50 protein-coding genes are annotated in these 57,671 nt (G+C 58.7%); 29 read left to right on the top strand and 21 right to left on the bottom strand.

Annotated elements, in window-relative coordinates; translation table 11 throughout:
• Nucleotides 1–226: 226 nt before the first annotated feature.
• The 9 genes from BM152_RS14020 (at nucleotide 227) to BM152_RS13980 (ending at nucleotide 10,293) form a co-directional block, all read left to right on the top strand.
• A complete protein-coding gene (locus BM152_RS14020) occupies nucleotides 227–1,240 on the top strand; it encodes a TRAP transporter substrate-binding protein (RefSeq protein ID WP_066598731.1) in 1,014 nt (337 codons plus the stop codon).
• Nucleotides 1,237–1,860: a TRAP transporter small permease gene (locus BM152_RS14015; protein ID WP_231730453.1), complete on the top strand. Its 624-nt coding sequence runs from the start codon at nucleotides 1,237–1,239 to the stop codon at nucleotides 1,858–1,860. Before BM152_RS14020 ends, BM152_RS14015 begins: the two co-directional genes overlap by 4 nt.
• A 3-nt stretch (nucleotides 1,861–1,863) precedes the next feature.
• Nucleotides 1,864–3,144 (top strand): TRAP transporter large permease, encoded by a 1,281-nt coding sequence (locus BM152_RS14010; RefSeq protein ID WP_066598729.1) that lies wholly within the window; start codon nucleotides 1,864–1,866, stop codon nucleotides 3,142–3,144.
• Between the two features lie 417 nt (nucleotides 3,145–3,561).
• A complete protein-coding gene (locus BM152_RS14005; RefSeq protein WP_066598728.1) occupies nucleotides 3,562–4,287 on the top strand; it encodes a ribonuclease activity regulator RraA in 726 nt (241 codons plus the stop codon).
• A gap of 3 nt (nucleotides 4,288–4,290) precedes the next feature.
• Nucleotides 4,291–5,811, top strand: a complete 1,521-nt coding sequence (locus tag BM152_RS14000; protein ID WP_066598726.1) for an aldehyde dehydrogenase (NADP(+)) — start codon at nucleotides 4,291–4,293, stop codon at nucleotides 5,809–5,811.
• 632 nt (nucleotides 5,812–6,443) lie between these two features.
• Nucleotides 6,444–7,409, top strand: a complete 966-nt coding sequence (locus tag BM152_RS13995; RefSeq protein ID WP_066598725.1) for a Bug family tripartite tricarboxylate transporter substrate binding protein — start codon at nucleotides 6,444–6,446, stop codon at nucleotides 7,407–7,409.
• A 139-nt stretch (nucleotides 7,410–7,548) separates the two neighbouring features.
• Nucleotides 7,549–7,998 (top strand): tripartite tricarboxylate transporter TctB family protein, encoded by a 450-nt coding sequence (locus tag BM152_RS13990; RefSeq protein ID WP_066598723.1) that lies wholly within the window; start codon nucleotides 7,549–7,551, stop codon nucleotides 7,996–7,998.
• Nucleotides 7,999–8,001: 3 nt separating this feature from the next.
• Nucleotides 8,002–9,522 carry a tripartite tricarboxylate transporter permease gene (locus BM152_RS13985; RefSeq protein WP_066598721.1) on the top strand — a complete coding sequence of 507 codons (1,521 nt, stop codon included), beginning with the start codon at nucleotides 8,002–8,004 and terminating at the stop codon, nucleotides 9,520–9,522.
• Nucleotides 9,523–9,591: 69 nt separating this feature from the next.
• Nucleotides 9,592–10,293 carry a FadR/GntR family transcriptional regulator gene (locus BM152_RS13980; RefSeq protein ID WP_066598719.1) on the top strand — a complete coding sequence of 234 codons (702 nt, stop codon included), beginning with the start codon at nucleotides 9,592–9,594 and terminating at the stop codon, nucleotides 10,291–10,293.
• Between the two features lie 36 nt (nucleotides 10,294–10,329).
• On the opposite strand, the gene BM152_RS13975 is transcribed toward BM152_RS13980, so the two are convergent.
• On the bottom strand, nucleotides 10,330–11,016 hold the full coding sequence (locus BM152_RS13975) for a fumarylacetoacetate hydrolase family protein (RefSeq protein WP_066598716.1): 687 nt from the start codon (nucleotides 11,014–11,016) through the stop codon (nucleotides 10,330–10,332).
• A 347-nt stretch (nucleotides 11,017–11,363) separates the two neighbouring features.
• Here BM152_RS13975 and BM152_RS13970 point away from each other — a divergent pair, with 347 nt between their 5' ends.
• The 5 genes from BM152_RS13970 (at nucleotide 11,364) to BM152_RS13950 (ending at nucleotide 18,804) form a co-directional block, all read left to right on the top strand.
• Nucleotides 11,364–13,154, top strand: coding sequence for a sensor histidine kinase (locus BM152_RS13970; RefSeq protein WP_066598711.1), 1,791 nt, complete (start codon nucleotides 11,364–11,366; stop codon nucleotides 13,152–13,154).
• The gene (locus BM152_RS13965) at nucleotides 13,144–13,761 is read left to right on the top strand and encodes a response regulator transcription factor (RefSeq protein WP_066598710.1); all 618 of its coding nucleotides are present in this window, start codon (nucleotides 13,144–13,146) and stop codon (nucleotides 13,759–13,761) included. The genes BM152_RS13970 and BM152_RS13965 overlap by 11 nt, the downstream gene beginning before the upstream one ends.
• Before the next feature lie 93 nt (nucleotides 13,762–13,854).
• Nucleotides 13,855–14,598, top strand: coding sequence for a sulfate reduction electron transfer complex DsrMKJOP subunit DsrO (dsrO, locus tag BM152_RS13960; RefSeq protein WP_066598708.1), 744 nt, complete (start codon nucleotides 13,855–13,857; stop codon nucleotides 14,596–14,598).
• Entirely contained in the window at nucleotides 14,598–15,731 is a 1,134-nt protein-coding gene (gene nrfD / locus BM152_RS13955; RefSeq protein WP_066598706.1) for an NrfD/PsrC family molybdoenzyme membrane anchor subunit, read from the top strand. The genes dsrO and nrfD overlap by 1 nt, the downstream gene beginning before the upstream one ends.
• 1 nt (nucleotide 15,732) lies before the next feature.
• Nucleotides 15,733–18,804: a molybdopterin dinucleotide binding domain-containing protein gene (locus BM152_RS13950; RefSeq protein ID WP_066598704.1), complete on the top strand. Its 3,072-nt coding sequence runs from the start codon at nucleotides 15,733–15,735 to the stop codon at nucleotides 18,802–18,804.
• Between the two features lie 25 nt (nucleotides 18,805–18,829).
• Here BM152_RS13950 and BM152_RS13945 read toward each other — a convergent pair whose 3' ends face one another.
• The 9 genes from BM152_RS13945 to glpD all read right to left on the bottom strand — a co-directional run bounded on the left by BM152_RS13945 (nucleotide 18,830) and on the right by glpD (nucleotide 29,249).
• Complete coding sequence (locus tag BM152_RS13945; protein WP_066598702.1) at nucleotides 18,830–20,014, bottom strand: iron-containing alcohol dehydrogenase; 1,185 nt, start codon at nucleotides 20,012–20,014, stop codon at nucleotides 18,830–18,832.
• Nucleotides 20,015–20,026: 12 nt separating this feature from the next.
• Entirely contained in the window at nucleotides 20,027–21,511 is a 1,485-nt protein-coding gene (glpK, locus tag BM152_RS13940; RefSeq protein ID WP_066598780.1) for a glycerol kinase GlpK, read from the bottom strand.
• 117 nt (nucleotides 21,512–21,628) lie between these two features.
• Complete coding sequence (locus BM152_RS13935) at nucleotides 21,629–23,335, bottom strand: ABC transporter substrate-binding protein (RefSeq protein WP_170845878.1); 1,707 nt, start codon at nucleotides 23,333–23,335, stop codon at nucleotides 21,629–21,631.
• A 73-nt stretch (nucleotides 23,336–23,408) separates the two neighbouring features.
• Nucleotides 23,409–23,681, bottom strand: a complete 273-nt coding sequence (locus tag BM152_RS13930; protein ID WP_066598700.1) for a DUF2160 domain-containing protein — start codon at nucleotides 23,679–23,681, stop codon at nucleotides 23,409–23,411.
• An 18-nt stretch (nucleotides 23,682–23,699) separates the two neighbouring features.
• The gene (locus BM152_RS13925; RefSeq protein WP_066598698.1) at nucleotides 23,700–24,551 is read right to left on the bottom strand and encodes a carbohydrate ABC transporter permease; all 852 of its coding nucleotides are present in this window, start codon (nucleotides 24,549–24,551) and stop codon (nucleotides 23,700–23,702) included.
• A gap of 1 nt (nucleotide 24,552) precedes the next feature.
• Nucleotides 24,553–25,425 (bottom strand): carbohydrate ABC transporter permease, encoded by an 873-nt coding sequence (locus BM152_RS13920; RefSeq protein ID WP_066598697.1) that lies wholly within the window; start codon nucleotides 25,423–25,425, stop codon nucleotides 24,553–24,555.
• Nucleotides 25,425–26,510 carry an ABC transporter ATP-binding protein gene (locus BM152_RS13915; protein WP_066598695.1) on the bottom strand — a complete coding sequence of 362 codons (1,086 nt, stop codon included), beginning with the start codon at nucleotides 26,508–26,510 and terminating at the stop codon, nucleotides 25,425–25,427. Before BM152_RS13915 ends, BM152_RS13920 begins: the two co-directional genes overlap by 1 nt.
• Before the next feature lie 11 nt (nucleotides 26,511–26,521).
• Nucleotides 26,522–27,610: an ABC transporter ATP-binding protein gene (locus tag BM152_RS13910; protein WP_066598693.1), complete on the bottom strand. Its 1,089-nt coding sequence runs from the start codon at nucleotides 27,608–27,610 to the stop codon at nucleotides 26,522–26,524.
• A gap of 43 nt (nucleotides 27,611–27,653) precedes the next feature.
• Nucleotides 27,654–29,249, bottom strand: a complete 1,596-nt coding sequence (gene glpD / locus BM152_RS13905; RefSeq protein WP_066598691.1) for a glycerol-3-phosphate dehydrogenase — start codon at nucleotides 29,247–29,249, stop codon at nucleotides 27,654–27,656.
• A 256-nt stretch (nucleotides 29,250–29,505) separates the two neighbouring features.
• On the opposite strand from glpD, the gene BM152_RS13900 reads away from it, so the two are divergent.
• The 6 genes from BM152_RS13900 (at nucleotide 29,506) to BM152_RS13875 (ending at nucleotide 35,559) form a co-directional block, all read left to right on the top strand.
• Nucleotides 29,506–30,267 carry a DeoR/GlpR family DNA-binding transcription regulator gene (locus tag BM152_RS13900; RefSeq protein ID WP_066598687.1) on the top strand — a complete coding sequence of 254 codons (762 nt, stop codon included), beginning with the start codon at nucleotides 29,506–29,508 and terminating at the stop codon, nucleotides 30,265–30,267.
• An 83-nt stretch (nucleotides 30,268–30,350) separates the two neighbouring features.
• Nucleotides 30,351–30,707 carry a cupin domain-containing protein gene (locus BM152_RS13895; protein ID WP_066598686.1) on the top strand — a complete coding sequence of 119 codons (357 nt, stop codon included), beginning with the start codon at nucleotides 30,351–30,353 and terminating at the stop codon, nucleotides 30,705–30,707.
• A gap of 408 nt (nucleotides 30,708–31,115) precedes the next feature.
• On the top strand, nucleotides 31,116–32,354 hold the full coding sequence (locus BM152_RS13890) for a metal-dependent hydrolase family protein (protein WP_066598685.1): 1,239 nt from the start codon (nucleotides 31,116–31,118) through the stop codon (nucleotides 32,352–32,354).
• Nucleotides 32,355–32,492: 138 nt separating this feature from the next.
• A complete protein-coding gene (locus BM152_RS13885) occupies nucleotides 32,493–33,611 on the top strand; it encodes a C4-dicarboxylate TRAP transporter substrate-binding protein (RefSeq protein WP_066598682.1) in 1,119 nt (372 codons plus the stop codon).
• Nucleotides 33,612–33,674: 63 nt separating this feature from the next.
• Nucleotides 33,675–34,169: a TRAP transporter small permease subunit gene (locus BM152_RS13880; protein WP_066598680.1), complete on the top strand. Its 495-nt coding sequence runs from the start codon at nucleotides 33,675–33,677 to the stop codon at nucleotides 34,167–34,169.
• An 82-nt stretch (nucleotides 34,170–34,251) separates the two neighbouring features.
• Nucleotides 34,252–35,559 carry a TRAP transporter large permease gene (locus BM152_RS13875; protein WP_066598678.1) on the top strand — a complete coding sequence of 436 codons (1,308 nt, stop codon included), beginning with the start codon at nucleotides 34,252–34,254 and terminating at the stop codon, nucleotides 35,557–35,559.
• A 132-nt stretch (nucleotides 35,560–35,691) separates the two neighbouring features.
• Here the strand turns inward: BM152_RS13875 and BM152_RS13870 are convergent, their stop codons facing one another.
• The 4 genes from BM152_RS13870 to BM152_RS13855 all read right to left on the bottom strand — a co-directional run bounded on the left by BM152_RS13870 (nucleotide 35,692) and on the right by BM152_RS13855 (nucleotide 39,230).
• The gene (locus BM152_RS13870) at nucleotides 35,692–36,195 is read right to left on the bottom strand and encodes a hypothetical protein (protein WP_066598676.1); all 504 of its coding nucleotides are present in this window, start codon (nucleotides 36,193–36,195) and stop codon (nucleotides 35,692–35,694) included.
• Nucleotides 36,196–36,208: 13 nt separating this feature from the next.
• Nucleotides 36,209–37,525: a TRAP transporter large permease gene (locus BM152_RS13865; protein WP_066598674.1), complete on the bottom strand. Its 1,317-nt coding sequence runs from the start codon at nucleotides 37,523–37,525 to the stop codon at nucleotides 36,209–36,211.
• Between the two features lies 1 nt (nucleotide 37,526).
• The gene (locus BM152_RS13860) at nucleotides 37,527–38,057 is read right to left on the bottom strand and encodes a TRAP transporter small permease subunit (RefSeq protein WP_066598672.1); all 531 of its coding nucleotides are present in this window, start codon (nucleotides 38,055–38,057) and stop codon (nucleotides 37,527–37,529) included.
• Between the two features lie 177 nt (nucleotides 38,058–38,234).
• Nucleotides 38,235–39,230 carry a TRAP transporter substrate-binding protein gene (locus BM152_RS13855; RefSeq protein WP_066598670.1) on the bottom strand — a complete coding sequence of 332 codons (996 nt, stop codon included), beginning with the start codon at nucleotides 39,228–39,230 and terminating at the stop codon, nucleotides 38,235–38,237.
• 495 nt (nucleotides 39,231–39,725) lie between these two features.
• On the opposite strand from BM152_RS13855, the gene BM152_RS13850 reads away from it, so the two are divergent.
• The gene (locus BM152_RS13850; protein ID WP_066598669.1) at nucleotides 39,726–40,361 is read left to right on the top strand and encodes a TetR/AcrR family transcriptional regulator; all 636 of its coding nucleotides are present in this window, start codon (nucleotides 39,726–39,728) and stop codon (nucleotides 40,359–40,361) included.
• Nucleotides 40,362–40,364: 3 nt separating this feature from the next.
• Here the strand turns inward: BM152_RS13850 and BM152_RS13845 are convergent, their stop codons facing one another.
• Together BM152_RS13845 and BM152_RS13840 are read right to left on the bottom strand one after the other, a co-directional pair.
• On the bottom strand, nucleotides 40,365–41,057 hold the full coding sequence (locus tag BM152_RS13845; RefSeq protein ID WP_211314292.1) for a GntR family transcriptional regulator: 693 nt from the start codon (nucleotides 41,055–41,057) through the stop codon (nucleotides 40,365–40,367).
• A gap of 182 nt (nucleotides 41,058–41,239) precedes the next feature.
• Nucleotides 41,240–42,133: a dihydrodipicolinate synthase family protein gene (locus tag BM152_RS13840; protein ID WP_066598664.1), complete on the bottom strand. Its 894-nt coding sequence runs from the start codon at nucleotides 42,131–42,133 to the stop codon at nucleotides 41,240–41,242.
• Between the two features lie 221 nt (nucleotides 42,134–42,354).
• On the opposite strand from BM152_RS13840, the gene BM152_RS13835 reads away from it, so the two are divergent.
• The gene (locus tag BM152_RS13835; RefSeq protein ID WP_066598662.1) at nucleotides 42,355–43,608 is read left to right on the top strand and encodes an NAD(P)/FAD-dependent oxidoreductase; all 1,254 of its coding nucleotides are present in this window, start codon (nucleotides 42,355–42,357) and stop codon (nucleotides 43,606–43,608) included.
• A gap of 3 nt (nucleotides 43,609–43,611) precedes the next feature.
• Complete coding sequence (locus tag BM152_RS13830) at nucleotides 43,612–44,610, top strand: 4-hydroxyproline epimerase (protein WP_066598660.1); 999 nt, start codon at nucleotides 43,612–43,614, stop codon at nucleotides 44,608–44,610.
• 67 nt (nucleotides 44,611–44,677) lie between these two features.
• Here BM152_RS13830 and BM152_RS13825 read toward each other — a convergent pair whose 3' ends face one another.
• The 4 genes from BM152_RS13825 to BM152_RS13810 all read right to left on the bottom strand — a co-directional run bounded on the left by BM152_RS13825 (nucleotide 44,678) and on the right by BM152_RS13810 (nucleotide 49,675).
• The gene (locus BM152_RS13825) at nucleotides 44,678–45,109 is read right to left on the bottom strand and encodes a universal stress protein (protein ID WP_066598658.1); all 432 of its coding nucleotides are present in this window, start codon (nucleotides 45,107–45,109) and stop codon (nucleotides 44,678–44,680) included.
• Nucleotides 45,106–47,721: a TRAP transporter permease gene (locus BM152_RS13820; protein WP_066598655.1), complete on the bottom strand. Its 2,616-nt coding sequence runs from the start codon at nucleotides 47,719–47,721 to the stop codon at nucleotides 45,106–45,108. The genes BM152_RS13825 and BM152_RS13820 overlap by 4 nt, the downstream gene beginning before the upstream one ends.
• A 75-nt stretch (nucleotides 47,722–47,796) precedes the next feature.
• Nucleotides 47,797–48,762 (bottom strand): TAXI family TRAP transporter solute-binding subunit, encoded by a 966-nt coding sequence (locus BM152_RS13815; RefSeq protein WP_066598654.1) that lies wholly within the window; start codon nucleotides 48,760–48,762, stop codon nucleotides 47,797–47,799.
• A 49-nt stretch (nucleotides 48,763–48,811) separates the two neighbouring features.
• Entirely contained in the window at nucleotides 48,812–49,675 is an 864-nt protein-coding gene (locus BM152_RS13810) for a MurR/RpiR family transcriptional regulator (protein WP_231730452.1), read from the bottom strand.
• A gap of 134 nt (nucleotides 49,676–49,809) precedes the next feature.
• Between BM152_RS13810 and BM152_RS13805 the strand changes: the two genes are divergently transcribed.
• The 3 genes from BM152_RS13805 (at nucleotide 49,810) to BM152_RS19005 (ending at nucleotide 53,091) form a co-directional block, all read left to right on the top strand.
• A complete protein-coding gene (locus BM152_RS13805) occupies nucleotides 49,810–51,132 on the top strand; it encodes an aspartate aminotransferase family protein (protein WP_066598652.1) in 1,323 nt (440 codons plus the stop codon).
• Between the two features lie 282 nt (nucleotides 51,133–51,414).
• Nucleotides 51,415–52,929 (top strand): aldehyde dehydrogenase (NADP(+)), encoded by a 1,515-nt coding sequence (locus BM152_RS13800; protein WP_066598651.1) that lies wholly within the window; start codon nucleotides 51,415–51,417, stop codon nucleotides 52,927–52,929.
• Between the two features lie 12 nt (nucleotides 52,930–52,941).
• Nucleotides 52,942–53,091 carry a hypothetical protein gene (locus BM152_RS19005; protein WP_244524892.1) on the top strand — a complete coding sequence of 50 codons (150 nt, stop codon included), beginning with the start codon at nucleotides 52,942–52,944 and terminating at the stop codon, nucleotides 53,089–53,091.
• Between the two features lie 84 nt (nucleotides 53,092–53,175).
• On the opposite strand, the gene serC is transcribed toward BM152_RS19005, so the two are convergent.
• On the bottom strand, nucleotides 53,176–54,366 hold the full coding sequence (gene serC / locus BM152_RS13795) for a 3-phosphoserine/phosphohydroxythreonine transaminase (protein WP_082715246.1): 1,191 nt from the start codon (nucleotides 54,364–54,366) through the stop codon (nucleotides 53,176–53,178).
• Between the two features lie 499 nt (nucleotides 54,367–54,865).
• Here serC and BM152_RS13790 point away from each other — a divergent pair, with 499 nt between their 5' ends.
• The 3 genes from BM152_RS13790 to BM152_RS13780 all read left to right on the top strand — a co-directional run.
• Entirely contained in the window at nucleotides 54,866–56,095 is a 1,230-nt protein-coding gene (locus tag BM152_RS13790) for a tyrosine-type recombinase/integrase (protein ID WP_139222508.1), read from the top strand.
• Complete coding sequence (locus BM152_RS13785) at nucleotides 56,092–57,327, top strand: tyrosine-type recombinase/integrase (RefSeq protein ID WP_066598647.1); 1,236 nt, start codon at nucleotides 56,092–56,094, stop codon at nucleotides 57,325–57,327. Before BM152_RS13790 ends, BM152_RS13785 begins: the two co-directional genes overlap by 4 nt.
• Nucleotides 57,328–57,376: 49 nt before the next feature.
• On the top strand, nucleotides 57,377–57,671 hold a 295-nt coding region (locus BM152_RS13780), incomplete at its 3' end, for a transposase (RefSeq protein ID WP_139222507.1).

The raw sequence follows: 57,671 nt of genomic DNA, 5'->3' as shown, positions 1-57,671 counted from the left end.
TTATGCGCTGCTAAGAAGTCTCAAGAGGTCGTTTTCCCGTCACCCAAGGCGCGATTAACGAAACGGTCTCTTGAGACACCCATTGGCAGAATGCCTAAACTTTGCCCTTTGCGAGGCCGGTCATGCAAAAATGCTTTTGTCTTCCGTCGGAATGCTGGAATTCCACCGGCATTTCAGGGCAAGACCTCTGCACCCCCCTTGCGGCCACAACAGGAAAGCCAAGTCTATGAAATATTTCCTCCACAGCGCAGCTCTGACGCTCGCCCTCAGCACTTCTGCTCTGGCTGAAACGACTCTGACCGTGGCCAACTGGCTTCCGCCGTCACATCCGCTGGTCTCCGAGTTGATCGTGCCGATGACCGAACAGATCAAAGAAGCAACCGGTGGGGACGTGGTGGCCAACATCCTGCCCGCCCCCTTGGGACCGCCCGCGGCGCATTTCGATTTTGCCGTGAACGGTGTGGCCGACATCACCTTTGGCGTGCAGGGCTACAATCCGGGGCGGTTCAAGACCACCAGCCTCGTCGAATTGCCCTTCCTCTCCGACAGTGCCGAGGCGCTTTCTGTCGCCTACTGGCGCATCTTTGACGAGACCCTGCGCGAGGCGGGCGAATATGATGATGTGAAGGTTCTGGCGGTTTTCAGCCACGGGCCGGGCGAAGTCTTTTTCAAAGACGCCGACCCGACCTCGCCGGACCTGATGCAGGGCACCAAATTGCGCGTGGGCGGCGGGATCGTTCATGAGATCGTCTCCGCTTTAGGGGCCGTGCCAGTCGAAGGGCCATCGTCGAAATCCTACGAGCTTTTGAGCCAAGGCGTCGCGGACGGTATCCTTTTCCCCTATGAATCCGTGAGCTTTTTCAAACTCATCCCCGAACTGCCCATTGGCGTCTCTGTGCCGGGCGGGCTGTATAACACCTCTTTCTATATCGTCATGAACAAGGCGAAATGGGAAAGCCTGAGCCCCGAAAACCAAGCGGCGATTGACAGTGTGACCGGCGAAGCGCTTGCGCGGATGGCCGGTGAAATGTGGGACCGTGCCGATGCTGCGGGTCTTGCCGCGATGGAAGGTCAGACGACCATAACGCCTGCGACCGAGGAACAAATGGCCGCGTGGACCGAGGCGCTCCAGCCCGTGTTTGACGCGAAACTTGCCGAAGTCTCGGAAACCGGTCTCGACGGCCCCGCCATTTTCGAAGCTCTCAAGGCAGAAGCCGCGAAGGTGGACATCTCCAAATGAGCCACCCCGCAGACCTGCGGCCCGAGACCACACAGGAGGCGGCAGGCATGTCACCTCCTGTCACCTCTTCTGTCGAACCGGTGGCCTCTCTCAAGGCGCTCGGACGCGGTGGGATGGTGCTGGCCGCGCTCGGCGGGCTGCTTTTGACGGCGATGATGGGACTGACCGTCGCGGATGTGATCGGCCGCTACCTGTTCAACGCCCCGATCAAGGGGGCCGCCGAAATGACCGAAGTGCTGCTCTGCGCGACGATCTTTCTCGGACTGGGGGCTGTGTCCCTGTCCGACGATCATGTGGTCGTTGATCTCGTCACCGACAGACTGCCCGATGCGATCCAGCCCTATCGCAAATTCGCGATTGGTCTGTTCTCTGCCGTGGTGCTGTTCGTGGTGGCATGGCGGGTCTGGATCTATGCGGGCCAGATCGGCGGCTATGGCGGGACCACCACCAATCTGGGCATTCCGATTGCTCCGCTGGGTTATTTCTGCGCAATTTGTGCCTTTGCGGGCGGGATCATCACCGCGATTGTCTCCGGCATTATGCCTGTGCTTGCCCTGTTCGGACGGCGGCGCACAGATCGCGCGCAGAGCACACACGACAAAAGCACACCCGAAGGATAGACGATGGAAAACTGGCCGTTTGGCATGGCGGTGCTTGCCCTTATGTTGTTTCTCGGTGTGCCGATCTCCTTTGCCCTGACGGGTGTGGGGCTTGTCGGCGTCGCAGCAATTATCGGCTGGACGCCTGCGCTATCGCTTCTGGGGTCCGTGTTTTTTGACAACGGGCGCGATTATTCCCTCTCGGTTCTGCCACTGTTCCTTCTGATGGGGAATTTCGTTGTGCAATCGGGCATCGCCTCCGAACTATACACCTCCGCCTATGCGTGGTTGCGGCACCGCAAGGGAGGATTGGCCACGGCAACCGTGGTGGCCTGCGGCGCGTTTTCCTCGGTCTGCGGCTCGTCTATGGCCACGGCGGCAACAATGACGCGGATCGCTTTGCCCTCGATGCGCAAGTTCGGCTATCCGGACCAGCTTTCCACCGCTTCGATTGCAGCGGGCGGCACACTCGGCATTCTCATCCCGCCCTCGGTCATTCTCGTGTTTTACGGCATCATGGCGCAGCAGGACATCGGCAAACTCTTTCTGGCCGGTCTCATCCCCGGGCTGATCGGCATCATCGGCTATGCCATGGCCGTGCGTCTCTCGCTGCATTTGCGCAAGATCGACCTGCCGACAGAACCAAAACTGCCGCTGCTCGACCGCATCCGCGCACTCAAGGGCACAGCGGGGGCGATTGTCCTGTTCGCCTTTGTCATGGGCGGGATCTATTTCGGCGTCTTCACCCCGACCGAAAGCGCCGGCATGGGGGCAGGGGGCGCCTTCCTGCTTGTCGTCCTCTCCGGCAAGTTCACATGGGCCAGCTTTCTCAGCGTGCTCTATGACACGATGAAAACCACAGCGATGATGTTCTTCATCCTCTTTGGCGCACTGACCTTTTCCAATTACGTTAATATGTCGGGCATGACGGGGGATATTCAGAATTTCCTCTCCGTCTTCGGAGAAAGCCGGCTCACCTTCATCCTGATTATCCTGTGCATCTATCTGGTGCTAGGCTGCGTACTGGAGAGCCTGTCGATGATCATGCTGACCGTGCCGGTGTTTTTCCCGATTGCGGCGGCCCACGGGATTGATCTGATCTGGTTCGGCATCTTTGTCGTCATGGTGACGGAAATCTCTTACATCACACCGCCCATAGGGATGAACGCCTTCGTGCTGCGCTCTGTCGTTCCCGACGTGAAACTGGGCACGATCTTTAGCGGTCTCCTGCCTTTTGTTGTCATGGACATCCTGCGCATCGCGCTGGTGACAGCGATCCCCGGTCTGGTCTTGTTTCTAACCTGACCACCGCCCTGTCGTCAGAGCAAGACACAGCCATTCTCCCAGACTGATTCTGATGTGAAAAGCACGGCTTTCGAGCCTGTGCTTTGCACATGTTTTCACAACGAATTTTCACAACATATTTGTAATTTCTGTATCATAATAACGGGAAATTTCCCGAAAAATTGTAAATTATCGCGCCAATAAGTTAACAACTATGGACAAATATAACAAATCGGGCTACTCATAGCCTCAACACCAGCGATGGAGTTTGGGAGGAGCTGATGTGTTGAACCGTGCGACGGGCGTCCTGCGCCCTTCTGCGGATCATCAACGGACCCTCTGACATAGACCGGCATTGAATTGCTTTGATGCGAGTCCCCTGCGGGCTCGGAAAAGGACACATCCGGCCGAGCAGGGCCGCACCTGAGGGAAGAAATCATGAGTGATTACATTTTATCTGACGAGACGCGCGAGAAGCTGATGAAAGTCTCCACCGCCTCCGTCGCCACAGCGCTCTATAAACGCGGGCTGCGCAACCAGTTTGTGCAAGGCGTGGTGCCCATCGGGGACAAGCCGGTGACGATGGTCGGTCAGGCCTTCACCCTGCGCTACATTCCGGCACGCGAGGATCGCAACCCGATCACCGTCTTCCGCGAGCGCGACCACAAACAGCGCGTCGCTGTCGAAACCTGCCCTGAAGGTCATGTGCTGGTGATGGATGCGCGCAAGGATAGCCGCGCGGCCACCGCCGGTTCGATCCTTGTCACACGTCTGCAGATCCGCGGCGCGGCCGGTGTGGTCTCCGACGGTGGGGTGCGTGACGCCGCTGGCATCGCCGCACTCGACATGCCCGCCTATTTCGCCCGCCCCTCGGCGCCAACCAACCTGACGCTGCATGAGGCGATCGACATCAACGTGCCGATCTCCTGCGGTGACGCGGCTGTGTTTCCGGGAGATGTGATGCTCGGCGATGGTGACGGTGTGATGGTGATCCCCGCGTATCTGGCCGACGAGATCGCAGAAGAGTGTACCGGCATGGAGTCCTATGAGGATTTCGTTCTGGAACAAGTCAATCAAGGCGCCGGTATCATCGGGCTTTATCCGGGCACGGATGAAGAAAATCTCGAAAAATACAACGCATGGCGCGAACGTGAAGGACGCTGAACAATGAGCTATACACCGCATGGATGTCACCTGATCGCAGGTGAGAAAATCACAACCGACACACAGTTTTCCTCTGCTCCGGCCACAGGTCAGGCCTTTGAATTTTCGGCCGGAACGCCAGAACTTGTGGCACAAGCCTGTGTGGCAGCCCACAAGGCATTCGCTGGATTTGCCGCCACGACACGCGAAGCGCGCGCTGTGCTTCTGGAGACCATTGCCGACGAGATCGACGCGCGTGGTGACGCGATCACCGAAATCGGCAGCGCGGAAACCGGTCTGCCGGAAGGCCGCCTTGTCGGCGAGCGCGGTCGCACGACCGGCCAGTTGCGCCTTTTTGCAACGCATATCCGCAATGGTGACTATCTCGACCGTCGCCATGACGAAGCCCTGCCGGAGCGCCAGCCGCTCCCGCGTCCCGATCTGCGCATGATGCAGCGTCCTATCGGGCCTGTGGCTGTGTTTGGCGCGTCCAACTTCCCCTTGGCCTTCTCTGTGGCCGGTGGCGATACGGCGGCGGCTCTGGCTGCAGGTTGTCCGGTTGTGGTCAAAGGCCACGGCGCGCACCCCGGCACGGGCGAGATCGTGGCCGATGCCATCACCGCTGCGGTTAAAGCCTGCGGAATGGACGCCGGTATTTTCAGCCTTGTGCAGGGCGGAAGCCGTGCCGTGGGCGAAGCGCTTGTCACCGATCCACGGATCAAGGCTGTGGGCTTCACCGGCAGCCTCGGCGGCGGACGGGCGCTCTTCAACCTGTGCGCAGCGCGGCCCGAGCCGATCCCGTTCTTCGGCGAGCTTGGCAGCGTCAACCCGATGTTTGTCCTGCCGGAAGCGGCGGCCAACCGTGGTGAAAAACTCGGCGCGGACTGGGCCGGAAGCCTCACGATGGGCGTTGGTCAGTTCTGCACCAACCCCGGAATTGCGCTTGTGGTGGAAGGCTCCGACGCGGATCAGTTTGTGACCGCTGCGAAAGCAGGTCTCGAAGCTGTGAGCGCACAGACCATGCTAACTGATGGCATGGCGGAGGCTTATCGCAACGGCGCTCGCCGCGTGGCCGAAGGGGCAGGGGTCAAATCCCTGTTGACCACATCTTGCGAAGGCCGCGATGCTGCGCCCTATCTCTTTGAAGTCTCCGCCGCCGACTGGCTCGCGGACGAAGTTCTGGCCGAAGAGGTCTTCGGCCCGCTCGGTCTGGTGATCCGCGTGAAAGACGCCGCACAGATGCTGGAAATTGCCGAAAGCTTCAAAGGGCAGCTCACCGCGACGCTGCAAATGGATGACGGCGACATCGACCTCGCCCGTGACCTTTTGCCGATCCTTGAGCGCATGGCCGGACGGGTGCTGGCCAACGGCTTCCCGACAGGTGTCGAAGTCTGCGACACGATGGTTCACGGCGGCCCCTATCCGGCCAGCACGAATTTCGGCGCAACCTCGGTCGGCACATTGTCGATCCGCCGCTTCCTGCGCCCCGTGTGCTACCAGAACCTCCCCGAGGCGCTTCTCCCGAAGGATCTTCTGTCGGTCTAACCATCAGAGCATCCCGCCTCCGGTCCGCCGTTACACTCTATCGTGATGGCGGACCTCTTTATTGCGCCAAGGCTTCCTTACAGGCCGCTGACCGCGCATAAGAGGGCAACTCACGAGCGCATCAAGATCGCGAGAATCGCACCAAAGGCCATTTACATATTTTTGCAACTAAACCGCGAAGATCGCCTAATTCACCAAATTTAAGGGATTTTCGTAAATAAATACGCTTCGAATGTGGCAAATTCGTAAAAATAGGTAAACTTTTTCGTTGATTTGTAAAATCAGTCTTGTAGAGTAAATCAAGGTTCACAGGCACCTTCGGGCGCATGTGTTAAGAGGGAGAGCTTCGGCTCGAAAAGAGGGAGGATTTGAGTGCTCGCGCCTGCGCGGGCATGAGGTGCACCACGGTTGCATGCATCTGACAGGAGACCGGCGCAGTTCAACGCCATATCCCGTCCAATTTCTAAAGCTCATGTGAGGTCGAAACGGTTTCAGACTTTGCATCTGCGCAACATGACCACCCTGATCCCATATGCAAATGACTGGCGCGATACGCCACTCTGCCGCCGCCGGATCAGGTCACCCGCCAGACGCATCGCGTCGGCATCATCTGTGATAGGAGGAACAGATATATGTTTTCCAAAGGCCTGAAAAACACACTCAAGCTGGCGCTCGGCGCCTGTATTGTCGGAACATCCGTTGCTGCGGCCGATTTCCCGACCCGCGACATTCGCCTGATCGTGCCGTGGCCCGCTGGCGGCGGCGCTGATGCGATTTCGCGCAAGATCAGCAACATTGCCGAGCAGGACCTGCCCAAATCGATCTATGTCGAAAACATCGCAGGCGCGGTGACGGCAACAGGTCTGGTCCAGATGACAAGCGCGCGCCCCGATGGGCACACGCTCGGTGTTCTGACCTATGACAGTGTCATCACCTTGCCGCGCGGCCAAATGGTTCCGGGCTATGGTCTGGAAAACATGAAGCTGATCGCCCGCATAACCAGCGAAGCCGATGCCATTGTCGTCTCGAAACATTCCGGCATCAACACCTTTGAAGAGCTGGTCGAAAAGGCCAAAGCCAACCCCGGCAAAGTGCGCGTCGGCGTGGCTCCGAAGGGCTCCGGCCCCTATCTTTCGGCTTACCAGCTTGAAAGTCTGCTGGATGTCGACTTCAACGTGATCACCTATGCCGGTTCGTCCAGCGCCGAAGCCGAAGCGCTTCTCTCCGGTGAACTGGATGCGGCGATTTCCAGCCTCGGCGATTTCAGCGGCATCATCGAGTCCGGCGACGCCAAAGGCGTGATCGAACTGACTTCCGTGCAGAACATGACCTACACCGATGTGCCGACGATCAGCTCTAAGGGCTATGATCTGCAAACCGGCAGCTTCATCGTTCTGGCCGCACCTAAGGGCACGCCCGACGAGGCCGTTGAAGTGATCGAAAGCGCCTTCAAAACCGCCTATGACAGCGAAGAGTTCCAAAGCTGGCTCGCTCAGGTTGGCGTGACCCCCGATTGGCTCGGCTCTGACGAGGTGAACGGCTGGGTGGATGCGCTTCAGGAGAAAACCTTCTCCCTGATGGACGACCTGAACCTGTAATCTGTCAGGCTACACATGTCTCCGGCCGGTGTTCCATGCCGCGTCGGGGGCATGACCTCTCAAAGGCTCCGTAAAAGCCGCAGTTGACTCGCAGACGCCGTGCGTTTGCTCAAGCCCCACCCCACATCGGGAGAAAACGATGTTCTTAAACAGGCAAAACTCCTTTCTCTTTCTCATTCTTGCCGTGTCTGTCGGATATCTTGTCTCGGCCATGAGCCTCGGCGCACCCGTCGCAGAAAGCGGTTTGACCCCTTCGTTCTTTCCCATTCTCGTAGGGGCGGCGGCAATCCTTTTTTCCACCATTCTCATCGTGCAGAACCGACGGGAAACATCCGGAAAAACCGCATCCGACGCACCGCGAGTCTACACCCATCTCTGGGTGATTGCGGCCATATTCGTCTATATTATGGCCTTCCGGACGGTGGGGTATTTCATCTCTTCCGGCCTGTTCGTCTTTGCCTTGATCGTGATTTTCTCCTCTGTGGAGAAGCTCGTAGTGAAGGCAGTGATTTCGGCAGCGATTGTCGCAATCTGCTATGTCATGTTCCAGAAACTGTTCGGGGTCCGGCTCCCGACCCTGTGGGGGTGAACCATGGATTTTATTTTTCAAGTCTTCGGCAGCTTTTCTCTACTGCTTGATCCGTTCAACATGACCTATGTCGTGTTGGGCTTTGTGATCGGCACGATCTTTGCCGCCATTCCGGGCCTGACGGCGACGCTGGCGATGGCCCTGCTTTTGCCGCTGACCTATTCGCTCAATGTCGAAACCGCGCTGATGGCCTGTGCCAGTATCTATATGGCCGGTATGTGTGGCGGTAGCATCACGGCCACCACGATCAACATTCCCGGCGCGCCATCTTCGATGATGACCGCGCTGGACGGCTACCCGATGCAGCAACAAGGCAAAGGCGCGCTGGCGCTCGGCCATGCGGCTTTGGGTTCCATGTTCGGTGGTGCTGTGGGGGCTTTGCTCCTGATCGCGGTCGCACCCTTTGTTGCGGAACTGTCCCTACTGGTGAAAACTACGGGTAAGTTCTCCCTGCTGGCCTTTGCGCTTATCGTTGTAGTGATTGCACAGCGCGGACAGGTTGCGAAAGCCGGTCTGGCGGCCTGTATCGGGTTGATGCTGGCAACGGTCGGTCTGGATGCAATGGAGCCGATCACGCGCTTCACCTATGGCAACAGCAACCTCACCGCCGGTATCGCGCTGATGCCTGTCATCATCGGGACATTCGCCATTGCCGAAGTCCTGATGCAGGCCTTTGCCCCCGGAGACGAGCTGGCCACGAAAGCCGCCGCCGACAAGGTGAAAATCCGGCGTCGGGACTTTATCCCGCCGTGGTCGGACATTCGCAAAATCGGCTTTGTCTGCTACTTCAAATCCTGCCTGATCGGCTATTTCGTCGGCACATTGCCGGGGGCCGGTGGGTCGATGGGCTCTTTTCTGGCCTATACAGAAACCGTGCGCACCTCTGACGAACCGGAGACGTTCGGCAAAGGCAATCCGAAGGGCATTGTCGCCTCGGAAAGTGCCAACAATGCGGTCTGTGGCGGGGCGATGGTGCCGATGCTGACCTTCGGTATTCCGGGCGATCCGATCACCGCGATCATGCTAGGCGTGCTTGTCATCAACGGCATCCAGCCGGGTCCGCAGCTTATGGCAGATCAAGCCGGTCTGATTGCACCGATGCTGGCCGCGCTGCTGTTCAGTGCCGTCTTCCTCATCCCGCTGACGCTCTATCTGATCGGGCCGTATTTCATCAAGATCGTGTCCATCCGCAAAGATGTCCTCTACGCGGTGATCGCGCTTCTGGCGATTGTCGGCAGCTATGTGGCGACCTACTCGACCTTCCAGATGTTCATGGCTCTGGCGATGGGGGTGCTGGCCTTCTACCTGCGGCGCAACGGCTTCCCTGTCATCACCATGTTGCTGGGATATATCCTCGGGCCGAACCTCGAAGAATTCCTGCGGCGGTCGCTGGCGCTTTCCAATGGTGACCCGACGACTTTTGTGACAAATATGGACAGCCTGTTCTTTGTGCTGCTAACTCTTGTGTTCGTCTACTTTCTGGTCATTCGCAAACCGGCCCGAAATCCGGCCGTCGAAGCATAGAGGACCACTGACACGCCGGACCTGTGGTGCAAACGGGTCCGGCGACGATATTGAACGAAGGAGATTAAAGTGTCCGAGACACGGCGTCCCTCACTGGCCGATCAGGTCTATGACCAATTGTTGGTCAAAATTCTCGAAGAGGAATATCCGGTGCATAGCCGGCTTCCGGCAGAAGATGTGCTGGCCCAGAGTTTTGGCGTATCCCGCCCGATCGTGCGCGCGGCGCTGTCGCGGCTCCGTGATGACGGGATCGTTCAATCCCGTCGCGGCTCCGGCAGCTATGTCTTGCGGCGTCCGGATCGCCAGTTGATCAGCTTTGTGCCTCTGGAATCGATCTCCGATGTGCAGCGTTGTTACGAGTTCCGGATTGACGTGGAAGGGGCCGCCGCCGCATGGGCCGCCGAGCGCCGCGACGATGACGACCTCGCCGCGATGGAAGAGGCCTACCGCGTCATGGAACGCGCCTATCAGGAAAACGAACTGGCCGTGGATGCGGACCAGAGGCTCCACCTCGCAGTGGCGCGAGCCTCGAAAAACCCGTTCTTTTCCTCCGTACTGGAATCCCTTGGCGAACAGATCGCCTTTGGCGTCAAACTGTCACGCTCCCTGACGCTTCTGGACACGCCCACGCGGCAGGAACTTGTTCTGGCCGAGCACCGCGATGTGCTCGATGCCATCCGCAAGCGCCAGCCAGAGGTCGCTTCCGCCACCATGCGCTATCACATCACCGCCGCAAAAGACCGGATGTTCGTAGGGACGCAGGACAACTGAGCATTTTGAGACAGTTTTGATATTTAGATAAATGACTTAGGACACTGTGACCCGCAGCTCCCCGACGCCTTCGACTGCGGCCTCCATGACATCGCCGCGTTCGACCGGACCAACGCCTGACGGTGTGCCAGTCATAATAAGATCTCCAGCGGACAAGGTGAAATAGTCCGACAGGTAGGAGATCATTTCCGGCACTTTCCAGATCAGCTGGTCCAGATTCCCCTCCTGCCGCAACACCCCGTTTACCAAGAGCGACACGCGCCCTTTTGACGGGTGGCCGATTTCACTGGCCGGACAGATCGACCCCATAGGCGCAGAATGTTCGAATGCCTTGCCGATCTCCCAAGGACGCCCCATCTTCTTGGCCTGCCCCTGCAAATCGCGCCGCGTCATATCCAGCCCCACAGCATAGCCCCAGACATGATCCAGAGCCGCCTCCACAGGAATGTTCTTTCCGCCCCGACCGAGGGCGACGACCATTTCGATTTCGTGATGCACGTCGGAGGTCATGGGGGGGTAGGGGAACTCGCCGGAAAAGTCGAGATTGTCGGGGTTTTTCTGGAAAAAGAACGGCGGTTCGCGATCGGGGTCATGGCCCATTTCAATGGCATGGGCGGCGTAGTTCCGGCCGATGCAATAGACCCGCCGGACGGGGAAACGCGCCGTCGAACCCGTGATCGGGGCGAGAACGGGGGCGGGGGGCGTGATGACCAAGTCCGGCATGGATTTTCCTTTTTCTCTCATAGCTTACGCGCATGACCCCCTCGCAAATCTGCGAAGGCACGCGGTTTGACTCTGGCTTTAGACTTGTCGCAAGACGGGGGGAGAGGTCAACGGCTTTTGCTTTCACCGCACTGAAAGCCGCGAGAAATTCACGCCTCTCTCGACCTTCTCAATGGAAACGCATAGCTTGCGACAGAGACGCATGACGGGGGCCTGCCCGCGTGTCGGAGTTGTGTCGGATATCTGTCGGACCCCTGTCGGGCACATTCCCTGACAGATATAACCGGTCCGATAGGCCCGCCCTCTACGTCCGCAAACAAGAGAGAACCGTAAGGATCGCAAGAAAGATGAAAACCCGCCTGCTCAGGCTCCTCGGCCCTCTTGTCGCGCTTGGTCTTGCAACCACTGCCGCTCAGGCGCGCGACATCGTGCGGATCGGGGTTCTGGACTATTGGCATACAGAACATTCGCTCGACCAATGGCAACCGACCCAAGACGCCCTGAACCGCGCCTTGCCGGACTACGACTTCCGCATCGAAGGACTGGACCTCTACGCGCTCGACACGGGTTTGGCGGAGCACCGACTGGATTTCGTCATCACCAATCCGGGCAATTACGCCGTGCTCGAACACGACCACGGGATCAGCCGGATTGCCACTGCTCAAAGTGACCTGCCCGTAGCCTCAACAGTTATTGCCCGAAGCGGGATGGAGCGGCTGACGGAGCTTGCGGGCAAGCGCCTCGCCATAGTCGCGCCTGAGGCTTTCGGCGGGTTTCAGGTCATCTGGTCGGAGATGCAAAAGGTGGACACACGTCTGCCCGCGCAGGTCGAGCTTGTGACCACAGGCTATCCGATGCAACAGGTCGCGGAGGCCGTGCTAGCAGGCCGCGCGGATGCGGGCGTATTGCGCAGCTGTATGCTGGAGGACTTGCAGACAAGCGACCCCGACCGCTTCGGGGCCTTGACTGCTTTTGCCCTCAATCCGGAGGCTAGCGCGACCACGCAATGCGCCACCTCCAGCGCGATCTATCCCGGCTGGCCCTTCGCCAAAGCGCCACAGACCACACCGGAACTGGCCAAACAGGTCGCCGTCGCGCTGTTGCAGATGGAGACGGGCAACCTCTGGACCGTGCCTCTGGACTACCAGCCGGTGCATGAGCTGATGCGCGAGCTTCAGATCGGCCCCTATGCGCGCACCGGTCCGGTTTCAGTGCAGGAATTCATCGCCGATTACCGCGAATGGCTGATCGTGTTCGCCGCCGCCCTGATGTTCTGGGCGCTTTATTCGGTGCGGATCGAAACCTTGGTGCGCCGCCGCACGCGGGCGCTGGACGAGGCCAATGCCCATCTCAAGGACGAAATGATCGAACGCCAACGCGCAGAGGCCGCCGACCGCCAGCACCTGCGCGAGCTTGAACATGTGGCGCGGCTTTCCATTCTGGGCGAAATGGCCAGTTCTATTGCCCATGAACTCAACCAGCCGCTCAGCGCGATTTCCAATTATGCGCAGGGCTGTCTGTTGCGGATCAAGGCGGGGCGGTTCTCCGAAGAGGACATGAAACGCGCCTCCGAGGAAATGGCCGGACAGGCGGAGCGCGCTGCTCTGGTGGTCAAACGCATCCGCGCCTTCGTGCGCAAACGCGAGAGCCAGCGGGCACCTGTGGACATAGCGGCCCTGCTCGAAGACAGCGCCGCAATCTATGCCGCCTCCACCAACAGGGCGGGGGTGTCGGTCGATCTCGCGCTGGCTGACGACTTGCCGCCGGTCATGGCGGATCGGGTGCAGTTGCAGCAGGTCATTCTCAACCTCGTGCAAAATGCCATCGACGCAATGGGGGAGACCCCGCCGCAAGAGCGAGGCCTCATTATCCGTGCGGCCCGCCATGACGATCCTTCGCGCGGGGCGGGGCTGTGCCTCTCCGTGCGCGATCACGGGCATGGTATGACGCCGCAAGCGATGGAACATTTTGCCGAAGCCTTTTATACAACAAAGCCGGAGGGGGTCGGTCTTGGCCTTGCTCTGTCGCGTTCGATTGTCGAAGCCCACGAAGGCTGGATGCGTGCCGAACAGCCCGAAGACGGGCGGGGGCTTCGGGTCGTGATCTGGCTGCCCGCAGGAGATCAGGATGAGTTGTGAAGGCATCATTCATATTGTTGATGACGACCGCGCCGCGCGCGAGGGGCTGGGGTTTCTGCTCTCCTCGCTCGGGCTGGAGATCAGGGAACATGCCTCCGCTGCCGCGCTTCTGGGCATGATCGGAGATCAGGCCGAGGGCTGTATCCTCGCTGATGTGCGGATGCCGGAGATGACGGGGCTGGAGCTTCTCGACGAATTGAAACGGCGCAACTGTCCGCTGCCGGTCATCATGATCACGGGACATGGCGATGTGCCGATGGCGGTGCGGGCGATGCGGGCAGGGGCCATCGACTTTTTCGAAAAACCGGTGGACGGCATGGCCTTGGTGGACCGGATCAAGGATGCGCTCGCCGCCAGTCGGGAACGCGCCAGAGAGGCGCGCAAGACGGCCAGCCTGCGCGAGAAGACCAACAGTCTGACCGCGCGTGAGGCAGAGGTCGCCCGCGCCGTCGCCCGCGGCCTTCAGAACAAACAGATTGCCACCGAGTTGGGCATCAGCCCGAAAACCGTGGAAATCCACCGTCACAATGTGATGGAAAAGATGGGGGCCGGTTCCACCGCCGACCTTGTGCGGCAGCTTGTCGCGGCGGGATGGGCGGAGATTTAGGGGTTTTCCCCTAACACCTTCGGGTTTCCGCCAATACCGCGCCGGAGCGCGGGGGCATATCCTGTGGCTGATCAGAATGAAAGGATCAGCCAAATGGACACGACACGTCGCGGATTTCTCGGAGCGATCGGACAGGTGACCATCGGTGCCGCGGCTTCTGTCGCGGGCGCAAGCCAATCCGCCGAGGCTGCCGAAGAGAGCCACGTCCCGCATTGGGGTATGGTGGTGGACCTCAGAAAATGTATCGGCTGTCAGGCCTGCACCGTTGCCTGCATCATGGAAAACGCCGTGCCGGAAGACGCTTTCCGCACCCATGTTTCGGTTTATGAACTTGTGAAAGACGGGCAGGACCCCGCGATGGTCATGCTGCCGCGGCTTTGCAACCATTGTGACGATCCGCCCTGTCTGCCGGTCTGTCCGGTGGAGGCCACGTTTAAGGCCGAGAATGGCGAGGTTCTTGTGGATGCCTCGAAATGCGTCGGCTGTGCCTATTGTGTGCAGGCCTGCCCTTATGACGCGCGGTTCATCAACCACGAAACGCAGGTGGCGGACAAATGCACCTTCTGTTTCCACCGCACGCAGCACGGGCTGTTGCCCGCCTGTGTCGAGACCTGTGTCGGGGGTGCGCGGAACTTTGGTGATCTCAACGATCCCGACAGCGAAGTGTCGATCATGCTGCGCGAGAACGAAGTCTCGGTGCTGCGGCCCGAGATGCACACCAATCCCAACGTCTACTATATCGGCCTCGACGATGTGCTCGATGGTCGGGTGGCCGGTGACTCCGCCTATCATCCGGAGATGACCGGTCAAGCTCATGCGCACGGGGAGGGCCTGTGATGGAAACCCAAGTTCAAGAACTCGTCGGGGCGGTCCATGATGCGGCGTGGCAGCCGTGGGCGGTCCAGTATTTCTTTCTCATCGCGATTTCAGTGACCGCACTTCTGATGGCGCTGCCGGCCTTTGTGTTCGGGCGTCACACAGATCTGCGTGCGGCGCGGCTGGCGCTTATGGTCGCCGTGACCACGGGGATCACCGCCCCGATTGCGCTTCTGGCGGATTTGCACCAGCCTTTCCGTTTCTGGGAATTCTTTGTCTACACCCATAAAAGCTCGTGGATGGCATGGGGCGCGTGGATCGTGCCGTCTTATGTCGTGCTGATGCTGTTGTTCGCGTGGTCGCTGCACCGTCCCGAATTCTACCGGATGGGGCAGGACGACTGGCGCTTTGCATGGTTGTTCCGGCTGTTCTCGCTGGGCGGCGCGGCCAATGGTTTTGCCCGTCCGCTCGGCATGCTGGCCGGTGTCGCGGCCTTGGGTATCCTGACCTATACAGGCATGGAAGTGATGGTCGTGCGCGCCCGTCCGCTGTGGAACACACCTTTCCTGCCGCTGCAATTCGCCGCCACCGGTGTGGTCGGAGCCTTGGGCGTGATGCTGGTGCTGGAACGCCTGCTCAACCGTGACGCAGGGCTTGAAGCCACGATAAACCGTCGGCTGGCGATTGCGCTGGCCACTGTCGGCGCGCTCGGCGTCGCATGGTTCGCGGTCGCGCTCTCCGGCATCTCGCCGGTGCATAGCGAGGCGCTGGCCTCTGTCGCAGGCTTTTCCGTCTGGAAACAGATCGCCCTGTGGGGCGCGGCCTCCATCGCCATCCCCTTTGTCCTCGCACTCACCCTGCCGCAAAGCACGGGCTGGATTACGGGCCTGATCGCCATTCACGCCGCATGGATGTTCCGCTGGACTGTGTTCATGGGCGGCCAAGCCGTGCCGAAAGTCGGCTCCGGCCTCTATGACGCGCTCATGCCCAGCGGTCTGGGCGGTCTGATGGGGGTGATCGGAACCTTCGGCCTCTGGGTTTTCCTGATGATCGTCTACACGACCTTCCTGCCGTGGACCGACGCCACCCCGCCAGCCTCCGGTCAATCCTTTGGCCAAACACAGTCCAAACCTGCCCGCACTCAGGAGATATAACATGACCAACCGTCGCAACATTCTCAAAGGTGTCGCCGCCGCAGGTGCTCTGGGCACATTCGGCGCAGGCTACGCAGAAACCGTCCAGAAACTTGCCAAAGGCAAATGGTCCGGCAAGAAACCCCGCGACGAGCATGTCGTGGGCAATTCGATCCCCGCCGAATTCACGATTGATCCGGAAACCGGCGATGTGACGCTCAACCCCGATCAGGCGATGAGCTACACCATGTGCATCGGCTGCACGACCATGTGCGGCGTGCGGGTGCGGGTCGATAAAAAGGCCAACAAGGTGCTGCGCGTGGCGGGCAATCCCTATTCCCCGATGAGCACGGACCCGTTCATCCCCTATGAATCCTCCGTGGCCGAAAGCTTTGCCGCGATGGCACAGGCCGGACCGGGGCAGGGGCTGACACGACGCTCCACCGCCTGCGGGCGCGGCAATGCCGTGCTCGAACAGGTGGACAACCCGCGCCGCGTGCTCAAGCCGCTCAAACGTGTCGGCCCGCGTGGGTCGGGCAAATGGGAGACTATCAGCTTCGAACAACTCGTCGAGGAAGTGGTCGAAGGAGGTGATCTCTTTGGCGAAGGCTCTGTTGCCGGTCTGCGCGAGATCCGCGACCTTGAAACCCCCGCCGTGGAGGGCGCGCCGGAATTCGGTCCGCGTGCCAATCGTCTGGTGTGGATGAACTGCGTCGATGACGGGCGGGACAATTTCGTCCTGCGCTGGCTGAAACAGAGCTTCGGATCCAACAACTTCACCCGCCACGGCAGCTATTGCGGCGGGGCCTATCGCTCCGGCTCGGGCGCGATGTTCGGTGATTTCAAAGCCATGCCCCATGCCAAGCCGGATTTCTCCAACGCGGAGTTCATCATCTTTGCAGGCACCGCACCGGGCAACGCCGGCAACCCGTTCAAACGCATCGGCAATCTGGTCGCCAAGGCGCGTTCGGATGGCAATCTGAACTATGTCGTGGTCGATCCCGTCCTCAACAACGCCCAGAACGGCCCCTCCGGCGAACGCGCACGCTGGGTGCCGATCAAACCGGGCACGGATGGCGCGATGGCGATGGCGATGATCCGCTGGATGTTTGAAAACGAGCGGTTCAACGCAACCTATCTGGCCAACCCCTCCAAAGCGGCCGCAGATGCGACCGGTGAGACAAGCTGGTCCAATGCGACCCATCTGGTCATCACCGATCAGGACCACCCCCGCTACGGGCATTGCCTGCGCGGCTCCGACATGGGGCTGACAATCGAGGGCGAAGCCTATTCCGACGCCGATCCCTATATGGTGATTTCCGAGACCGGCCCCGTTGCCGCCGGAGCCAGCCCCGCGCCGCTGTTCCATGCGGGTGAGGCAGAGACACCGAACGGGGCGGTCAACATTAAAACCGCGCTGACGCTTCTGCGCGAGGAAGCCATGTCGCGGGAAATGTCCGACTATGCCGAAGACTGCGGCATTCCGATCGAGAAGCTCGTTGAGCTGGCCCGCGAATTCACCAGTCACGGTCGCAAAGCCGCCGTCAGCAGCCACGGCGGCATGATGAACGGGTCGGGCTTTTACAATGCCTATGCCTTGATGATGCTCAACACGCTGATCGGCAACCTGAACTGGAAGGGCGGCACGATGATCGCGGGCGGCGGTTTCTCCGAGACCAAAGGTCCGGCCTATGATCTGGTGAACTTCCCCGGCAAGGTGAAGGCCAAGGGGCTGCCTTTTGGGCGCAACGTGCCCTATGAGAAAACGACCGAGTTCAAGACCAAGAAAGCGGCAGGTGCGCCCTATCCTGCGGATGCGCCGTGGTATCCCAACGCTCCGGGGCTTGCGACGGAATGGATGTCCTCGCTGGTCAACGGCTATCCCTACGGGGCAGAGGCGCTGATCTTCCGCAACACCAACCCGATTTACGGCATTCCCGGTGTGGCGCATCTGCTCGACAAGCTGAAAGACCCTGCGGTTGTGCCGCTCATCATCTCGATTGATCCGTTCATCAATGAAAGCACGGCGATCTCGGATTACATCGTGCCGGATTCGGTGATGTATGAGACTTGGGGCTTCACCAAGCCTTGGGGCGGTGTGGCGACGAAAGCGACCTGTGCCCGCTGGCCGGTGATCGAGCCGAAGATGGCGCAAAACGCCGAAGGCCAGCGCGTCGGTCTGGAGACCTTCCTGATCGGTGTGGCCAAGCGCATGGGCCTGCCGGGCTTTGGCGACGAGGCCATTCCCGATGCGCAGGGCAAGCTGCATCCGCTCAACCGCGCCGAGGACTGGTATCTGCGCGGGGCGGTGAATGTGGCCATGACCGGAGAGCCGGTGTCTGATGCCACGGACGAGGACATCGAACTGTCCAATGTGGCGCGGATACTGGACGATATGAAAGCCACGCTGAAGCCGGAGGAATGGCGCAAGGCGGCGACGATCTTTGCCAAGGGCGGGCGTTACGAGAATATCGAGCGCAGCTATCAGGGCGACAAGGCAACCTATGCGTTCAACCCGCCGATGCTGGTCTGGAACGAGGGTCTCGGCAGTTTCCGCCGCGCCACCACGGGCACGCATTTGCCGGGCACACCGGCATGGCGCGCACCGGAGTTTTCGGACGGCTCGAAGGTCCATGACCATTACCCGCGCGAGGACTGGCCGGTGCAAGTGGTCAGCTTCAAGTCGCCGTTGCAGAACTCCTACTCCGTGGGCGCGAAGTCGCTTTTGCGCATTGTGGCCTCCAATCCGGTGAATGTCGGGCGGGATCTGGCGCAGGCGCACGGGATCAAGACCGGCGACATGGTGCGGCTGACGACTCCGGGCGGGACGCTGGAAAGCGTGGCGGTGGTGCGCGACGGGGTTGCGCCCGACACGGTTGCCATCGAGCACGGCTTCGGCCATCGCGGCTTCGGGGCGCAGGACATCACCATTGACGGGACCACCATGCCCGCAGACCCGCGTCTGGCGGCGGGTGTTCTTCTGAACGATCTGGGGATGCTGGACCCGACACGCGGCAAGGCGGGGGTCTGGGTCGATCCGGTCTCCGGCACAGCCGTGCGTCACGGTCTGCCCGCGCGGATCGAGCGGATCTGACGCCTCTGGCGACGGCAGTCCGGCTTTACCCGTTGCGCGATGTGTTGCGGGGGGAGGCGGACTGCGCCAGAATTTCAGTGATTTGCGTGTCGCTCAGGGCAACCGGATTGGCCTTCGTCGAAGAGGCGGTCAGGGCGCTCTGCGCGATCTCCGACCAGAGGTCCGCGCCACAGTGCAAGTCCTCCAGCGAGGCCAGCCCGTGATGGTCAATAAAGCCTCGCAGCGCCTCTGCGCCTTGTCCGGCGTGACAGGGTGCATCATCCGTCCCGAACACGGCCCAAAGCCACGCATCCACCTGATCGATCCGGTCGGCGGGCTGGCCGTTGTCAATCAGGGCGGCGCGGTTGACCGTCAGGGCTGCGGGCAAAAGCCGCCCGCAGATCGCCCCATGCGCCCCGCCGCGGCTGCCGATCACGGCGGCGAGACCATGCACGACACCGAGGCCGGAATTGGCGAGGGCGACACCGCTGATGTAGCTGGCGCGTGCCATCGCCTCCCGCGCTTCGGGGGCGGGGTCTTCCATAAGCTGACGCAAAGCGGTCATGGCCGCAGGGATCGTGTCGCGGCACAGGGCATCGGTCAGAGGATTGGCGCGGTTGCACAGATAGCTCTCGACCAACTGCGTCAGCGCATCCAGCCCCGTGGCAAGTGTCAGCCCTTTGGGCAGATCATCGGTCAGGGCCGGATCGACAAGCGCCAGATCAGGGAGCAGACGCGGATCGCGCAGGCTGATCTTGAGCTGGCGATCGGGGAGCGAGATCACCGCATTGCGGGTGGCCTCCGCGCCCGTGCCCGCTGTGGTAGGAATGGCGACGAAAGGCAGAGGGTCTTGTAGCACAGGGGCCGGAGAGGCACCGAAGCCGAGGTAATCGAGCACATCCCCCTCAGACACACAAAGGCCGGACACCGCCTTGCCCAGATCAACCGTCGCACCACCACCTACGGCAACAATGCAATCGGCCCCCATCCCGCGCGCCTTGGCCACGCTGCGGCGGACATCTTCCACCGTGGGCTCGCCCGCGCTTTGCAGCACCTCAACTTCCAGCCCCCACGCAACCAAATCCGCCGCCAGCACATCGGCCCAAGCCACCGACCCGCTGCGCAGCAAAAGAATGCGCTGTCCCATGCCCGCGATCTCATCGGCGGCCTGAAAGCGGCTGTCGCGGCCAAAGATCGTGCGCGCGGGTGTGAGAAGGGTAAAGCCCTGCATATCCGCCCTCCCTCAGAACCGCATCGTGGCATCGACCGCGCGTTTCCAACTGTCGTATTTCGTCTTGCGCACCTCCTCGGCCATATGCGGATGGAACTGGCGCTCCAATGCCCATGTGGCGGCGAATTCTTCCTGATTTGGATAGAAGCCCGCCTTCTGACCGGCCAGCCACGCCGCCCCCATCGCGGTGGTCTCCACGACTTTCGGGCGATCCACGGGAGCCGCGATGATGTCGGAGAGGAATTGCATGGCGTAATCCGACGCGCTCATCCCGCCATCGACCCGCAGCGCGGTTGTGGACGCGCCTTGCCAATCCGCATGCATCGCCTCCAGAAGATCACGGGTCTGATAGCCCACGCTTTCAAGTGCGGCGCGGGCGAATTCCTCGGGGCCAGAATTGCGGGTCAGCCCGAAAACCGCGCCACGACATTCGGCATTCCAATAGGGCGCGCCCAACCCTGTGAAGGCGGGGACCAGCACCACCTCCTGCGTCGGGTCGGCGCGTTCGGCCAAAGGCTGTGTCTCCTTCGCCTCGCGGATGATCTTCAACCCGTCACGCAGCCATTGCACCACGGCGCCCGCGATAAAGATCGAGCCTTCCAGCGCATAGGTCGGCTTGCCGTCCAGTTGATAGGCGATGGTGGTCAGAAGCCGGTTTTGCGAGCGCACCGGTGTGTCGCCCGTGTTCAACAGCGCAAAGCAACCGGTGCCATAAGTCGATTTGAGCATACCGGGCTGGAAACAGGCCTGCCCCACGGTGGCGGCCTGTTGATCGCCCGCGATGCCAAGGATCGGGATCGGGCGGCCAAAGAGATCGGCACGGGTTTCACCGAAGTCCGACGCGCAATCCTGCACCTCGGGCAGCATGTTCATCGGAATGTTCAACCGTTCGCAGATGGTCTGCGACCAGCGGCCCTTGCGAATGTCATAGAGCATCGTGCGGGCTGCGTTGGTGGCATCGGTCACATGGCGCTTGCCGCCGGTCAGGTTCCACACCAGCCAGCTGTCCACCGTGCCAAACGCCAGTTCTCCGGCCTCGGCACGGGCGCGCACGCCCTCCACATTGTCGAGTATCCACGCCAGTTTGGTGCCGGAGAAATAGGGATCAAGCAAAAGCCCCGTCTTCTCCGTCACCACATCTTCGAAACCTTCCGCCTGGAGCGTTTTGCAAAACTCCGAAGTGCGGCGGTCCTGCCAGACGATGGCGTTGTGGACGGGTTTACCGGTCGCGCGGTCCCAGACCAAGGTGGTCTCGCGCTGGTTGGTGATGCCAAGGGCCACAATCTCCTGCGCGCCAATCCCCGCCTTTTCGATCACCGAGCGACAGGTGGCCGCCGTGGTGGACCACAGATCGGAGGCCTCATGTTCAACCCAGCCGCTTTGCGGGAAATGCTGTGTGAATTCCTCTTGCGCGGTGGCCGTCACAGACAGGCTCTGGTCAAACAGGATCGCCCGCGTCGAGGTTGTTCCTTGATCAATGGCTAGAATATAGGTCACGCACATCCTCCCGAGGGTTTGCCAGTGTCAGTTGTCTTGTCTCTTCAAGGCAATAGCCCCGAAGGGCCATGGCGTAAAAGAGAAATGGGCGGAGCCGAAGCTCCACCCGGGGTTTGTTTACTGCCAGGACGCCACGAGGTCGTCATAGGCAACGGTTTGCGGTTCCTCGCGCTCCATCTCGATGGCCGGTTTCGGCGCACCTTCCATGGCGAGCCATTCCGCCGCGTCTTTTTCGTCGTTCATCACAGGACCAAGATCGCCCTGAATGCCCGCACGTTCGAGACGCTCCATCACGCGTTCCATGTCGGAACACAGGCTGTCGAGAGCTTCTTGTGCGGTTTTGGCACCGGACATGGCGTCACCGATATTCTGCCACCACAGTTGGGCGAGTTTCGGATAGTCCGGCACGTTGGTGCCAGTCGGCGACCAGCGCACACGATCCGGCGAGCGGTAGAATTCGACCAGACCGCCGAGTTTCGGCGCACGTTCCGTGAAGCTCTCGTGCTGGATCGAGCTTTCGCGGATGAAGGTCAGGCCGACATGGGATTTCTTCACATCCACAGTTTTGGACGTGACGAATTGCGCGTAGAGCCATGCGGCCTTGGCGCGGTCTTCCGGTGTGGATTTCATCAGCGTCCACGACCCCACGTCCTGATAGCCGACTTTCATACCCTCTTCCCAATAGACACCATGCGGCGAGGGGGCGAGGCGCCATTTCGGCGTGCCGTCCTCGTTCATCACGGCAGGGCTGTCGACCAGCGGTGCGACAAAGGTGGTATACATGAACATCTGCTGCGCGATGTTGCCCTGACCCGGAACCGGACCGGCCTCCGAGAAGGTCATCCCCATGGCCGAGGGCGGGGAGTATTTGTTGAGCCATTCCACGGCTTTCTCCACCGCATAGACGGCAGCAGGGCTGTTGGCCGCACCACCGCGGGCCATACAGGCACCGACCGGCTGGGAGTTCTCATTGACGCGAATGCCCCATTCATCGACCGGAAGGCCGTTGGGTTCGCCCTTGTCGCCCATGCCCGCCATGGACATCCACGCATCGGTGTAGCGCCAGCCGAGGGACGGGTCTTTCTTGCCGTAATCCATCGAGCCGTAGACCTCGACCCCGTCAATCTCGCGACCGGTGAAGAACTCCGCAATGTCCTCATAGGCCGACCAGTTGACCGGAACACCCAGATCATAGCCGTATTTCTCTTTGAATTCGGCCATGATTTCGGGATCGGTGAACCAGTCATTGCGGAACCAGTAGAGGTTGGCGAATTGCTGGTCGGGAAGCTGGTAGAGCTTACCATCGGGGGCGGTGGTGAACTGCAAGCCGATGAAGTCGTCGAGATCAAGACCGGGGTTGGTGACATCCGCGCCTTCGTTTGCCATGAAGTCGGTGAGGTTGCGCACCTGTTGATAGCGCCAGTGGGTGCCGATCAGGTCGCTGTCATTCACATAGGCGTCGTAGATATTCTCGCCCGACTGCATCTGGGTCTGGAGTTTCTCGACCACATCGCCTTCGCCGATCAGGTCATGGGTGACCTTGATGCCGGTGATGGCCTCGAATGCCGGTGCAAGCACCTGACTTTCGTATTCATGGGTGGTGATGGTCTCGGAGACGACCTTAATCGCCATGCCTTTGAACGGTTCGGCGGCATCGATGAACCATTGCATTTCGGCTTCCTGATCTGCCCGCGTCAGCGCGGACATATCTCCGATTTCGGCGTCGAGGAATTCCATCGCCGCCTCCATATCGGCCCATGCCGGACCGCATAGGATGCCGAGCGCAAGCGCCACGGCTGTGGTTGATTTGATCGTCTGGTTCATAGTTTCCTCCCTAATTGAACCCAATCCATTCGACGTTCCAAAACCGGCGCTCCCCGCGCCGGTTCGCACTCCTTCACACCCAGCGGAACACCGCTGCGGCATAGAGGAGACACACAATCAGCGCGGCGGGCTGTGCCGTGCCGACAAGGCCCAGCCACGCAAGATTGATGAAAGCCGACCCCAAAAGGGTAATGAACAGTCGATCCCCCCTTGTGGCCTCGATCCGCAAAACGCCAACGCGCGGCGTTTCGGGAAATTTGATCGCCAAGACGGTGAAGATCACCAACAGCGTCGCAATCGTTGCGAAAAATGCGGCGGTCGGCCAAGTCCATGCCATCCAATCCATTGTTCGATCCTCCTGCGATCAGACCCGCCCGAGGGCAAAGCCCTTGGCGATGTAGTTACGGACAAACCAGATGACGAGCGCACCCGGCACGATGGTCAGCACCCCTGCGGCGGCCAGAACGCCCCAGTCGACACCGGCGGCCCCGACGGTGCGCGTCATGGTGGCGGCAATGGGCTTGGCATCCACCGAGGTGAGCGTGCGCGAGAGCAAAAGCTCGACCCAGCTGAACATGAAGCAAAAGAACGCCGCAACCCCGATGCCTGACGCGATGAGCGGCATGAAGATCTTCACGAAGAACCGCCCGAAGCTGTAGCCGTCGATATAGGCGGTCTCGTCGATTTCCTTGGGCACACCGCGCATGAACCCTTCGAGGATCCAGACCGCCAGCGGCACGTTGAACAGGCAATGCGCCAGCGCCACCGCGATATGCGTGTCGAACAGCCCGATCGAGGAATAAAGCTGAAAGAACGGCAGGGCGAACACCGCAGGCGGTGCCATACGGTTGGTCAGCAGCCAGAAGAACAGGTGCTTGTCGCCAAGGAAATTGTAGCGCGAAAAGGCATAGGCGGCGGGCAAAGCCACAGCCAGCGAGATCGCCGTGTTCATCACCACATAGATCATCGAATTGACATAACCCATATACCACGCCTCGTCGGTGAGGATGGTGACGTAATTGGCAAATGTCAGATCACGCGGCCAGAGCGAGAAACTGCCCAGAATCTCGGCATTGGTTTTCAGGCTCATGTTGATCAGCCAGTAAATCGGCAGCATCAGGAACACGAGATAGACCGTCATCACCACAGCGCGGCTGTTGACCTTGGGAAGACTCCGCCGCTTGGTCGCGGCAACAGGTGCGGTTGCGTCTGTCATCTTAGAGGCCCTTTTTGTCGAGATTGACCATCACGGTGTAGAACACCCATGAGATCAAAAGGATCACGAGGAAATACATCAGGGAAAAGGCGGCGGCGGGTCCGAGGTCGAACTGCCCCAGTGCCATTTTCACAAGGTCGATGGACAAAAGCGTCGTGGCATTGCCCGGACCTCCGCCCGTGACAACGAACGGCTCCGTATAGATCATGAAACTGTCCATAAAGCGCAGCAGGATCGCAATCATCAGCACGCCCATCATCTTGGGCAGTTCGATAAAGCGGAACACCTTCCAGCGGCTCGCCTGATCAATCCGCGCCGCCTGATAATAGGCATCAGGGATGGATTTCAGACCGGCAAAGGCCAGAAGTGCGACAAGCGAAGTCCAGTGCCAGACATCCATGACGATGATGGTGATCCATGCGGAGACTGTGTTCTGAGTATAGTTGTAATTGATCCCGAGAGCCTCAAGCGTATGGCCCAGAAGCCCGATGTCCACGCGCCCGAAAATCTGCCATATCGTGCCAACCACATTCCACGGAATGAGCAACGGCAGGGACATGACCACAAGGCAGAAGGACGACCAGAAACCGGATTTCGGCATGTTGAGCGCCACGAAAATGCCCAGCGGAATTTCAATGGCCAGAATGATACCGGAGAACATAAGCTGGCGTTGCAGGGCATTCCACATGCGCTCGTCGCTCAGCATTTCCTCGAACCATTCGAGACCGGCCCAGAAGAACTGGTTGTTGCCGAAAGTGTCCTGCACCGAATAGTTGACCACGGTCATAAGCGGGATCACGGCGGAAAAGGCCACAAGGATCAGCACGGGCAGCACGAGGAACCATGCTTTCTGATTGGTGGTTTTCTGTTGCATCAGGCGGCCTCCCCCTCTGTTGGCGCCACGCGCCAGTCATTCGCATAGACATTCACTTTCGCGGCGTCGAAGGTGACGCGGGTCATGTCCGCGCGCACCGGATCGTCCTCGCCGGAAATGATGTTGATGTCCTGACCGAAACATTCGGCGCGGATGATCTTGTGCCGTCCTGCATCCTCGATGCGGCGGATTTTCACGGGTAGGCCTTCGCTCTCGCTCAGGCGTACAAATTCAGGCCGCACGCCGATCTCGACCTTGCCGCTCAAAGGCGCATAACGCGAAGACAAGGCGACCTCCGCCCCGTTGACATAGGCCATCCGCCCCTCGACTTTCGCGGGGATGACATTCATCCCCGGCGAGCCGATGAAATAGCCGACGAATGTATGTTCCGGACGTTCGAAAAGCTCTTCGGGTGTGCCGATCTGGACCACCCGCCCGTCATACATCACCACCACCTTGTCGGCGAAGGTCAGAGCCTCCGTCTGGTCATGGGTGACATAAATCATCGTGTGACCGAAATCGTGGTGCAGCTTCTTGAGTTGCGTGCGCAATTCCCACTTCATATGCGGGTCGATCACCGTCAGCGGCTCATCGAACAACAGCGCATTCACATCCTTGCGAACCATGCCACGGCCCAGCGAGATCTTCTGTTTCGCATCCGCCCCCAGTCCGCGCGCCTTCTTGCGCAGCATGTCTTCCATGCCGATCATCCGCGCGATCTCCTGAACGCGCTCGGCCACATAGGCTTCGTCGCGGCCACGGTTGCGCAGAGGGAAGGCCAGATTGTCCTGCACCGTCATCGTGTCGTAGACCACGGGGAACTGGAACACCTGCGCGATGTTGCGTTCTGCGGTCGGCGCATGGGTCACATCCTTGCCATCGAACAGGATACGGCCCTGCGACGGCATCAAAAGCCCCGAGATGATGTTGAGCAGCGTGGACTTGCCACAGCCCGACGCACCCAAAAGCGCATAGGCCTCGCCATCCTCCCAGTCGTAATTGAGTTCCTTGAGCGCGAAATCCGCTTCCGAGGCAGGGTTTGCCATGTAGGAATGCGCGAGGTTATCGAGTGTTATACGTGCCATTTCCGCCTCCCTTACGCTGCCATCGCATAGGCAGCAGGCGCAACGAGACGCCCGTCTTCACCGAATACATAGACGTGACGCGGATCGAGCCAGACATCGAGCGCACCCCCGATGTCGAGATCATGCACCCCGTGGATCAGCCCGACCCAGCGCGCGCCGTGGTGGTCCAGATGCACAAAGGTCTCCGAACCGGTCAGCTCCGTCACATGCAATCGGGTTGTGAATTTCAGGGCTGTCTCCGAATGTTGGAGAATTTCCAGATGGTTCGGACGGAACCCCGCCGTATAGCGCCCGTCGGGCAGGTCCGCGAGCTTGCCTGTGGCTTTGGTGCTCTGACCATCTCCGAACATCAGCTGCTCGCCCGTCTTGGCGATTTGCAGGAAATTCATCGGCGGATCGGAGAACACCCGCGCCGTGGTTGCATCGACCGGCTGGCGGTAGACGGCGGGCGTCGGCCCGAATTGCGTCACGCGGCCTTCCCAAAGCGTCGCCGTGTTGCCACCCAACAAAAGCGCCTCTTCGGGTTCGGTGGTCGCATAGACAAAAATCGCGCCCGACGCTTCAAAGATTTTCGGAATCTCGATGCGCAATTCCTCGCGCAGCTTGTAGTCGAGATTGGCCAGAGGCTCGTCGAGCAACACCAGCCCAGCATTCTTGACCAAGGCCCGCGCAAGGGCGCAGCGTTGTTGTTGCCCGCCCGACAGTTCAAGCGGCTTGCGCTCCAGCATCGGGGTGAGCTTCATCATCTCCGCGCTTTCGCGCACGCGGCGGTCGATCTCCGCACGGGAGACCCCCATCAGCCGCAGGGGCGAGGCGATGTTGTCATAGACGCTCATAGACGGGTAGTTGATGAACTGCTGATAGACCATCGCCACACGCCGGTCCTGCACCCGCATGCCGGTCACATCCTGCCCGTCCCAAATGATCCGCCCCGAACTGGGCTGATCCAGCCCCGCCATGAGACGCATCAGCGATGTCTTGCCCGACAATGTCGGGCCAAGCAGCACATTCATTGTGCCTTTTTCGAGCGTCAAATCGGTCGGGGCTATATGTGTCTGCCCCTCCACGGTCTTTGACACGCCCTGTAATTCCAGCGTCATAAGGTCCTCCTCCCCGCGCCTGATTTCTGTCTGGCCGCTTCGGCTACTCTGCCGCGGCCACCCGTTCGCGTCGGGTTTTCATCCATTCCTCCAGTGTCGCAATCTGTTCGGCATCGAGCCGGAGCCCGAGTTTCGAACGCCGCCAGATCACATCTTCAGCGGTGCGCGCATATTCGTGATCCATGAGCCAGACAACCTCCGCCTCGCTCAGTGTCGCACCGAAATCCTCTCCCAGATCCTCAGCAGTTTTCGCCGCGCCAAGCAACACCTGTGCTTCGGTCCCGTAGGCGCGCACCAGTCGTTTGGCCCAGCGATCCGTCAGAAACGGATAACGGGCGCGTAGCTGGCCAACCAAATCCGCGACCCCGTCCACCGGAAAATCGCCCCCCGCAAGAGGCACACCTGCCGTCCACGGGCCCGTCGCGTCCGGCAGATGTTCTGCAATCTTTTCAAGCGCGCTTTCGGCAAGGCGACGATAGGTCGTGATCTTGCCGCCGAAAATATTGAGCACCGGTGCGCCAGCAGTCGCATCCACCTTGAGCGTATAGTCCCGCGTCGCCGCTGTCGCTGATGATGCGCCATCGTCATAGAGCGGGCGCACACCGGAATAGCTCCAAACCACATCTTCCGCAGAAATCGGCTTTTTGAAATATTTGTTGGCGAAGGCGATCAGGTAATCGCGTTCCTCATCGGTGCAATAGGGTTTCTCGGACGGGTCGCGATGCTCCGCATCCGTGGTGCCGATCAGGGTAAAATCCGTCTCGTAGGGAATGGCGAAAATGATACGCCCGTCTGTGCCCTGAAAGAAGTAACATTTGTCGTGATCGTAAAGCTTGCGCGTCACGATATGGCTGCCACGCACAAGACGCACGCCTTCTTTCGAGGGCAGGTCAATCGTCTCGTGAATGACATTGCCAACCCAAGGCCCCGCCGCATTCACCAGCATTTTCGCATAATGGGTCTGTGCCGCACCGCTTTCCATGTCCTGCACCTCAATGCGCCACAAATCGCCTTCGCGGGCGGCGCGGGTGACTTTGGTGCGGGTCATGATCGTCGCCCCGCGCGCCTCGGCATCGCGGGCATTGAGCGCGACGAGACGCGAGTCCTCGACCCAGCAATCGGAATATTCATAGGCCTTGGCAAACCGCTCTTGCAGCCGCGCACCCTCTGGCGAGCCTCGCAGATCACGGGTCTCTGTGGCCGGAAGAATTTTGCGCCCGCCCAGATGGTCATATAGGAACAGGCCCAAACGGATCAGCCATGCGGGGCGGCGTCCTTTCATCCACGGCATCACAACGGAGAGCAGCTTGGAGGTCGGTGTTTCCGCCTCGAACCGCATATCCTTGTGATAGGGCAGCACGAAGCGCATGGGCCAGCTGATATGCGGCATGGCGCGCAACAGAACTTCGCGTTCGATCAGCGCCTCACGCACCAGCCGCACCTCGAAATACTCCAGATAGCGTAACCCGCCGTGGAACAGTTTGGTCGAGGCGGACGAGGTGGCGGAGGCCAGATCATCCATCTCCGCAAGCATCACGGAATAGCCGCGCCCTGCGGCGTCACGCGCAATTCCGCAGCCATTGATGCCGCCGCCGATCACAAACAGATCGACCGGATTCGAAACTTGCTGTGCGTTCACGCCTAGTCCTCCGTGCCTTCGCAAAAACCTACACGCGAAAAGAGAAAACTCGCAAGTCCATTTTTTCGTTTTTGTTCGTTTTAAAATTTATCACCGAATTTCAATAATTTGGGACATACGTCTTTGTATAATTTCTGCACCTGCGAAGCCGGATTTCGGATTTATTTGCCCTTCCGACAAGAATCGACTGGATTCGCGGGGGGGTAATAGGGTCTTTTAAGGAATACATAGCCAAAACGAACCAAAGCGAACCGATATGTCCAACAACTTCCGTCATCCCGAAATCGTCGAGATCGCCCGAAAGACGGGAAAAGTGACGGTAGAAGACCTCGCCGACCATTTCGGCGTGACGCTTCAGACGATCCGCCGCGACCTCTCCGAGCTTGCCGATGAGGGGAGGCTGGAGCGGGTGCATGGCGGGGCGGTGATGCCCTCGGGCACCACGAATATCGGCTATGAGGACCGGCGGCTTCTCAATGCCGAGGCGAAAACCGCCATCGCACGGGCCTGTGCCGCGCGTATTCCGAACGGAATCTCCCTGTTTCTCAACATCGGCACGAGCACGGAAGCGGTCGCGCAGGAATTGCTCCAGCATGAGGGCCTCATGGTTGTGACCAACAATATGAACGTGGCCAATATTCTCGCCACCAATCCGAAATGCGAAGTCATCGTCACCGGCGGGCATTTGCGGCGATCGGACGGCGGGCTGGTCGGCACATTGGCGGCGCAGACCATCCAGAAGTTCAAATTCGATCTCGCGGTGATCGGCTGTTCCGCGCTGGATCAGGACGGGGACTTTCTCGACTTCGACATTCAGGAGGTCAATGTCAGCCAGACCATCCTGCGCCAGTCCCGCAAGACCTACCTTGTCTCGGACCACACAAAGTTCTCCCGCAGCGCACCAGCGCGGATCGCGTCTCTGGCGGATGTGGATGCGTTTTTCACGGACCTCGAAGTTGCCCCCGACCTTGCCGCCTCGTGCGCAAGCTGGGGCACCGAAGTGGTTTACGCCGGATAGGGACGGGCGCGGCGCGTCATTCTCCGATGGATAAACCGCCGGAGGGCAGATACACGGGGGCAAACAAGGATTGGAGAGCACGGATGAGCACACAGAACCCCGAACTGGTGGAAACCGATCTGGTCTCACCCGTCCAACTCTATGACTTCGAACAAAAGACCCTGTTTTCCCCCAAAGAGCGCGGGGAGGGGTTTATCAAACTTAGCGTGACCACCGGCAAGAAAGGTGCGCGCAGTGTTGCCCATTGCCATCCGCGCGACGAGGTCACGCTCACCCTGTCCGGCGAAGCGGTCCTGCGCGCCAACGGGCAGGAGTTCTATATGAAGCCGGGCACTGCGCTGCGTGTGCCGCCGGGCTGCGTGCATGAGGTCGAAGTGCTTTCCGAGGAATGGACCGTCGTGGCCGCCTATTGCGACGAATGCCAGCTCTGCCGTCCATAAACTTCCCGTAAGACGCGCGAAGGCTCTATCACAGTCCCCCGCGCCGAATCTCCGAACTTACATCCGCCTGTCCTGCGGTTTTGAACCGTCGCGAAAAGGGGCAGGGGGTGGAGACTTCCCGACATGTGATTGAATAAAGCACAAAACTTAGGCACTTTTCGGGCATTAATAAAAAAAACAGTCTGGACAGCTTTTTTTATTTGCACCTCTGACCTCCGCCCCTAAGGCTGTGCAGATATGTCGCACTTGCCCGAAGGAATGGTGCACATCCGAAACCCGTGCGGGACACATAACGCGTTTGCACCGTCATGCCGTATCGGCGCCAAGACCAAGACGGGGCCAGCGACCCCACCGACAACACATATATGCGGACGCAAAACGTGCCACGCATGCGAGTTAGGACAACTGATGACACTTACTTTGCTCAAGAACGCCAGAATTGTAGACGGGACATCTCCGGAGCCGACCGATCCGGTGGGGATCGTCATTGAAGGCGGCAAGATCAAAGAGGTCGGCAAGGATGTGACCGCCGATGCGGAGCAGGTGTTTGATATGGCGGGCCTGACGGTCATGCCGGGTCTGACCGACTGCCATGTGCATGTTATTGCCACCACCGCCAATCTGGGCCTGAACGCCGAACTGCCGACATCGCTTGTCGCCGCCCGCAGCAGCCAGATCATGCGCGGCATGCTGATGCGTGGCTTTACCACGGTTCGGGATTTGGGTGGGGCGGATCGCGGTCTGCAACTCGCCGTCGAAGAAGGTGCGTTTCTCGGACCGCGTCTGGTGATCTGTGGCAAGGCTCTGTCGCAAACCGGCGGGCATACGGATTACCGTGGTCCGTTCAGCAACCGTGATGTGAGCTGGTATCCCGAAGTGCTCGGCACTTTGGGCCGCAAATGTGATGGCGTGCCGGAAATCCAGCGCGCTGTGCGTGAAGAGCTTAAAAACGGCGCGCAATTCGTCAAGGTCATGGCCGATGGCGGGGTGTCCTCGCCCTCCGATCCGGTCGGTTATCTGGTCTTTTCCGTCGAAGAGTTGAAAGCCATGGTCGAGATCGCCAAGGGCTTTGGCACCTATGCGACCGGCCACCTCTATTGCGACGAAGCCATTGTCCGCGCACTGGATTGCGGGTTCGAATGTATCGAGCACGGCAACCTGATGTCCGACTCCACCATCGAGCGGGTGGCGAAAGAGGGCATTGCGGTTGTGCCGACCAACATCACCTATGACATTCTTGCCAAGTCGGGCGCGGAGTTCGGCATGCCTGCGGAATCTGTTGCCAAGGTGGTGGATGTGCGCGAGGCCGGTCTCGAACGCCTCGAAAAGATGCACAAGGCGGGCGTTCTGATGGGCTACGGCTCGGATTTGCTCGGCGGGATGCATCCGGAACAATCGGGCGAGTTCACCCTGCGCGGGCGGTATCTGCCTGCGGATGCGGTGATCCGGTCTGCCACGGTCGATGCGGCCAAGGTGCTGCGGATGGAAGGGCAGATCGGGGAGATCGCGCCGGGGGCATTTGCCGATATCATCGCCGTCGATGGCAACCCTCTGGACGATCTGGCGCTTTTGACTGGTCAGGGCGCCCATATGCCGTTCATTATGAAAGAAGGCCAAGTCGTCAAGAAAACGGCCGCGCTTTCCTGATACGCGGGCCTGATACACGGGAAGGCACAATGCCTTCCCTTATTACCCACACTTCACACCGCTTCCACTCTGGCCAGCCCGCGAAACACAACAACGACGGCGGGCAGTCATACATCCTTAACCAACAGGGAAATACCAATGAAAAAACTTCTGACCTACACGGCACTTGCCGGACTTATGGCAGGTTCTGCCGTGGCCGAAACGAATTTCATCGCCAACAGCTTCTATGACGGGGCCGTGCCGATGTCCGGCGAGGGCTATATCCGCTGGGCCGAACTGGTCGAAGAACTGTCCGATGGCGAACTGGTGCCCGAAGTCTTCACCGGCACTGTGCTTCTGGCGCCGCGTGCCTCCATGCAGGGCATTCAGGACAATGTCGTTCAGGTTGCGCACCACGCCGCCGTCTACACGCCCTCCGATCTGCCCGTCTCCAACGCGGTGCAGGATCTCGGCTTTGCCTATTCCGATCCGCTGACCGCGATTTTCGCTGTGGCCGAGTTCTCGATGACCAACGAAGCCCAGCTTCAGGAATGGAAAGACAGCAAGCTGGTCTATCTCGGTGCTTATGCCACTCCGGCCTATGTGCTGATGTGTTCCAGCCCCGTGCGCAATCTCGAAGAGATGGCCGGCAAACGGATCCGCACAGCGGGTTCTGCCGTGTCTGTCTGGGTCGAAGATGCCGGCGGCATTCCCGTCAACGTGCCTTCGAGCGAAATGTATACCGGTCTGGAACGCGGCACGCTCGATTGCGCCACAAACGCGGCCAGCGACCTTCTGGACCGTTCGCTTCTCGAAGTGGCGGAACACACCACCCTGCTCTCCACCGGCATGTATTGGTCCGGCCCGCAGTGGGGCTATAACATCGATTTCTGGGCCACGCTCACACCGGAAGACCGTGCGGTTCTGATGGAAGCCTCCGCCCGTTCGATGGCCCGCATCGTGATTGCCTATAACGCCAAGGTTGACGCCGGTCTCGCCGCGTCTATCGCCGCAGGTGGCAATGTTTACGAGCCGGAGCAGGATCTGGTTGATCACGTCACCACCTTCCGCGCCAAAGCCGCTGAAGGCGCAATCGAGAAAGCCGAATCTGCGGGTGTCGCAGATCCGGAAGCGCTGATCGGCGACTTCCAGGATACGATGCAGAAATGGGCCGACCTTCTGGCAGAAATCGAACCGACCGACGAAGATGCCCTGACCGCGCTGGCTATGGAAGAAATCTATAGCAAGATCGATCCGGCCACATACGGCGTCGAGTAAACACCTGCGGGCTCGCTTTTCATGCGGGCCCGCTCTCCACTCAGCTACATTCAGGACGTTGCGATGCAGTTCTTACTCAACGCGATCCGCTGGCTCAACATCGGGACAGCCACCGCCGCTTGCATTGTCATGGTATTGATGATGTTCCACATCACCCTTGATGTGGGTGTCCGGTATTTTCTCAACGGCCAGATCGTCGGCACATTGGAGTGGGTTTCCTTCTACTACATGGTCGCTCTGGTCTTTCTCGCCTTCGGCTTTGTCGAGCACCGAAACGAAAATATCCGCGTTGATCTTTTCGCGCAGAAAATGCCCAAACCCGTGCAACTAGGCCTCTATATCTTTGCCTGTGTGCTGGGCCTGATCTTTTTCGGGATGCTGTTCTGGCAATCCCTGCAAGACGCCATCAGCGCCACACAACGCGGCGAGGAGGCCATGAGCAACTTCCGCTTTTTGATCTGGCCTGCGCGTTGGGCCTTGCCCGTCGGCTTTATCGGCGTGCTGTTCGCGGTTCTCGCCAATCTGTTGAAGGCGATCTCCCGCCGCGAGGCGCTCTGATGCGGGGCTACGCTTATCCGAACACACGCCCCGACAACATATCATCTCCCATACGACACGGCACAACGAAGGACTTTGCGCAATGAGCAACCTAGAAATCGGCATCGCAGGCGTCTTTGCCGCGTTGATCCTGATCGCAATCCGTGTGCCGATCGGGCTGGCGCTCGGGCTGGTGTCCATTGCAGGCATCGGGTTCATGTTCAATATGAACGTCGCCTGGGGCATGATCTCGGCCACACCGTTTGACTATGTCGGCTCATGGGAACTTTCGGCGGCACCCATGTTTTTGTTGATGGGGTTTCTGTGCTCCTCCACCGATATGACGCGGGGACTGTTTCTCGCGCTTAGGCTATATCTGGCGAAACTGCCCGGCGGTCTGGCGATCACCTCGGTGGGGGCCTGTGCCTTTTTCGCGGCGGCGTCCGGCTCTTCGGTTGCAACCGCCTCGGCCATGTCGCGTATGGCCGTGCCGGAAATGCTCGACAACGGCTATGACCGTGGTCTGGCAACAGGCACGATTGCGGCCTCCGGCACTTTGGGCTCGCTGATCCCGCCCTCGGTCCTGCTCATCCTCTACGGGGTTTATGCGCAGGTCTCTGTGGGCCAGCTGTTCATGGCCGGTTTCATACCGGGCATCCTCTCCGCGCTGATCTACATGGCGATGATCATGATCCGCGTCAAACTCAAGCCCTCGCTTGCCGGAACGGTTCAAGTCAACCCGACCGAAGAAGAACGCCGCGAAGCCTTTCGCGATGTCTGGCCTTTGCCCACGCTGATCCTTGTTGTGCTTGGCGGGATTTTCACCGGCGTCTTTTCTCCGACCGAAGCCGGTGCGCTCGGCGCGTTTGCGGCTCTGATCATCGCGATTGTCCGCCGCAAACTGACCCGCGCGGCCTTGTTCGAGGCGGTCTCTCAAGCGATCATTTCGACCGCGTCCATCTTTATTATTCTGATCGGCTCGCTGTTCTTCACCCGTTTCCTCGCCCTCTCGGGCTTCCCGCGGGCCTTCGCCGATGCGATCCTGTCGGTCAGCACGGAGACATGGTGGATTCTTCTGGCGGTCTCGGTGATCTTTCTGGTGCTTGGCATGTTGATCGACAGCATCGGCCTGTTGCTTTTGACCCTGCCGATCCTTGTGCCGCTGGTGAACGAGGCGGGCATCAATCCGGTCTGGTTCGGGATTATCGTCATCAAGTTGCTCGAAGTCGGGCTGATCACGCCGCCCATCGGGTTGAATGTCTATATGATCAACGGGGCCTTGAACAACCGCGTGACCTTGCCGGAAATCTTCCGGGGCATCTCGTGGTTTCTGGCGATGGACCTTCTGACCCTGATCATCCTGATCCTCTTCCCGATCCTGACATTGTGGCTGCCCTCGCTGGCCTACTGACAGCGCAGACCATGACCACGCACGAAAACGGGGGCCCCTTGGTGGCCCCCTTCTTTATGTCTTTATGCAGAGTTGATCGGTACTTTCGGGAATATCTGTGCGACCTGCCATGCAGACGCCAAGTGGCCAGCACTAAAAACCGGCGCCGTTCCGCTCGATGTAGCGCAGCGTCATCAAGGTCAAAGGCGCGACGAAGGCTTTGGCATGTTGAAAGCTCTGTGCATCAAACGCATCGGGTTTCGCCAAAAGATTCACAGAGCCGAGCAATACCCCGCCCCATGCGATCCGCAGGTTGATGGCACAGCCGAAGCCGAGATCGAGAATGGCAAGGGCATCCTGAAACGCGAAGTGGAGGGCGTTTGCATCCGGTGAGAACAGGTGACGGCCTTCAAACACCAGCGCGGTTTCCCAGCCGGTGCCGACCATGCTTTTGACGCTGCCGACCGGATAGCTGTCTTCTTTGCTCGAATATATCCGCCGCAGCTTTGTCTCTGGCTCCAGAAGGGAGACCGCGACATAGCACGGGCCGATAAGGCTCTGAAGAGGGGGCACAAAAGCGGAAAAACCCGAAGGCCCCTCGCTCAGATTTTCCGACAGCGCATCAAGAGCCGTGGTGAGGGAGGGGCTTCGGGTCATGGTATCGCCTTTGTTATTTAGCGGCTGTCATCAGTTCGGGCAGCCAGAGCGCGATTTGCGGGAAGGCCGCGAGCAGCGCCGCTCCGATGCACATAAGCACAAAGAAGGGGAAGGCATACCATGCGACGGTGAGAATGCTCTTGTCCGTCAACCGTTGCAGGATGAACAGGTTGAAGCCGATAGGCGGGGTGATCTGTCCAAGTTCGATCATGACGACCAGAAAGACACCGAACCAGAGCGGATCAATACCGGCGGCGACAATCAGGGGCAGGGTGATCGGCAGGCTCATCACGGTGATAGAGACACCATCAAGAAACAGCCCCAAGATGATGTAGAACACGGCCAGCACGAGGATGAGTTGATAGTGGCCCAGATCAAGCCGTGCGATCATTTCGGAGGTCTGTTGCGGCACGCGCAGATAGCCCATGGTTGTGGAAAGCACTGCCGCGGCGGCCAGAAGCGAACAAATCACCGCCGAAAGTTTGATCGCGCCGTAAAGGGAGTCGTAGAGCACGGACCAGTTCAGCTGCTTTTGCACGCCCGTCAGGACCAGTGTCGCAAAAACGCCAACGGCGGCGGCTTCGGTCGGGGTGGCGATGCCACTGTAGATCGAACCCAGCACCAGAACCACGAGAATGCCCACAGGGAGCAGGTCCATCATCGAGCGCGCGAGCACCGGCAGCGTCAATCGCACCTTCGCCGCAGGGGCCAGCGCGGGATTGGCCGCCGCGCGCAGCATGACATAGCCGGAATAAAGCCCCGCGATCAGCAAGCCGGGCAGAATGCCCGCCGCAAAAAGCTTTGCGACCGACACTTCGGCGAGCACACCATAGACGATCATGACGATGGACGGCGGGATCAAAAGACCGAGGCTACCAGCGCCCGCCAGCGAACCGATGGCAAGGGTCTCGTCATAACCACGGCTTTTCAATTCCTTGATGGTGATCTTCCCGACTGTCGCCGTGGTGGCCGCACTGGAGCCGCAAACGGCGGCAAAGAGCGTGCAGCCCATGATGTTGGTGTGCAGCATCCGCCCCGGCGCGAGATTGGCAATGGGGGCCAGACCGTTGAAGAGCCGCCGTGCGATGTCGGTGCGGAAAATCAACTCTCCCATCCAGACAAAAAGCGGGATTGCGGAAAGCTCCCATGCGCTAGAGGCGCGTAGGATGATCGTGGAATTGATGACGCCGGTTTTCAGAAAGGTGAAATCCAGCATGAACACCAAAGAGGCGACGGACACCAGCAGCAAGGCAATGAATATCCAGACCCCGAACCCGAGCGCGGCCACAAGCATGACCAGAACGGCGAGAGCAACTTCGACTGACGACATATTAGGTATCCTGCTGTTCGGGGTGGAGAGAGGGATCGGCTTTTTCAGGCAAACGTCCGGTGACGGCCTGAAGAAGATGGACGGAAAGTTGCAGCCCGAAACACACAAGGCCGATCACGACCAGCGATTGCGGAATCCAGAGCGGGGTTTCCAGAATGGAGGTCGAGGTGGTGCCCCGTTCCCAACTGCGCATCACGGTGCGGATGAGGAACCAGCACAGAAAGCTGATGGTCGTCAGACCGAGCAGCGCACAAATGCCTTCGACAAAGCGTTTGGGGATCGGGCCGAGGGCTTCCATTAGAAGCCCGACACGGATGAGCTCCCCGTCGCGTAACGCCGCCCCCAGACCGAAAAACGCCGCCGCCGCTGTTGCGTAGCCTACAAATTCCTCAAGGAGAAAGGTCGATCTGGAGAAGAGATTGCGCAATACGATCTCAAGCAGGATATGGCCCACCATCAACACCACGCAAAGCATCGCTGCATAGGCGGACAGGGATGTCACGCGATCCACAAATCTTTCGTATCGGGTCATTGTTCAGTCTTCTCCCTCACGCGCATTCCGACACCTGATCCGCAGGCGTTGGAGAAACGACATGTAGTATTTTGATTTATACGGCCTTTTGATGCCCAAATATGTATCTTTAGAGGATCAACAAAAAGCTTGGGTCAGATCACGAGACAGGCAAACAGCCGCCTCGTGACAGGGGCGTTACTGCATCTTGCTTTTGTATTCTTCGAGAATGGCCGCGCCATCAGGACCGGCTTTTTCCAGCCAGCTTGCCATCGAGGCATCCGATGCGCTGCGCAATGTTGTGAGCACATCTGCGGGCACCTCTTCGACAACATCCACGTTGTTCTCACGCAAGATCGCATAGTTCTCTTGCAGACGCTCGGCCAACAGGCCCCACTGGCGATCCACAGTCTCCTGAGCGGCCTGACGCACGGCGGCCTGTTCGTCGTCGCTCAATGCTTCGAAGGCATCAAGGTTCATGTGAATGACATTGACCGGCGTTGTGTAGTTGACCGCCAGATAGTTCGGCAGGAATTCCCAAAGCTTGGAATTCACCCCGCCTTCAGCCGAGGTCACCGCCGCATCCAACGCGTTGGTGGCAAGCTGGGCCATCACATCTCCCCAAGACAGTTGCAAGGGCGCGGCACCGGCCTCTTGAAAGACGATGGTCGCATTGGCATCCGCCACACGCACTTTCAAATCCTGCAAACCGGCCGTGTCCGACACCGGCTCACGCGACCACAGGCCGGACGGGGGCCAGGGCGAGGAAAAGAGATAGACCTGATTGTTGTCGGCAAAGGTCTTGGCGTAGCGCGAAGCCAGAACCTCTTCCAACACTTTGGCTTCTTTCTCGGATGTCACAACAAAGGGCTGGGACGGGAGCAGGAAGATCGGATCGACCCCTGAAAGCTGACCGATGAAGGTGTTGGCAATATCAATGGCCGCATCCGAGACCGCGTAGAAATGGTCCGCCGATTTATAGCCAAGCCCGCCACCGGGGAAATAGTCGATCGCCACAGAGCCGTTGGTCAGTTCATTGACGCGCTCAAGGAAAAAGCGGTCGCCGTCGGCCTGAAAGCTCGTGTCGGCATATTCGTTCGCCATGTTGAATTTGGTCTCGGCCAAGGCGGTCTGCGCCGAGCCGAAAGCCGCCGCTGCGGAGATAAGCGCGATGAGGCTGTGTTTAAGTTTCATTCGAGTGATCCTTCCCGGTTGGTCTGTGTTGGGCTTTGTTTTTATGGATTGGGTAGAGAGCAGAGGTCGTCACGAGATTTGATGGCGGTCCTGTCCTCTTGATCGGGACGTGAGATTGCCTCATTTTGTAGATTGTATCCAGTATCCATAACCAGAGACCTCTTCCCGTCAAGCGCCTTTCTTTCTCTAAGAAAAGGAGCGAGGACCGGATTGAACCGCCCGAACGCAGGCAAAGGTGAAAAAACAACGCGTTACGCCGCATATTTCGGACCGGCGTGCAAAACAGCGTAGGGCAGGGGCGTTCCGCGAAATTTTCCTCGCGACAGATTTTTGAACGAATGACTATAAAAGAGGCAGTTTAGACGCCGTCGCATTTTGGTGCGGGAATTCACCGCCTGCCCCACATCAATGATTTACCAGAACGCCTGACGTGATAATAATTTTACGCCAAGCCTTCAGCACCCGAGACGCGTATTGAAAGACCAGACATTGATTATGACACAGACCCCGCGCCCCCTCAGCAAACAAGAGGCGAAATCCGTTGATATGCAGCGGCGCGTTTGCGCGGCGACGGTCTCTGTTCTGGCGGAGGTCGGCTATGAACGTGTGTCCACAAAGCTGATTTCCGAGCGTGGAAAGATGTCCCGTGGTGCGCTGAACTACCATTTCCCGACGAAGAACGATCTGTTCGTAGCGGCCTATGAATATGTATTGGCGGAGTGGGAAAAGGAATGGCCCTTTTGCGATCTGGATGCGCAAGGTAGCCTGACCACAGAGGCGCTGATCGACGCGCTCTGGACCGAACTGTTTTCCAAAAGCACCTATCTGGCCATTCTTGAACTTATGCTGGCGGCGCGACTGGACCCTGATCTGGGCACACGGTTGCGCGCGGCTCTGGCCCGATGGTCAAAGAAACGCGACCGGCGCACCATTCAGATGATGGGACTTGATCCCGACGACGAGATGGCATCGAAGCTCTTGCGGCTCAACCTGTGTATGCTGCGCGGGATTTGCGTCAACCGGTTCTGCGCCGATGGCACCTATGCCGAAGAGCCGCTGATCGAAATCTGGAAAGACATTCTGGCCCGCGAAATGAAGACCCATTTTGCCACGCCAGTTGAGAGCCCCTGAGCCTCACGCATCAACGGATCGCGCCTCAAGCGAGGACACAAGACTGTCTCCGGCATCGCGAATATGCTGTTTGAGCAGGGCCACCGCCGCCTCGACATTCCGCGCACGGCAATATTCCAAAAGCGCACGGTGCTCTTTTTGGGCGGCTTCAAATGTCTCGCTAATCAACAATTGAAGCCGGACGTAGCGCTCGACCTGAAGGTTGACGCCTTGCACAATCGCCAGTGTTTGGGTGCGGTTGGCGGGCACATAAAGGCTCCGGTGAAATTCCCAGTTCAACGAGCCCCATCGGTTGATGTCTCTTTCTTCATAGGCTTTTTCAAGCTCGCGAAGCACCTGTTCGGAGGCATCAAGATCGGCATCCGTCATGTTCGGGATCGCATGTTCCAGCAAGACGCTTTCGAGATTGACGCGCAGCTCATAGAGTTCCTGCGCCTGCTCGGCGGGCATGGCGGCGACAACCGCCCCTTTGTGCACTTTGGTGACAATCAGTCCGGCGGCTTCAAGCTGACGAAATGCCTCGCGCACAGGCATACGGCTGCATTCATATTCTTCGGCAAGAGCTTCCTGGACCAGAGATTCGCCCGGTTTGAATTCACCATTCAAAATGCGCTCGCGCAGGGAGTCTGCCAAGGCTTCGGGAAGGCTCTGGCGTTTCAGACTATGGCTTTTGGTCAATCCCATTCCCGATTTCATGCTGTATATTCCGACGCCGTGTTATTGGATCCAGCCCGCAGATTTACATAATCTGCCGCCCACCGCCATAGGAAACGCAGTCAAGCACCTGAAACACGGGGAAGCGCGAACAGGGGAGGGGAGAGCCGCCGATACAAAATGGCGGCCACCCGAAAGCGGCCGCCCTCACACTCTGCAGGGGTTCAGAGTGTTTTCAGTTTCTCAATGGCGTCCGTCACCGTGGCAACGACGAAATCGCGCTCGTCACCGACCAAAGGCAGACGCGGGGCACGCACCCATTCCGGCGCACCGTAAACGAGGTTTTCGGCCAGTTTGATATATTGCACCAGCTTCACATGCGTATCGAGGTGGAAAGACGGCGTCAGCACCTGATAGAGTTCGCGGGCTTGCGCATATTTCTCGTCTTGGCACAGCCCGAAGAGTTTCACACACTCCGCCGGCCAGACATTGGTCATGCCGGACACCCAGCCCGTCACACCCAGCGCACTGCTCTCGACGATGAGATCATCCACGCCGCAGAACAGGCTGAACCGATCACCGAAAGCGATATACATATCAGTTACACGACGGATATCGCCGGTTTCTTCCTTGATACAAACGATCTCCGGCGTATCGACGAGTTCTTTGAGAACCTCGACCGTGCAATCCACGCCATAGGCAATCGGGTTGTTGTAGATCATGATCGGCAGAGGCGTGGCCGAGGCGATGCCTTTATACCACGCGACAGTTTCGCGATCATCGGTCTTATAGCCAAGGCTCGGGAAGACCATCAGACCCTGCGCACCGCAGTCCTGATAGATTTTCGCAGAGGCTTTCGCGCGTTCCAGCGTGGTTTCTGCCAGACCCGACAGCACCGGCACACGACCTGCAGCAGTTTCGACTGCGGCACGGATGATGGCTTTGCGCTCGTCCATTTCCATGGAGGCATTCTCGCCCAGCATCGGCAGAACGATCACACCGGAGACGCCGTTTTCGATGAGACGTTCAATGCTTGCTTTGGTTGCGTCGATATCAACGCAGCCGTCTTCTTTCAGCTTGGTGGTGACAGCGGGGAAGACGCCTTTCCAGATGGCCATTGCCTGTTCCTTTCGGGAATTTTGAAATTCGGATGTGAAAGAGCCGCCTCGCAGCGCCCCGTTGAAAAGCTGGTCACAACAGCAGCGGACGGCAGGGGATGCCGCATCGAGGATTCTGTTGTGACCTTGCGACCCTTAAACTGGATCCAATCGACAGTTGTCAATTTATTTTTCCCGTGTACAAGAGAAAGAGCACCTCACACAGGGGAATCGGAGAGGCCATGCAACACAAGAAAGTCGCCATCATCGGCGCGGGGATCGTTGGTCTGGCCTGTGCGTGGCATGTCCTGCAATCCGGTCACACAGTCGTACTCATTGATCCCGCCCCTGAAGGCGACAAAGCCTCTTTCGGGAATGCCGGAGGGATCGCGGTTAGCGAAGTTGTCCCCGCCTCGGCCCCCGGTGTGTTTCTCAAACTGCCCAAGTGGCTGTTCGACCCGCTCGGCCCTCTGAGCCTGCGCTGGACACATGCGCCACGGCTTCTGCCGTGGATGCTGCGCTTTTCCCGCGTCAGCACGCGTTCAGAGATGGAGCGGATTGCCGGAGCCCTGTCCGCGCTCAACAACCGCACATATGACGATCTGATGCCGCTTTTGAACAGCGCGGGCCTGTCAGACAAGCTCTACAACCACGGCGCATTGACCGTCTACGAAAGTGAAATGGCCTTTCAGGCGGATGCGGCGGAATGGGAGCTGAAACGCCAGCATGGCGTGACCTGCACCCCGATGAGTGGAGACGAGGCACGCCAGCTTGAACCAGCCCTCGGCGGCCTTGCGCACAAGGCCATGTTCACCCCGCAATGGTCACAAGTCTCGGACCCCAAAGACATTCACAACGGCCTTCTGGACACCGTGCTACGCAACGGAGCCACCATCGCACGCGGCGCGGCCAAACGGATCAACCGAACCGCGACAGGCGTCCGGGTCGAGATGGACGGTGATGCTGATGTCAGCGCCGATCTGGTGGTCCTTGCGGCAGGGGCATGGTCCAAACCGCTTGCCGCCTCCATCGGCGACCGTGTTTTGCTCGAAAGCGAGCGCGGGTATAACACGACCCTCCCAACTCCGGGCATCAGCGTCACCCGCGAACTCATATTTGCAGAGCGCAAATTCGTCGCCACGCCACTTGCGACAGGATTGCGCATCGGGGGCGCGGCGGAGTTTGGCGGGTTAACCTCCAAACCCAATTTCAAACGCTCCGAAGCACTGGTGAAACTCGCGAAACGCTATTTGCCCGATCTCGACAGTGACCAAGGGATCCAGTGGTCCGGCCATCGCCCCGCCACGCCCGACAGCCTGCCGGTCATCGGACGTTCCCCGAACAACCGCAATGTGATCCATGCCTTCGGGCACGGCCACCTCGGACTTACGCAAGCCGCCACGACCGGACGTCTTGTAGCGGACCTGATTGATAACAAACCTGCCAGCCTTGATCTAACGCCCTACCGGATCGAGCGTTTCACATATGGAGCCTGAGTTATGAGACATAGTTTCTTTTGCGTGGATGCCCACACTTGCGGCAATCCTGTGCGCGTTGTCGCCGGTGGCGGGCCACAGCTTCCTGCCGTTCCCATGTCCGAGAAACGCGAAATCTTTCAGCGGGATCATGATTGGGTGCGTCAGGCGCTGATGTTCGAACCACGCGGCCATGATGTCATGTCCGGCACGATCCTCTACCCGTCCTCGCGCGAGGACTGTGACATCGGCGTGCTGTTTATTGAGGTGAGCGGCTGCCTGCCCATGTGCGGCCACGGCACCATCGGCACGGTGACCGCCGCCTTGGAAGAAGGGCTCGTTGTGCCGCGCACCGCCGGACAGCTTTCGCTGGAGACGCCCGCGGGGAAAGTGGACATCGAATACACGCAGAACGGCAACTATGTCGAACAGGTGCGGCTCTTCAATGTGCCCGCCTATCTGCACGCCCGCGATGTGATCCTGAACATCGACGGCTTGGGTGCCTTGAAAGTCGATCTCTCCTATGGCGGCAATTACTATGTCATCGTTGAGCCGCAGGACAACTGGTCCGGTCTCGACGATATGACCGTGAGCGACATTCAGCGTCTCAGCCCGATCATCCGTGCCGCCGCGCAAGAGGCACTGGCCCCCGAACACCCGACCGACCCGCACATTTCAGGCGTCAGCCATGTCATGTGGTGTGATGCCCCGACCCAGACCGAGGCGGATGCCCGCAACGCTGTGTTCTACGGCGAAAAAGCCATCGACCGCTCCCCTTGCGGCACAGGCTCCTCTGCGCGCATGGCGCAACTCCATGCTCGCGGGCGGCTCAAGACCGGCGACACCTTCATCCATGAAAGCATCATTGGCACTATGTTCACCTGCAAAGTGGAAGGCGAAACCCGTCTGGGGGATTTCGACGCCATTCTCCCGAGCGTCGCCGGATGGGCGCGTGTCATTGGTCACAACACGATCTTCGTCGATGACCGCGACCCGCTGATGACGGGATTTCAACTGCGGTAATTCGCCCGAAACAAAATGGCCTGCCGCGTTTCCGGGGCAGGCCAAATTCATTTGCATCGCACAGGCGTCAGCGCACAACATACACCGAACAGTTGGAGTGCCGCACAACGCGAGCGGCATTCGGCCCCAAGAGATAGTCCTTCAAATCCGGCCGATGCGCACCGAGCACGATCAGGTCGGCCCCGTCCTTCTCCGCCGTTTCGAGAATTTCGTGATAGGCCGTTCCCACGGCCACCACATGACGGACATTTGCATTGGCTTCCGGCCCGAGGGCCTCTTCCACCAGATTGTTCAACGCCTCTTTCGCGTGTTTGCGCGCTTCCTTCGTGTGTTTCTCATCGAAGTAACCGCCTACCCAACTCATCCCGTAATCGGACAGCACGGTGATCACATCGAGCTGCGCATTTTCGGCAGCGGCCAGACGTGCGGCGGTTTGCAAGACTTTCACCTCGTCTTTGACGCGGTTCACGTCGACGGCACAGAGAATGGTCTGGGTCATGCGGGTTCTCCTTCGAATTCACGCTTGGAGGCCGCCCGGCGTCGTTGCAGGACGGTCACGAGGCCCAAGAGGATGAGCGCAGGAATGAACATCAGTTCTTTCGGAAGCTGGTCGGCCGGAGCCTGAACATTCGTGATCTGCACCGGCTCGTCGCCGTAGAAATCGAAGCTCGACAGTTGCTCCGAAATGGGCGTGCCAAACATCGGCTCGTCCATGATCATGCGGTCGCCATCAGCCATGAGCATCAGCCCGAGCGCATCAAGACGCGCATCGCCGCCTTCAGCCTCCGGCACGGTGAGCGCAAGGTGGACATCCTTTTGCTCCAGCGTGTCGAAATCGGGGCCTGTCACCACGATCCGCAACTGCGAACCGGCGGGGGCTTCTTCAAGCGCCTGCGCGACAGCGGTGGGGGCGGTCTCGTGATAGGGCGGCTGGATCATGTCCATAAAGAACCCCGGACGGAAGAGGGTAAAGGCCACAAGCAAAAGCGCCACTGTTTCCCAAATCCGCGACTTGGTGATGTAAAAGCCCATCGTCGCTGCGGTGAACACCAGAATACCGATGGTCGCCACAATGAAGACGATGATCCCTTGCACCAGCGTGACATCAATCAACAGAAGGTCGGTGTTGAAGATGAAGACGAAGGGCAGGGCCACGGTCCGCAAACTGTAAAAGAAAGCGGTGAACCCCGTGCGGATTGCATCGCCCCCCGACACAGCGGCGGCGGCGAAACTGGCCAGCCCAACAGGGGGCGTCACATCCGCCATGATCCCGAAGTAGAACACAAAGAGGTGCACGGCGATCAGCGGCACGATCAGCCCCGATTGTGCGCCAAGTTCGACCACAACGGACACCATGAGCGAAGACACAACGATGTAGTTCGCCGTGGTCGGCAGGCCCATCCCGAGGATCAGCGACAGGATCGCGACGAACAGAAGCATCAGGATCAGGTTGCCGCCGGAGAGGAACTCGACGAAATCCGCCATCACCTGACCGATACCGGTGAGGGATACGGTGCCGACGATGATCCCTGCCGTTGCGGTGGCAAGGCCGATCCCGATCATGTTCCGCGCACCGTCGATCATACCTTCAACCAGATCAACCACACCTTCCTTGAGGCGGTCAACCGCATCGCTTTCGCCGCGGAAGATTGCCTTGAGCGGCTTTTGCGACAGCAGGATGAAGAACAACAGGAAGGTTGCCCAGAAGGCCGAAAGCCCCGGAGACTTGCGTTCGATCATCAGGAAATAGACCAGAACGATAATCGGCAGGAGGTAGTAGAGACCGGCGGTCCAGAGCTTGGCCACATCCGGCAGTTCCATCAATTCGGAATCAGGATCGTCGATTTCTAGATCGTCGGATTTCGCGGCCAGTTTGATGAGCCCGACATAGACCAGAGCAATCGCCACGGCGAGAATCCAGCCGCTGCCTTCGGGCACCATGGAGGTGATGAGGCGCACAGGGAATTGCGTGGCATAACACAGCCCGCCAAAGCCCGCGAAGAACAGGAACATCCCCATGATCGTGCGCCAGAGTGACACGACCTTGTTGCCGATGGTCGGCATGTTGTTTTTCACCGCTTCAAGGTGAACGATATAGACCAGCGCGATGTAGGAAATGATCGCGGGCACAAAGGCGTGTTTGATCACTTCGAAATAGGAAATGCCGACATATTCCACCATGAGGAACGCGGCCGCACCCATCACCGGCGGCATGATCTGGCCGTTCACCGAGGAGGCCACTTCGACCGAACCCGCTTTTTCGGCAGAAAATCCCACACGTTTCATCAACGGAATAGTGAATGTGCCGGTCGTCACCACGTTGGCAATCGAGGAGCCGGAAATCAGCCCTGTTGCCGCAGAGCCGACAACAGCAGCCTTGGCCGGACCACCACGCAAGTGCCCCAGAGCGCCGAAAGCCATTTTGATGAAATAGTTGCCCGCGCCCGCTTTATCGAGCAGCGCACCGAAGAGCACGAAGAGGAAGACGAATTGCGTCGAGACGTTGAGCGCGATGCCGAAGACGCCCTCGGTCGTGATCCACATATGCGACATGGCTTTGCGCAATGAGGCCCCCGCCCAACGGATCGAGTCCGGCACGGTTTCGGAAGCACCAAAGAAGACATAGCCAAGGAATACAATAGCCAGAAGCACCATCACCGGCCCGAGTGTGCGGTAGGCTGCAATGAACAGGAATGCGAGGCCCGCAAGCGCGAAATAGGAGTCACTCGTATCCGCAAGCCCGCCGTTGCCGACGATTTTCTCGTAGAAGAAATAGCCATACATGGCGAGGAACGCCCCGCCGAGGCCCAAAATCCAGTCATACCACGGCACGGAGGACTTCGGCGCCGACTTGAACAGCGGATAGGCCATGGCCGACAGGAAGATCGCGAAGGCAAGATGGATCTGCCGCGCGTTGTTGATCATATCACCGGGCAGAACCTTCAACCCGATCGGAGAGGCCAGGAGCACCTGGAAAACCGACCACAACAGCGCAACTGCCGCAATCACCTTACCCAATGTTCCCGGCACATTGCGTGCGCCGCTATCAGAAGCCGCCACCAGCTCCTGAAGCTCGGCCTCGTTCAAAGCCTGTTTCCCAGTGTCTGACATTGATCCCCATCGTCCCTTATATTTTTATGAGAAAAGGGCGGCACATGACGTGCCGCCCGGGAAGTCGAAGGCGGATTATTCCATCCAGCCTTTTTCTTTGTAGTACTTCACAGCACCCGGGTGCAGCGGAGCAGACAGACCGTCTTTGATCATTTCTTCCGGCGTCAGGTTTGCAAATGCAGGGTGCAGACCTTTGAAGTCTTCGAAGTTTTCAAACACAGCGGAAACAACCGCATAGACCGCATCTTCGGAGACATCAGCGGAGGTCACGATGGTCGCACCAACACCGAACGTATGCACGTCTTCGTCATTGCCACGATACATGCCGCCCGGAATGGTGGCGGTGCGGTAGTAGGGGTTGTCTGCAACCAGTTCGTCAATCGCAGGACCGGCAACTTCAACGAGCACGGAGTCACAAGCGGTCGTGGCTTCCTGAATGGAACCCGACGGGTGACCCACAGTGTAAACCATTGCGTCAATCTGGTTGTCGCAGAGCGCAGCAGACTGCTCGGACGGTTTCAACTCGGTCGCCAGTGCGAAGTCGTCGCTGGTCCAGCCGAGTTTCTCCATCACGACTTCCATGGTCGCGCGCTGACCGGAACCGGGGTTACCGATGTTCATGCGCTTGCCTTTGAGGTCTTCAAAGACTTTCACGCCGGAGTCGGCACGAGCCACAACAGTGAAAGGCTCGGGGTGCACGGAGAACACGGCACGCAGGTCTTCGAAGGGCTCGCCTTCAAACTGCACAACACCGTTGTAAGCGTTGTACTGGATGTCGGACTGGGCAACGCCGAATTCCAGCTCGCCTTCCTTGATCGTGTTCACGTTGTAAACGGAACCGCCGGTGGATTCGACCGAGCAACGCACGCCGGTTTCCTTGCGGTTCTTGTTGACCAAACGGCAGATCGCGCCGCCGGTCGGGTAATACACCCCGGTCACACCGCCGGTGCCGATGGTGACAAATTCTTCGGCCATTGCAGAGCCTGCGATCATCGCAGAGGCGGCTGCCGCAGCAAATCCGAATTTCATATGTTTGGTCATAAGTGACTCCCCTTAGTGGTATGTTTGGTCCTCCCGAGGCATCCGTGCCTCACAGATCGACCACTTCTCCAAGCGCCCTGTTGTGGCGCTCGATCTCTGATATCCGTTCCACGACGTCCGGTCCGGCTTTTTGTGCAAGCATTGCCATAAGCATCTCAAGGAAAAAAACCGTCGTCGTGTAAGTGTTAAAAAAGTTCGGACTTTCCCCTGTTATAATGAAAGAGCTGTTCGCATGGCGCAAGGCAGGACATGCGTAGCTGTCGGTGATGACGGCCACATGAACCCCTTGGTGGCGGGCGATCTCGGCGGCGTTGACCGCCACCCGCGCGGAGGGGGACATGGTGATGACGATCATCGCATCCTGCTTGTCCATCTCGCTGAGCGCAGAGCCGTAGGACGACCCCATACGTCCGGCGAGTCGCCACTTTTCTCCCAAGAAATTGGCCATATAGCCTGCATATTCTGCAATCCCTGTTGATCCCAACGCCCCGACAATGAGCACGCGGCGCGCTTCGTGCAACACATCGACCAGTTTTGCAAGTTCAACAGGATCAAGACCTCGCACAAGCTCCTCAAGATTGCTCTGGGTCCGCTCCAAAGACCGCATGAGAATCCCCTCCGGCGCACCGGCGGGAGCCTCTCTGAGGTCTTTGGCACGTGTGGCAAAAGTCGACACCTTGAGCGCAAGTTGCGCCCGCACCGCGTCGCGCAGGGTTTCAAATGTTTCAAATCCCAAAGCCCGCGCCAGACGGCTGAAGGTCGCCGGCGCGATTCGCGCCTCTGTGGCGACCGATCTGAGCGAGCGCGTGGCCACATCGAGCGGGTTTTCGACAAGATAATCCCCCGCCTCACGCAAACGCGGGCTCAATTCGGCGTAATGTTCCGCCAGCCTTTGCTGATAACTTGCCGACACGAGACCATCCTACAGGAAACAAAGGTTGTAGGGCACTGTTTCAATTGTTTCAAATATTGTCAAGATTTGATCGGTGTGTTTCAAATTTGAAAGGGCCTCATCCAACCGGCCCCTTTTCGTCCTCGGAGCATCAAATGACTCATGTTTTCTACCGCAATTCCCGCAGCACCCCGCCCACAGCCACACGCGGCGAGGGGGCCTATATCTATGATGACACAGGCAAGCAATATCTCGACGGCTCCGGCGGCGCTGCGGTATCTTGTCTCGGGCATTCCGATCCGGATGTGATTGCGGCGGTTCAGACACAGGTGGCCACGCTCGATTTTGCCCACACCGGCTTTTTCACCTCCGGCCCTGCCGAAGCTCTGGCCGAACGTCTGGTGACCCATGCGCCAGACGGCATAGATCGGGTCTATTTCGTCTCCGGCGGCTCGGAAGCGGTGGAAACCGCACTCAAAATGGCGCGGCAGTATTTTGTCGAGACCGGAGAGCCGCAGCGCACCCGTTTCATTTCGCGCAAGCAAAGCTATCACGGCAACACCTTGGGCGCGCTGGCGGCGGGTGGTAACGTCTGGCGCAAAGAAAAATTCGCGCCGCTTCTGGCCGATACCGCGCATATTTCGCCCTGCTACGCCTATCGCGGACAAGAGGCGGGCGAGAGCCTTGAGGCCTATGGCCAGCGTGTTGCAAATGAACTGGAAAGCGAACTTCAACGTGTCAGCCCCGAGACGGTGATCGCCTTTATCGCGGAACCTGTGGTCGGTGCGACATTGGGCGCGGTGCCTGCTGTTCCGGGATATTTCAAGCGCATCCGCGAAATTTGCGACCGCTATGGCGTGTTGCTGATTCTCGACGAGGTGATGTGCGGCATGGGACGCACGGGCACTCTGTTTGCCTGCGAACAGGACGGTGTGGCCCCCGACATCATCACCATCGCCAAGGGGCTTGGCGCAGGCTATCAACCCATCGGAGCCACGCTTTGCACCAACCAGATTCACGAGGTCTTTGTGCAAGGCTCCGGCTTCTTCCAACACGGCCACACCTATATCGGCCATCCGGTCGCCTGTGCAGCAGGCAATGCGGTTGTGACCAAGCTGACCGACGGCGGCATGGTCGCCCGTGCCGCGCAGATGGGGGAAAAACTCGACCAAGCCCTGCGCGATGCTTTCGGAGATCATCCCCATATTGGCGACATCCGTGGGCGCGGCATGTTTCGTGGGTTGGAAATCGTCGAGGATCGGGCAAGCAAATCCCCCTTCGATCCGGCGCGCGGGATCAACAAGCGTGTGAAAGCCGCGGCCTTCGAGGCGGGGCTGATCTGTTACCCGATGGGCGGCACCGTGGACGGACAACGCGGCGACCATGTGCTGCTCGCCCCGCCGTTTATCCTCACAGATGACCAGATCGGCGAACTGATCGAAAAGCTGGGCACGGCGCTACAATCCGCACTGTCATAACCCATATCACTTCCTTTGCCTCGCCACTTGCGCCTTCCGGAGAGACGGGTTCTGTGCGCAATATCATACTGGCGGGGCAAGGGATTGGCCCGCCAGTCTTGCAACCCATCGCGAATATCGCAAAAACGTCATGACCTTTTGCTTTTGTTGCTATATTTTTTCGTATAGGAAAAACGCCAGCACGAAACAGTTGTGAGGGCGGTAAGACAGAGGCACGACACAGGTTGCCCTGCGCCAGCTCTCGTTGCTCAGACTCCAAGCAACACACGAAAAGGAAATGACATGACTTTCACCCCGCATGGCAAACATCTGATCGCAGGCGAATGGGTTTCCGCACCGGAGACATTTCATTCCGCGCCCGCTCACGGTCCCGCGCATGAATTTTCCGCAGGCACACCCGAACTGGTAAACGCAGCCTGTGAAGCGGCTGAAGAGGCGTTCTGGTCCTTTGGCTACAGCACACGCGAAGAACGCGCCGCCTTTCTCAACACCATCGCCGACGAGATCGAAGCCCGCGCCGAGGCGATCACCGAGATCGGCTCGCAGGAAAGCGGTCTGCCTGAGGGGCGGCTCAATGGCGAACGCGGACGCACAACCGGCCAGTTGCGTCTGTTCGCTGATCACATCCTCAAAGGGGACTATCTCGACCGTCGCCATGACAAGGCCCTGCCGGACCGTCAGCCCTTGCCGCGCTCCGATCTGCGCATGATGCAGCGCCCCATCGGCCCGATTGCGGTCTTTGGCGCGTCAAACTTCCCGCTCGCCTTCTCCACGGCAGGCGGCGACACGGCAGCGGCGCTTGCGGCCGGTTGTCCGGTGGTTGTTAAAGGCCATGACGCCCATCCCGGCACGGGCGAAATCATCACGGAGGCGATCCACGCCGCCGTTGAAAAATGCAACATGCCCAAAGGTGTCTTCTCGCTGGTGCAGGGCGGGGATCGCTCCGTCGGTCAAACGCTGGTCCAGCATCCGCTGATCAAGGCCGTGGGTTTCACCGGTTCGCTTGGTGGCGGGCGTGCCTTGTTCGACCTCTGCGCGCAGCGGCCGGAACCGATCCCGTTCTTCGGCGAATTGGGCTCCATCAACCCGATGTTCATGCTGCCTGACGCCGTAGCAAACCGTGGCGAAGAACTCGGCAAAGGCTGGGCCGCCTCCCTTGCGATGGGGGCAGGGCAGTTCTGCACCAACCCCGGTATCGTTGTGGTGATCGAAGGCGCGGAGAGCGATGCTTTTGTCGCTGCCGCACAAGCCGCCCTCTCGGAGCAAGGCCCGCAGGTCATGCTCACAGACGGGATTGCCGAAGCCTACACCACAGGGGCGGCCAAGATCGGTGCGCAAAGTGGCGTGCAGGATCTTGTGACTTCGATGTGTGACCGCCGCGAAGCGAAGCCCTTCCTCTTCAAAGTTTCGGCCAGTGACTGGCTTGGCAACCACGCGCTTTCCGAAGAAGTCTTCGGCCCCTTGGGCATTGTGGTCGTTGCCAAGGACGCCGACGAGATGGACAAGATCGCACGGTCTCTCGTGGGTCAGCTCACCGCCACGCTGCACATGGATGAGGGGGACACAGCTCTGGCGCGTCGTCTGCTTCCGGTGCTTGAGCGCAAAGCCGGCCGCGTGCTGGCCAACGGCTTTCCGACCGGCGTGGAAGTCTGCGACAGCATGGTGCATGGCGGACCCTATCCGGCCTCGACCAACTTCGGCGCAACCTCTGTCGGCACCCTGTCCATCCGCCGCTTCCTGCGCCCCGTCTGCTATCAGGACATTCCCGAAGCCGTCCTGCCCGCCGATCTGGCCTAAACAACAGGAGATGTGCGCAACACAGGCGCGCATCTCGCCCTGTCTTCGGCCCGACGGGGCCTTGGCATGACCCCGCCGCGCCACCTGAAAGCCGGTGATGTAGTCGAGCATGGCATCGTCGGATTGAGCACACAGCGTCAGATTTGTGTGGACGACATGTAAAATAAGAGGGGGCTGCAAAGCCCCCTCCATAGATTGCGCATGTGACACGAAAATCCGTATTCCGGCGTTTCGCGAAGCGCTATGTCAACCGTGTTTGCGCGCAAAATCACGCATGAATTCGGCCAGTTTCAAAGCACCCTCCACAGGCACCCCGGTATAGAGGCTGGCACGGAGATAGTCGCCGACACCGAAAGGCGTCAGGGTCCGAAGGCCGATCATGCCTTTTTCCCAGCTCTGGATCAGGAACATGTTTGTCAGTTCCTCGTCTCCGCCCGCGACATTGAACGGCACATTCATCCGGCTTCTGAGGGCTTTCTCGTCCACGGGCGTGCCATAGAAACCGTCAGAGCCATCAATGACATCATACAATGCCGTGGCCTTCTCGATGGAGCGCCGTTCGATCTCGTCAATGCCGCCCTGTGCTGCGATCCAGTCCATCATGTGACCGACGACTTCGATATTGAACGTGGCCGGCGTGTTCCAGAGGTTGCCCGCTTCACTGTTCGTCGTGTAGTTGAAAACGCCCGGACAGAGCGGAGAGGCCTTGTCCTTGCCGAGAAGGTCCTTACGGATCACGGTCAGGGTCACGCCGGGATGGCCGATATTCTTCGAGGCGCAGGCGAACAGAACGCCGACACCACAGCCTTCCCAATCAATGGGCTTGGTCGAAAAATCGGAGCTGGCATCCACAACCAACGGAATATGTTTGCGCGATTCCGGCAGTTTGGGCAGCCTGTGCAACTCGATGCCGTTCACCGTCTCGTTCGAACACAGATAGACATATTTGCTGTCGGGATCGATGTTGTCCTCTGTCAGCTCGGGAAAGCTTTTGTAAGCGCCGGTTTGCGGATCGCGGGCATCAATTGTCTGAACACGGCAGTATCGCTGCCCTTCATCCCGACCACGCTCCGACCACGTCCCGTTTACCACATAAGTGGCAACATCGGATGCATCATGGCAGAGGTTCAACGGTAGGGCCGCAAACTGCCCGTGGCCACCGCCGTGCGTGAACAACACCTCATATGTGTCGGGAATGTTCATCACAGAACGGAGGGTTTCGACTGTGTGGCTAAGGATGTCCAGAAACTCCGGCGACCGGTGCGACAAGGCCAAAGACGTCAGGCCCGGCTTGTTGAAACCGTCCGCGATCACTTGCTCGACAGCTTTCGGCAGGGACGTCGGACCTGGGCTGAAGTTTGTAACCTCGTCAGCGGGCACCGGAGATCTGAGCGAACCGCAGAGGGCTGGATGATCAATCGTATTCAGGGAATTCATGCCACTTCACCTCGTGAATCTTGGTCTAATATTACGGGGACACTCCCTCTCGCCAGCGTCAAAGCACATGTCACCATGGCTCCGAGAGACAAAGCAAAAGCAGCTTTCTCACGCAGCGAGGCCGGACGGGAAGCGCACGGGCTCACAAATGGGGATAGTGCTTTCAACAATGCTGCGGTCTCCAGAGGGGTGGGAAGATATGCGAGGAGATTACACAGGGACCTCCCGCAAAGATTGGACCAGTGCGCGGCTTTGGTTTGGGCCAGTGCGGAGCGCTCGGGAATGAGTCGGCCAATTCTATGCGGCAGTTCGGTTTTGTGCGAATTTATAGCTCAATATCTTTTCCGCTTCGGCTGCATTCTGCACCAGTATAAATTTAACATAAGACGCATTATGCGACATTCGCACTAAGATCGGACATTTCATATTTTAACCTCTTGCTATATCTAAAGAAACTATTTTATATAGAACATATCATGAACAAAAATTGAGCCCATACTTGCCTATAGCACTTTACCGGTATTTTCATCACGTCCGAATTCATGTTCGACCTAATGGCGAACGTTTCCCTACTATTTTCGATATCACCGGTGTGCCGGCACATTACCCCACCTGCGTTATGCTCGACCTTAGAGCCAAGAATGCCGCCGCGTTAACGATGGAGTCCGTAGCCAACGATTTATTGCATCTCGGCCAAGTATTGATTTTCGAAGACTTCAAAAATTTCCATCAACGCCTTGAAGATGGAGACTACCTCGATGATTACGAAATCGAGATAATCGCTGAGCGATTGGGGCTCGAAACGGCAATGTTACGCAAATTGAACGACCCCAAAGTTACCACTGCGGATCGTAACAGGTTGTTGGAGAAAGCCCCCACGACAGTCAATCAAACAAAAGCTCGTCGAATTACATCGGCGGCACGATATATTGATCTCGTTGCTCGAATTGGTGAGGCAAAAGCAGGACCTGCGGAAAAGCGCAGACGGGCTCCACTGCGGAAAGAAATGATTAACTTTCTTAAAGAGTTGCGCCCTAAAGGTCGCTCTTCACGAACACGTAGCGCCATTCGTGCCGATGATCTTGCTAAGGTCGTTGCCTTCGCCGCGACAGGAGATCCCGCGAAAATTTGGTCCAATGAAAGGCTTCGGTCGCGCAACTGGGCTATTGTAACGCTTCTGGTCTTTGGTGGCCTCCGTAATAGTGAATTGCGCCAACTGCGCGCGGCAGACATCGATACCAATCGTTGTGTGGTTGATGTGCATCGTCGGCCTGATGACCCAAACGATCCCCGGATCCGGGAACCGAATGCCAAGACAATGGACCGTATTGTTCCCATCACCCCAGAGGTGGCAGATCGTCTGGACGACTATCTGCTTGGTTTTGGTGCGGATATGGCGGAAATTGGAAATTCACCATTTGCTTTCCTGTCCGATGGAAATAACTCTCGCGGCCAACCGATCTCCCCTGTAGTTGTATCTGAAGCCGTCGAGGAACTCGGAGCTCATTTGGGGATACAGGGATTACATCCCCATGCTCTTCGGAGTGCTTGGATACAACAACTTGTGGACTGGTCCGTCGAAAAAGGCATCCCGCCTGCCGAGCTGGATCGTTTTGCAAATTACATGGGGGGATGGAGCTATTTTAGCAAAAGCGCCTCCCATTATCGTGGCGACCATCTCACTCAAAAAGCATTTGAAGCCGGACTTCTTGTGGAGAATGAACGTTGACGAAAAAACTATCCACCCTGCCCCGCGCTCGCTCAACATGGCGTAAGACAGCACATCACGCCGACATAAATATCTACGATGATGTTTGGGTGCTGCGCAACGAAGGTCAGCGCGATAGTTTGAACTTTGGTTTGCTTACCGAACTCGTCTCGCCCGAATTTGAATTTGAAATCCGTCATGTGTTCGCAAAGCTTGTTGCTGTGTATGTGGCATCCACATCTGTAACCTACTTCAATGCTTTCCTCGCATTACTCCGCAGTTCACAAAACACCCCTAAATGTGACCTCAGTATTATTGATGGGGAATTAGTCGCGCTTTGGATGAACAGCTCACCGTCAGCGGCAAGAGTGTTGCAATTAAAAGGTCTGTTCAAAGCATGGCGGCGGTTTCATGGCACCTTCGTAGAGGACGAGGCTTTTGATTTGATCAATCGTCTGAACATCCCGACTAATAGTGGAGTCTATTCCACCGTGCTGACATGGGATGAAAATGATGGCCCATACCGCCCCTCAGAAGATGAAGCAATCCGTGTTGCCCTCGACGATGCTTTCAACGAAGGCAAGCTTAACCTTGACGAATATTCTATGTTCCGTGTGCTTCGAGGAACAGGTGCCCGCCTTTCTTCAATTGCTGACCTGAAAGTTGGAGACTTACGTCATGAAGAAGGTCGCTCGTATATAAAAATTCCTATGAAAAAACAGCGCGGGATAGCCGGTTGGCGTGAAGCTTTCATGCCTTGGAAGCCTGTAACACAAGGCCTTTCAAACATTCTTGCAATGCAGATTGAGACGAATGTAACACCTCGATTGGCTCCTGAGGAGGACCGCAATCAGGCTCCGATTTTTCCTTCAAAAAGAGCAAAGGACTTATCTTCGCCACATGGGCACCGTAGCATTAGTACCCTCAAAAAAACTTATGGGAAAGTAATGGAGCGCCTGGAAGTCGTGAGCCCGGTTACAGGTCACGTCATTCATGGCAATCCAAGACGTGACCGTCATACCTTCCTCACCATGCTCGCACTTCGAGGCTGTAGTGCGGAAGAAATTGCAGCGAATGCAGGGCACATCAATGTAACGTCCTGCCAAGCTTATGTCGATGCATCAATCGACCATTTTCAACGAATGGAAAAGCTTGTGGGAGCGGCTTTCATCCCGGTAGCAGACCGCTTTATCGGCACAGTTTCTGAAAGCCACAACGATCCGAACTCTGAAGAGGCCATTTGGTCGGAGTGAATTGCCCCGAGTTTGCCGGAGACCATCAACTTAAGTAAGGATGATGGTTATGACAAAAAGTAAAATGGCAAATCGCTACTCGCCTGAGGTCCGCGCACGTGCGGTCCGAATGGTGTTTGAGCATCAAGGCTCCTACGAAACGCAGGCGGGCGCGATTGCGGCCATTGCACCCAAGATCGGCTGTATACCCCAGACCTTGAACGGATGGGTCAAGCAGGCCGAGAAGGATAGTGGTATGCGCGACGGCGTGACTACTGAAGAACGTGATCGGATTAAAACCCTCGAAAGGGAAAACCGGGAGCTACGCCAAGCCAATGAGATACTACGCAAGGCGTCAGCATATT

The organism is Celeribacter halophilus (genome assembly GCF_900114135.1).
GTDB classification, from domain to species: Bacteria; Pseudomonadota; Alphaproteobacteria; order Rhodobacterales; family Rhodobacteraceae; genus Celeribacter; species Celeribacter halophilus.
The sequence above is the reverse complement of the archived record's forward strand: the minus strand, read 5'-3'. Positions and strand labels throughout refer to the sequence as shown.

Excerpts from the sequence above, each read along its gene's own strand:
- BM152_RS13815 (WP_066598654.1), bottom strand. The coding sequence starts at position 48,762 with ATGACCAAACATATGAAATTCGGATTTGCTGCGGCAGCCGCCTCTGCG.
- BM152_RS14020 (WP_066598731.1), top strand. The coding sequence starts at position 227 with ATGAAATATTTCCTCCACAGCGCAGCTCTGACGCTCGCCCTCAGCACT.
- BM152_RS14000 (WP_066598726.1), top strand. The coding sequence starts at position 4,291 with ATGAGCTATACACCGCATGGATGTCACCTGATCGCAGGTGAGAAAATC.
- BM152_RS13970 (WP_066598711.1), top strand. The coding sequence starts at position 11,364 with ATGAAAACCCGCCTGCTCAGGCTCCTCGGCCCTCTTGTCGCGCTTGGT.
- BM152_RS13915 (WP_066598695.1), bottom strand. The coding sequence starts at position 26,510 with ATGGCACGTATAACACTCGATAACCTCGCGCATTCCTACATGGCAAAC.
- BM152_RS13830 (WP_066598660.1), top strand. The coding sequence starts at position 43,612 with ATGAGACATAGTTTCTTTTGCGTGGATGCCCACACTTGCGGCAATCCT.
- BM152_RS14010 (WP_066598729.1), top strand. The coding sequence starts at position 1,864 with ATGGAAAACTGGCCGTTTGGCATGGCGGTGCTTGCCCTTATGTTGTTT.
- BM152_RS13820 (WP_066598655.1), bottom strand. The coding sequence starts at position 47,721 with ATGTCAGACACTGGGAAACAGGCTTTGAACGAGGCCGAGCTTCAGGAG.
- BM152_RS13990 (WP_066598723.1), top strand. The coding sequence starts at position 7,549 with ATGTTCTTAAACAGGCAAAACTCCTTTCTCTTTCTCATTCTTGCCGTG.
- BM152_RS13865 (WP_066598674.1), bottom strand. The coding sequence starts at position 37,525 with ATGTCGTCAGTCGAAGTTGCTCTCGCCGTTCTGGTCATGCTTGTGGCC.
- BM152_RS13925 (WP_066598698.1), bottom strand. The coding sequence starts at position 24,551 with ATGACAGACGCAACCGCACCTGTTGCCGCGACCAAGCGGCGGAGTCTT.
- BM152_RS13920 (WP_066598697.1), bottom strand. The coding sequence starts at position 25,425 with ATGCAACAGAAAACCACCAATCAGAAAGCATGGTTCCTCGTGCTGCCC.
- BM152_RS13825 (WP_066598658.1), bottom strand. The coding sequence starts at position 45,109 with ATGACCCAGACCATTCTCTGTGCCGTCGACGTGAACCGCGTCAAAGAC.
- BM152_RS13885 (WP_066598682.1), top strand. The coding sequence starts at position 32,493 with ATGAAAAAACTTCTGACCTACACGGCACTTGCCGGACTTATGGCAGGT.
- BM152_RS13855 (WP_066598670.1), bottom strand. The coding sequence starts at position 39,230 with ATGAAACTTAAACACAGCCTCATCGCGCTTATCTCCGCAGCGGCGGCT.
- BM152_RS14015 (WP_231730453.1), top strand. The coding sequence starts at position 1,237 with ATGAGCCACCCCGCAGACCTGCGGCCCGAGACCACACAGGAGGCGGCA.
- BM152_RS13995 (WP_066598725.1), top strand. The coding sequence starts at position 6,444 with ATGTTTTCCAAAGGCCTGAAAAACACACTCAAGCTGGCGCTCGGCGCC.
- nrfD (WP_066598706.1), top strand. The coding sequence starts at position 14,598 with ATGGAAACCCAAGTTCAAGAACTCGTCGGGGCGGTCCATGATGCGGCG.
- BM152_RS13950 (WP_066598704.1), top strand. The coding sequence starts at position 15,733 with ATGACCAACCGTCGCAACATTCTCAAAGGTGTCGCCGCCGCAGGTGCT.
- BM152_RS13985 (WP_066598721.1), top strand. The coding sequence starts at position 8,002 with ATGGATTTTATTTTTCAAGTCTTCGGCAGCTTTTCTCTACTGCTTGAT.
- BM152_RS13975 (WP_066598716.1), bottom strand. The coding sequence starts at position 11,016 with ATGCCGGACTTGGTCATCACGCCCCCCGCCCCCGTTCTCGCCCCGATC.
- BM152_RS13845 (WP_211314292.1), bottom strand. The coding sequence starts at position 41,057 with ATGAAATCGGGAATGGGATTGACCAAAAGCCATAGTCTGAAACGCCAG.
- BM152_RS13875 (WP_066598678.1), top strand. The coding sequence starts at position 34,252 with ATGAGCAACCTAGAAATCGGCATCGCAGGCGTCTTTGCCGCGTTGATC.
- BM152_RS13800 (WP_066598651.1), top strand. The coding sequence starts at position 51,415 with ATGACTTTCACCCCGCATGGCAAACATCTGATCGCAGGCGAATGGGTT.
- BM152_RS13965 (WP_066598710.1), top strand. The coding sequence starts at position 13,144 with ATGAGTTGTGAAGGCATCATTCATATTGTTGATGACGACCGCGCCGCG.
- BM152_RS13860 (WP_066598672.1), bottom strand. The coding sequence starts at position 38,057 with ATGACCCGATACGAAAGATTTGTGGATCGCGTGACATCCCTGTCCGCC.
- BM152_RS13935 (WP_170845878.1), bottom strand. The coding sequence starts at position 23,335 with ATGAACCAGACGATCAAATCAACCACAGCCGTGGCGCTTGCGCTCGGC.
- serC (WP_082715246.1), bottom strand. The coding sequence starts at position 54,366 with ATGAATTCCCTGAATACGATTGATCATCCAGCCCTCTGCGGTTCGCTC.
- BM152_RS13930 (WP_066598700.1), bottom strand. The coding sequence starts at position 23,681 with ATGGATTGGATGGCATGGACTTGGCCGACCGCCGCATTTTTCGCAACG.
- BM152_RS13900 (WP_066598687.1), top strand. The coding sequence starts at position 29,506 with ATGTCCAACAACTTCCGTCATCCCGAAATCGTCGAGATCGCCCGAAAG.
- dsrO (WP_066598708.1), top strand. The coding sequence starts at position 13,855 with ATGGACACGACACGTCGCGGATTTCTCGGAGCGATCGGACAGGTGACC.
- BM152_RS14005 (WP_066598728.1), top strand. The coding sequence starts at position 3,562 with ATGAGTGATTACATTTTATCTGACGAGACGCGCGAGAAGCTGATGAAA.
- BM152_RS13840 (WP_066598664.1), bottom strand. The coding sequence starts at position 42,133 with ATGGCCATCTGGAAAGGCGTCTTCCCCGCTGTCACCACCAAGCTGAAA.
- BM152_RS13910 (WP_066598693.1), bottom strand. The coding sequence starts at position 27,610 with ATGACGCTGGAATTACAGGGCGTGTCAAAGACCGTGGAGGGGCAGACA.
- BM152_RS13850 (WP_066598669.1), top strand. The coding sequence starts at position 39,726 with ATGACACAGACCCCGCGCCCCCTCAGCAAACAAGAGGCGAAATCCGTT.
- BM152_RS13880 (WP_066598680.1), top strand. The coding sequence starts at position 33,675 with ATGCAGTTCTTACTCAACGCGATCCGCTGGCTCAACATCGGGACAGCC.
- BM152_RS13945 (WP_066598702.1), bottom strand. The coding sequence starts at position 20,014 with ATGCAGGGCTTTACCCTTCTCACACCCGCGCGCACGATCTTTGGCCGC.
- BM152_RS13895 (WP_066598686.1), top strand. The coding sequence starts at position 30,351 with ATGAGCACACAGAACCCCGAACTGGTGGAAACCGATCTGGTCTCACCC.
- BM152_RS13870 (WP_066598676.1), bottom strand. The coding sequence starts at position 36,195 with ATGACCCGAAGCCCCTCCCTCACCACGGCTCTTGATGCGCTGTCGGAA.
- BM152_RS13835 (WP_066598662.1), top strand. The coding sequence starts at position 42,355 with ATGCAACACAAGAAAGTCGCCATCATCGGCGCGGGGATCGTTGGTCTG.
- BM152_RS13890 (WP_066598685.1), top strand. The coding sequence starts at position 31,116 with ATGACACTTACTTTGCTCAAGAACGCCAGAATTGTAGACGGGACATCT.
- BM152_RS13805 (WP_066598652.1), top strand. The coding sequence starts at position 49,810 with ATGACTCATGTTTTCTACCGCAATTCCCGCAGCACCCCGCCCACAGCC.